Here is a 57671-nt window from a genome sequence, read left to right on the forward strand (position 1 = left end):
CTTCGCGAGGCTCATCCTGGATGGGGGCCCGACCGAGGGCTACGCCAGTGTCCGTGCTCGGGACAGCCTGCTTGCTGATTTGCCGCGCTATCTCGACACAACCAACTAGTCTTTGTTTGCAAGCCACTCCTCGAGCAGGACCAACCGGTCATTGCCGAACCACAGATGGCCATCGCAAACAAATGTTGGTGCACCGAACACCCCTGCAGCAATGCCGCTTTCAATGTGGCTTTGGTGCAGCGCTTCGGTTTGCGGCGATGTTAGCGCCTCTGAATAGGCTGCGGCGTCCAACCCCAGCGCAACAGCTATCTCAACAAGCTCCATATCGGTCAATGACCGACGCTCACTCTGAAACATCGCCGCAAATATCGCCTTCGACATGGCTTCGGCCTTGCCAAGTGCGGCTCCCGCGACGGCTGCCAGCGAGAACTGGTGGCGGTCTCCTTCCAGACGTCCATCAATCTCAACGTATGGAATGCCATAGTGCCGCGCCCACCGCGCAACATCGCGTAAACGATATTCAACATCATAGGCACCTGACGGGGGTTCAGACGCGAAGGGATTCTGCCCCTGCTTGTTCATCAGGTCGGGCGTGAAAAGCGGCTTCCACACGAATGTTGCACCGGTTCTCTCAGCGATGCCGTCAAGTTGCGTATGTGCCAGATAGGAGTAGCGGCTGGATAGCCCGAAATAGAAATCGACTGTCTTGCCATTGGATTTACCAGCCATCTCACTCGCCCTCTCTTGCGGCACAAGGCCTGATCATCCCATTGTGTGACCAACAAAAACAGAAGAACACCGTCAGCAAGGCAAAGCAGCCGTGCGGACTAGTTGGGAGACAAAATCATGGTTGAACTCACACGCGATCCACGCACGGATCGGGGCGAACGCATCACCTATACAAGCAGCGACGCTTTTGAATTCACGCAGATCCTGGATGGCTCCGCAAAACCCCAGGAAATCTTTGGCGACCTGGAATTGCCAAAAGGCGATGGCCCCTTTCCCTGTGTCGTGATGTGTCATGGGTCTTACGGGTGGCGATCACACCATCTGGATTATGCCGACATGTTTCATGAAATGGGCATCGCCACTTTCCGCCCGCACTCGTTTGAAGCGCGCGGCACGCTGGAAGTCTCCACCACCCAGATCGACGTCACCATGGCCATGATGATTTGCGATGCGTATGCCGCGCTGGCATTGCTCGCAGATAATCCAAAGATTGATGCAAAACGGGTTGCCATTGCCGGCTGGAGCCTTGGCGGCGGCATGGCAACATATGCCGCCTGGCTGCCGATTGCCGAAAAACTCAGCGAGAACGGTCGACGCTTTGCAGCACATATGCCGGTCTATCCGGCAACACACATCAAGGTTGAGGACAATCGCTGGTCCAACGCACCCATGTGCACATTGATGGGCGAGGCAGAGGACTACACGCCTGCCGCTCCGGCTGTTGAACTGACCGATGATATCAACGCGCATGGGGGCAATGCCGAAATCATTCTGTACCCGGAGAGCTATCACTCGTTCGACAGCACAGACGAATTGACGTTCCTTCCTGACGTTATCGCGCTGCCACCCACCCGCAATATCACTGTCACAGCGGATGGCCGAATGATGACCGACAAGGGTGTGGATGTTTCAAGCCGTGAAGCACGCATCGAAGGATTTGCCACCATGACAAAACGGGGCGCGCATATTGGCGGCAACCCGGCAATGCGTGAAAAGGCATTTGCGGATGCGAAGGCCTTCATGACGCGCACGCTTCTCTAAGGAGACCAGCGTATGTCGCTTCTGCTCATCGGCACCACGGGCATGCTGAAATCTGCAGCGCAGCAGATCGCTAAGGACACGCAGGGAGATGTCGTTGTTTTATCGAGGCGAGCGAGCAGTTTCTCCTTTGACGATGCAGCGCTGCATAGTCGGACCCACACCTATGATATCGACTGGGCGGATGGTCCTGCATTTCTGTCGGCACTTGATGAGATAGCTGCATCACACGGCCCCTTTGCGGCATCCCTGATCTGGATGCATGGGCGTGATGAACCATTACGGTCGCACATCTCACACCAGATAGCGGCAGATGGGACACTGATTGAGGTTCTGGGCTCGGCAGCCTCTCGTCCCAGCGCGTTAGGAGAGGTACGTGTCCGGCATATGCAGGGGCTGCCGCATGTCCGCTACCGGCAGGTGCTTCTTGGCTTCGTCCACGAAGATGGCCAATCCCGCTGGTTGACCCATGAGGAAATTTGCGAAGGCGCGCTTCAAGCGTTTGCCTCGGACGACAGTGTTACGATCGCAGGCCAGGTCGAGCCCTGGAACCTGCGACCATAAACATCACTATCCCTTGAGGATTGACTTGCCGGCATATTCTGCGGCCGGTCCGAGTTCTTCCGCAATGCGGATGAGCTGATTGTACTTTGCCGTCCGGTCAGAGCGGGCAAGAGAGCCGGTTTTGATCTGGCCGCAATTTGTCGCCACTGCAAGATCGGCAATCGTTGCGTCTTCTGTTTCACCGGAGCGGTGAGACATCACATTCGTGTAGGATGCCTTGTGTGCCATCTCCACAGTTTCCAGTGTCTCCGTCAGGGAGCCAATCTGGTTCACCTTGACGAGAATTGAATTGGCGACGCCCTTGGCAATGCCATCAGACAGACGTGCAGTATTGGTGACGAACAGGTCGTCACCCACCAGCTGCACCTTGTCGCCGATCTTGTCTGTAAGAGCTTTCCAGCCGTCCCAGTCATCTTCCGCCATGGCATCTTCTATGGAGATAATCGGGAAGCGGCCCACGAGGTCTGCCCAATAGTCGACCATGCCAGCGGCATCCAGTGTCTTGCCTTCACCAGCCAGTACGTAGTTGCCATCCTTGAAAAACTCAGTTGAAGCCGCATCGATGGCCAGGTGAATGTCGTCACCTGGTTTGTAGCCGGCTGCTTCCACGGCCTTCATGACGAAGCTCAGGGCGTCTTCAGTTGACGCCAGGTTTGGCGCAAAGCCGCCCTCGTCGCCTACATTGGTATTGTGGCCTGCATCCTTCAGGCCCTTCTTGAGCTGGTGGAATACTTCCGACCCCATGCGCACTGCGTCCGCAATCGTGGGTGCGGACACCGGCATGATCATGAATTCCTGGATGTCGATGGGGTTGTCCGCGTGCTCACCGCCATTGACGATGTTCATCATTGGCACCGGAAGAACCCGTGCAGCGGGACCACCTACATATTTGTAGAGCGGCAAGCCGCAAGACTGGGCCGATGCCTTTGCCAGCGCCAGAGACACGCCAAGAATGGCGTTGGCACCCAAACGAGATTTGTTGGGTGTGCCGTCGAGGTCGCACATCATGCGATCCAGCAGGATCTGGTCTTCTGAGTCCATGCCGGCAATTGCGTCAAAAATCTCGGTGTTCACGTTCTCAACAGCCTGCAGCACGCCCTTACCGCCGTAGCGCTTTGCATCGCCGTCGCGCAATTCAGCAGCTTCATGCGCACCGGTAGATGCACCTGACGGCACAGCGGCGCGGCCGGAGGCACCATCTTCCAGCACCACATCCACTTCGACGGTGGGGTTGCCGCGGCTATCGAGGATTTCGCGAGCAGTGATGTCGATGATGGCAGCCATTTTGGCGCTCCTTGCGGTCTATTGGGTCTATCTAGAACGGGGTCTGGTGAGGCATAAGATGGCGACTACATAGCCGAAGCCTCGATGGCTTGGAAGATGCCGTCATAATTTGTCTGTCCCGCGCACCCGGAGAGCCTGAAATGCCACCCTCTAAAGCCAAGATCCGACTGTGGGGACGCAATAACTCAATCAATGTTCAGAAGGTCATCTGGACGCTGGAAGAACTGAAGGTGCCCTATGAGCGTCTTGAGGCAGGCGGTACCCACGGCGTAACGGACACCCCCGAGTACGAAGCCCTCAATCCCAACCGGCTGGTGCCGGTCATCAAGGATGGTGACACGACCATCTGGGAATCAAATGCCATCATTCGATATCTTTTCGCGACATATGCGCCTGAAAGCGGCACCGGCCTTCACTATCCCAGCGATGCGCGGGTCCGGGCGATGGAAGAACAATGGATGGACTGGCAGGCGACTGACTTCTGGCCGGAAATGCGGCCGATCTTCCACGGACTGATCCGGAAATCTCCTGACGTCACGGAAGAGATGATTGCCAAATCCACAGACTTGGTGGAATTCAAACTACGGGTTTTGAATTCACAGCTTGATATCTCCCCATTTGTAGCGGGAAAGCGCTTCTCAATGGCCGATATTCCGGTCGGGCTGACAGTGGCGCGCTGGTACAAATTGCCGGTGGATCACAAGCGCCATGAGCATATTGAGAGCTGGTTTGGGGTGTTGCGCGCCCGCACAGCCTTCAAGTCCGTGGACCTTCCCCTCACCTGACCGTTTCCCGCTTGGGTTGGCGACACTTTAGAGTCATTGCAGACTCTCCCGGAAGCCAGTATCAAAGCGGCCAACACGCATTCAACACCCAGAACATAGGTAGATATTCCAGATGTCTGTGAAGCCCGGCGTCGTCAGCGGCGAAGACTACAAAACGCTCCTCAAGGCCTGCAAAGACGGGAAATACGCACTCCCCGCCGTCAATGTAGTGAATTCCAACACCGCAAACGCGGTGCTGGAAGCGGCAGCGAAGAACAAGTCAGACGTCATCATTCAGGCTTCAAATGGCGGCGCGCAGTTCTATGCGGGCAAGGGTTTTCCGGACGGGGATGAAGGCAAGGTGCTGGGTGCGGTCGCATTGGCCAAGCATGTTCATATGTTGGCCGAGCACTACGGCGTCTGCGTTGTGCTGCACACGGACCACGCCAACAAAAAACTCATTCCCTGGGTAGAGAAGCTGCTGGACCACGGCGAAGCCTTCTACAAGGAAACCGGCAAGCCGCTTTACACGTCCCACATGCTCGACCTGTCTGAAGAGCCTATCGAAGAGAACATCTCCGAGAGTGCTCGCATCCTCAAGCGCATGGTGCCGCTGGATATGAGCATCGAGATCGAGCTTGGCGTGACCGGCGGCGAAGAAGACGGTGTTGGCTCTGATGAGATCGATAACGACAAGCTCTATACGCAGCCTGAAGACGTGCTTTACGCCCACAACATCCTGTCGCCCATCGGCCATTACTCACTCGCTGCTTCTTTCGGCAATGTCCACGGTGTCTACAAGCCCGGCAATGTGCAGCTTCGTCCTGAGATCCTGAAGAATTCTCAGGCGCTGGTGAAGGAACGCTACCAGACTGGCGACAACCCGTTGGACCTGGTGTTCCACGGTGGTTCGGGTTCTGAAAAATCCAAGATTGCGGAAGCACTGGAATACGGCGTGTTCAAGATGAACATCGATACCGATACCCAGTTTGCCCAGTCCAAGGCGGTCGGCGCCTATGTAGAAGCCAACGCTCGGGCTTTCAAATACCAGATCGATCCGGACGACGGCACGCCATACAAGAAGAAGTACGATCCGCGCACATGGCTTCGGGAAGCTGAAGTCAGCATGGTCGAGCGTCTTGATGAAGCCTTTGCGGACCTCCAGTCGGCTGGCAAGTCTATCGCTTCCTGAGCGAAGAGAACCCGCAACGGTTTATGGCGATCAGCAGCAGTCGTCATCCATTGGCACTGCGCGCCCATACTCATCATGCAGCCGGACCCAGCTCATGGTGCCCTCTTCATTGCGCCCTTTGGGCACGAGATCGAGAAATGAGAACGCCCCGATGAAAGCTTCGTCGCCTCGGGCATATGTTGAGTATGTATGGAACACTTCACCTGCGTCGTTTTTAGCAAAAACGCTGGTGCCGTGGACGTCCTCATCCAAATACCCGGTGGTCCCAAAGTTGTAGAGCGGCTTTCCCTCGGCGATCTGCTCAGGCGTGAACGAAACGCCAAAGTCATAATTGAAACTGGTTCCACCAGATGACACCCAGGGGAAGTCCCATTCCATACGGGTGCGGGCTGCTTCTATCTGTTCAATGGGTGCGCGTGAAATGGCAGCGAAACTCAGGTCAGCATTTTTGAAATGCAGGCTCGCGCCGGGTACATGATCTGCCATCAAAGAACAGCCAGGACAGATATGGTCCTTGCCAGGTGTAAGCATGAAGTGCTGCACCAGTAGCTGGCTGCGTCCTTCAAACAGGTCTGCCAGCGTCACCGGGCCCGACATGGATTGAAACACGTACGGCGTCTCGACCTTCACCCATGGCAGCGCGCGCCGTTGGGCGGCAACCTCGTCGCGCAGGTGTGTCACTTCGCGTTCCTTAGCCAGCAGAGCCTTCCTAGCGTCGAGCCATTCGTCTCGAGATACGATGTTGGGCTGCATGGTCATTCCTCCTTGTTGGCAGATGCTTGCAGACCATCCAGGTAGGATTCCAGACGGTCCAATCGACCTTCCCAAAGTGCCTTTTGTTCCACGATCCAGTCCTGAGCGGTTGAAAGAGCCTGCGGCTCCATTTCGCACGTACGGACCCTGCCCTGTTTTTGGGTGCTCACCAGTCCTGAGCCTTCCAGCACCTTGAGATGCTGCATGAAGGACGGCAGAGCCATTTCAAATGGCTGTGCCAACTCGCTGACGCTCGCAGGACCTGTGGTCAGGCGGGCCAATACAGCACGACGCGTGGAATCAGACAGTGCGTGAAACACACCGTCCAGCGACAGATCGGAAGTATTTTGTTGGTTAGTCATTTGCCTAAGTTATGTTGGGCGCATGACCTGCGCAAGAATAATAAGCAAATCACCTAACTTTTTTTCTTGTTGACCCACTCTTGTCATCGCCCATATGCATCCACTGGATGTTTTTAATGGAGATGCACGATGAACATGTTTCAAGTCATAAAGGAACAATTCAATGTTCCGTTCGCGACACACACAGGCGTTGAGATAACGGACGTGGCCGATGGGCAAGGCACCGCCCGGATGCCGCAGACAGAAACCAGCATCAACCACATTGGCAGTCAGCACGCCGGCGCGCTGTTTACGCTTGGAGAAGCAGCTTCGGGTGCCGCCATGGCCGGTGCTTTTGCACCAGTAATCCTCGAGGTGCGCCCCATCGCGGGTAAGGCAGAGATTTCCTACACCAAAGTTGCCAAGGGAATGATCACGGCCCATTCTAGGACCCTGCTGCCGGGTACTGAGCTTCTCGAGAAACTAAATGCCGACGGCAAAGTGGCTTTTGATGTCGCTGTAGATCTCACAAATGCAGACGGTGACCAGGTGGCACAGATGACGGTCGCGTGGCACGTCAAAAAGACCTAAACATGCAGGCATGGCCCCTACTTCCAAACGCGCCGGTTCTGCCTCCGGGACAGCAGCTGCAACCACAGCCGCGAAACGCAAAACCTATCGCCATGGCAATGTGGCGGCAGAGGCGCTTGCGGCTGCGGTAAAGCGGGTGGAGGCAGGCGGTTCTGCCAAGCTGAGCCTTCGACAGGTTGCCGGAGATCTGGGTATTGCCCACCGGTCTCTCTACAATCACTTTCAGGATCGTGACGCGTTGCTCGTTGCCGTCGGTGCGTATGGGTTCGGCGCACTCGCTGACGCGGTTGCAAGCGCGAAATCAGCCAAGGACTATGTCAAAGCGTATGCTGACTTCGCGGTTACGCGGCGACACCTCTATGAAGTGATGATGGCGCAGCGGAATGCATCGATGTTTGCGGACAAGGCTCTGGGCACACAAGTGCAGCGGCTTATCGGTCTCTCACTGGCAATGTTTGGCGATGAGCACGCCTCAAGCGACGACAATCGCCGCGCCGTGATGCGCATCTGGATGCTGCTGCATGGCGGGGTTTCCCTACATCTCAATGGCGCGCTTGAACCGCGAAGCGATGAAGCTTTTGTTGCTGAACTGCTGAAGATTGCAGGCCTCTAGCGCACAATCCGTCACGGCAAGCTTATCTAAAACGTCATACAGAGAAGTCGTGCCGCTTTGGCTCTGACCGTTTCACCCGCATTGGCACCAGCGCGGCACAAAACATCGCTGGATGATCCGGTTGTTGCCACGCCCAAGCAGAAGGACACACTCCAATGGCCCGTATTCTCCTATTTATTCTTGCCGGATACGCCATCATCATCTCTGGCTATATCTGGTTCCTGCCGCAGATGTTTTATGACAACACACCCGGCGTTGCGATGATGGGGCCATTCTCTTTGCATTTCATGCGCGATGTGTCTCTTGCCTATCTGGCAGGGGGGCTGATCCTCTTCTGGGGTGCCCTGCGTCATGACCAGAGACTGGCATTGGCCGGCGGTTTGTGGTTTGCGTTTCACGCGCTCTATCACTTCGGCATCTTCATCAACCGTGGCTTCCCGTTTGACATCATCACGGCATCAGACTTTGCTGGCGTCATCGTTCCCGCCACTTTGGCGATTTGGGCTGCCCGACGGCTCACTCCTGCAACAAGCTAAACAGAGATAGTCCGCATGCCGCATATTGGTTCCAGTGTGACCCTTGATGATCCAGCATATATCCACGACACCGTCACCCTCTACGGCAAAGTCCAGATAGGTCCCGGCGCGAGCATCTGGCCGCAGGTTGTGATGCGGGCGGAAATGTTTGAAATTCGGATCGGCGCACGCACAAATATCCAGGACTTCGTCATGGTGCATGTGGGCAATGGGACGCCGACCATTGTGGGTGAGGACTGCTCCATTACCCATCATGCGACGCTGCATGGTTGTGAGATCGGCGACAGATGTCTTATCGGCATCAATGCCACGATCATGGACGGAGCAAAAATCGGCGCAAACTCCATCGTCGCCGGGCACACCATTGTGCGAGAGGGTCAGGAATTTCCCGACAACTCAATCATTGCCGGTGTCCCGGCAAAGCAGGTCGGTACGCGAGACAATGGCGAGGCCAACCTATTCAATGCACGTTTCTATCACCAGAATGCTCTGAATTACGCCAAAGGCATCGACCGCATGAGCGACGATGATTTGAAACTCGTCGCAAGCACTGCCCCTATCGGCTCTGCTGTGGCGGCAGACTGATGCTCAGGATCTACGTCGCTCAGATTTCGACCTATGGCCGCATTGTCTCAACCGTAGCCGAGGCAGCCGGTATCAAACACGAGACTGTTCCTACTGACTCGAAAGCACCGGAGCACCGCGCGCGTCATCCGTTCATGAAAACACCCGCCGTGGAGATCACCGACAACGGCCAGACCATCGCCATGTATGAAAGCGCTGCGATCTGTCCTTACATTGACGATGTCTACAACAATGGCGACCTGCAACCATCAGACCCGCTGGAGAGGGCGCGTATGCGCCAGTGGATGGCGGTGACGGACCACTATGTCTTTCCTCTAACAGAAGAGCGTCTGGTGCTGCCGCGGATCGTTGTGCCAATGATGGGACGTGAGCCGCGAGAAGATCTCATCCGCGAAGCCCTTCCGGCCATTCAATACTACATTCAGGTCGTGGAAGACCGGCTACAGGAAACGCCATTCCTTGCCGGAGTCACCTTCTCGCTCGCAGACATTTTTATGTATTGCACCATGGTTGCCGTCTCCCTCACGCCAGAAGGCAAGGCCATGCTGGGGCAAATGCCGGGGGTTCAGCAGTGGATGCAGGCATGCAGCACCCAACCGTGCCTGGAAGCGACGCGCTGGCCGATGGAGTCCGAGATGTAAGGCTAGATTCCTTGACCTCTGCTCGCCCCCAACAGCGTTAACCAAAAGTAAATCTGATACGAGACGCCACCGTTCTGCTGCGTTCCAATGGGTACAGAGAGGGTCCCGCCGTGACTGGGACGGGGCCGGGGGGCTGTCCGGAATGAATTTGATGACTTTGCTGCGCGTGTCTGCAGCTGCGGCGAGTGCCCTAGCTGGTGTTTTGGTGTTCGTGCCCGCTCCCCCTGCATACGCAAATACCACCTTCGCAAACTGCGCAGCACTCGATGGGCACGTCTTTTCCCGCGCACATAACTCGGCGGTCATTTCTGAAAGCAACACCATCACGACGTTGAACGATGGCGACGCGATCTCCATCGTCATCCGCTACAGTTCCGGCGCTGTTGGAACCGTTTCGGGAGCCATTGCGTTTGATGGAACAACCATTTTCGCCGAAACACTGACATTTGGCGGCGGAGGTCTGGCCTTTGGGAACTACACCCGGAATGTGGCCTATGATCCGCCCACTGACGGCACCAATGTGCCACTGGTGTTCACCACACTGCCCTTCAGTTCTCCGGAAGGTAGTGTGCGCTTCACCGTGTCCTGTGTACCGGGCGCGGCGTCTACCGCACCAGCAGCTGCAGCGGCAACCAAGACCTTTGCGATTGAGCGTGCGCGACGTCTTCTGGAGGATCGTCCAGACAGACCCCGCTACATCCGCAAGCGCCTCAAAGCCCTTTGGGGAGACGATGCTGACGCGACTGATACCGCAGACGTGCTGACACGCGCGGCCAATCAACACAGCCGTGCGCCTGCCGTCCCGCCGCGCATCAGTCCCTCTCATTCTTTCCAGGTGGCCTCCTCCAGTGACAGGCATCCAATTGGGGGAATGGCCGCGCGCGACGCGACGCTCAGGGCTTCATCATATGGGTCAGGTGATGTGACGGATGGATGCGGTGCAGATGATTCAGGAGCGTCGCGCCTCAGCTGCATCGATGTTTGGACGGAAGGGCACTACACCCGTTTCACGGACAGCGGCGACAGGGATGGACACTTCGCCATTATCTATGCCGGGGCAGACATTCACCTCACGCCATGGGTCATTGCTGGCTTGATGGGTCAGGTCGACTGGATGGATGACGACATCGGAAGCGCAAACACTCGCGTTGAGGGTATTGGCTGGATGGTCGGGCCCTACGCATCCATGCGCCTGACGCCACAGCTGTTCTTTGATGTCCGCGCTGCTTGGGGGCTATCGGATACAGACGTCAATGCTGCCAGTATCACTGGCAACGTTTCCACCGAGCGGTGGCTGGTCACCGGTCAGCTGTCCGGCAATTTCCATGCGGGTCCCTACCGCATCACGCCGGAAGTCTCGATTGAGTATATCCAGGAGGAACTCGATTCCTACACTGTCTCTTCCGGAGCGCAGATTGCCAGCCAAACGGTCAGCATCGGCCGTCTGAGGGCTGGTCCAGAGGTTGCCCGCATATTCGACATAGGCAGCGGCGCAACGCTGGAGCCACGTGTTGCTGTTGCGGCGGTCTGGGATTTCAACCCGGCAGATACTGTGACCCTTGGCAATGTGCGCTATGGCGAAGACGATTTTCGGGCGGTCGTCGAAGCGGGGACAATTCTCCAGACTGAAAGCGGCATCAACTTCGCCATTTCAGGCAAATATGAAGGCTTAGGCATATCTGGTTTCGATGCCTATGGCGGCTATCTGTGGATCAACGTGCCCATCTAGCTGACTTGCGAGGTTGAGGCATATCGGCCTTGTTCTCCAGACCTTGACGCCCACGCGCAGCCGCGCTTCAACCTGCGTATGAGCAACATTTCGTCTTCGTTAGATCAAACCGGTGCACTTGTCCTTTTTTCTGGCGGGCAGGATTCAACCACCACGCTGGCCTGGGCGCTTGATCGCTATGCCCGCGTTGAGACCATCGGCTTCGACTATGGCCAGCGCCATGCCATTGAACTTGAGCAGCGTCTGGTGGTTCTCAACAAGATGCGCGCGGCCTACCCGGACTGGGCCAAAAAGCTCGGCGATGACCATATGCTGGACCTTACTGATCTGGGCCGCATCTCTGAGACCTCGCTCACCCGCGACGCCGAAATCGCGTTCACGGATGAAGGACTACCGTCAACCTTTGTACCCGGCCGCAATCTCCTGTTCTTCACCTATGCCGCTGCCATCGCTTTCAGACGTGGGCTGACAGTCCTGGTGGGTGGGATGTGTGAAACGGATTACTCCGGCTATCCGGACTGTCGCGATACGACGCTCAAGTCACTTCAAGCGTCGCTCAATCTGGGCATGGACCGTGCCTTCGTGATTGAGACGCCGCTCATGTGGATTGACAAGGCACAGACCTGGGCTATGGCGCATGCGCTTGGTGGCGATGTTCTGACGCAGATTATCCGCGACGATACCCACACCTGCTATCTTGGCGACCGTGATACTTCCCACCCTTGGGGCAAAGGCTGTGGCACCTGCCCGGCTTGTGAGCTACGCGCATCAGGCTGGGACAGCTGGAAGGCAAATGTCGAGTGACCTACTCCGTCAAAGAGATGTTTGCGACCCTGCAGGGTGAAGGGGGACAGGCTGGCCGGGCAGCGGTGTTCCTGCGCTTTGCCGGCTGCAATTTGTGGACGGGTCGAGAAGAAGACCGCGCGGCTGCCGTATGCACCTTCTGCGACACGGAGTTTGTGGGTACGGACGGTGACGGGGGCGGCAAGTTTGCAACGCCTGAGCAACTTACTCAGGCGGTCGCCGACAAATGGCAGGGCGGCCTTGCCGGACGTTTGGTCGTATGCACGGGTGGTGAGCCATTGTTGCAGCTCGATGGTGCTCTGATTGACGAACTACACAATGCCGGATTTGAAATCGCCGTTGAAACGAACGGCACACTGAAAGCACCTCGAGGCAAAACAGGTGGCATTGACTGGATTTGCGTCAGCCCGAAGGCTAACGCGCCTCTTGTTCTTACGTCCGGCCAAGAGCTGAAACTGGTCTACCCTCAATCTGAGCCGGAAGCTCAGCCAGAATGCTTCGAAACTCTTGATTTTCAGCATTTTTACCTGCAACCGATGGACAGCCCTGCCCGCGATAAAAACACGCAACTGGCGGTTTCCTATTGCCTTTCACACCCCAAATGGCGTTTGTCCCTGCAGTCACATAAATATATCGGCATTCCGTAAGGCCTGATTTCTCCGCCATGCGCATTACAAAACAATTCACCTTCGACGCGGCACACTTTTTACCGCACGCTGAAGACGGCCATCCCAACCGACGGCTACATGGTCACTCGTTCCGCGTGATTGTTGCCCTGGACGGCATGCCCGCCGAAGATACCGGCCTGATCCGGGATTTTGGTGAAGTTGAAAACATCCTGAGCCAAGCACAAGAAGAGCTGGATCATCGCTTCCTCAATGAGATCGAGGGGCTTGAGGCACCAACACTGGAGAACATCACACTGTGGCTCTGGACCCGATTGGCAGCACCGCTACCTGAGCTTGCGCGCATCGAGATACATCGCGACAGTTGTGGTGAAGCCTGTATCTATGAAGGCTCACGACACGGGAAACAAAAATCATGAGCGATGTACCCGGTGCCACACAGCTCGGCCAACAGACCGCCCTTCCTGCATCCCCGGAGGCTGCGGAACTTGAACGCGTGGCCAACCCCCATCCCGGAACTGATTATGTGGCCCGGTTCACCGCACCTGAGTTCACTTCTCTTTGCCCCGTTACCGGCCAACCGGACTTTGCCCACATCGTCATCGACTACGTGCCCGACGAATGGCTGGTCGAGAGCAAGTCGCTGAAACTGTATCTAGGCAGCTTTAGAAATCATGGTGCATTTCATGAGGACTGCACCATTGCCATTGCCAAGCGTCTGGCGGACTTGCTTGAGCCGAAATGGCTGCGCATTGGTGGATACTGGTATCCGCGCGGTGGCATCCCAATTGACGTTTTCTGGCAAACAGGCGATGTGCCACAAGGCGTCTGGCTACCGGATCAAGGTGTGCCTGCTTATCGTGGTCGCGGTTAGCGCTGACGCGCCAATCGTTTGGCCTTGAGCTTTTCCCCGATCGTCAGGCCACTGTATGTCCCTTGAGGCATGGGGGCTGACCCAAGGGCATATGTACGTTGGCGCAGCTCTTCAGCAAATTCCTGACGATCAGTTAGATGTGCGAGTTCGGCATATCGGATCGGCCGACCGATACGAACGGGCACACGGCTGCCAATGCTCTCCCGAACTTCGCGAAATAGGAGAGACAGTCGCAGTGTGCGGCTGAAGTGGCTGGCAACTTGAAATAGTCTGCCATTCTGACCTTCAAAAAAGACTGGCACGACAGTGGCCTTCGACCTCTGCACGAGTTGAGCTGTAAAGGGCTGCCAAACAGGATCAACCGCACGGCCGAACGGTCGTGGTGACGTTGAGACGGTGCCGCCGGGAAACACGATAATCGTGCCTCCAGCTCTCAACAGATCACGTGATATTTTCCGGGTACGGATGTTTGTCGCAAGAGCTTCCGGCGTCTCATCAAAATCAACCGGCAGTAGATAGCCTTCAATTTCCGGCGCTTGATTCAAAACTGCGTTGGTCAAAATCTTGAATTCACCACGCACCATCGACGCAAGGTGGCTGACTACAAGCCCATCAATAACGCCGAAGGGATGATTGGCAACGATGACCAGAGGGCCCTGCTTGGGCACCTCGTGCAGCCGGGCCATATCGAAATCCACCCGTAGTTTCAGATAGCGAATAGCCGCCGCAAAAAAGGTCTCGCCCTCAACCGGGTTTGCGCGATTATCGAGATACATGCGTTTGAGGCGAGGTTGACCGGTAAGGCGTTCGATCAACCTGATGATGATCTGCTTAAGGCGCGGATCGTCTGGAGAGGCATAGGAAAAAGTTGGTTCCGGCATTGGTTGCCGCGCATCAAGCTCTTGACCAAATTGCGGGTTCACATTCATGAAGCCGACACCCCTAACCTGCACGAGCGATTGCCCGCCTAAGCTGCTCCCTTTGAACGCAGGATTAGTGATTTGCGGCGTCAGGGCAATACCCACTTTGCGCCGCGAAATCGGTGTTATCTATGCTGCCATTTTGGTGTCGGTGGCTGGCATCCGCTCACGCCGTCTATCCGGGCATCTTGGCCCTCTTCCGCCGTCAGCATTTCATTCATGCCGGCCAATGAGCGAAGCGCAGATGTCCTAGTCAGTGTGTGCCCTAAAACTCGAGCCGCGACAAAGGCTTCGCGCCTTTGGCAATGTGGCCTTGGCAGACAAGGTTGACGAAGACGTCATTTCGGCAAAATCAGGCAGCCTTGGCCAGCGCGTCAAAGCCCTGCAACCGTTCAAGCAGTGCGGGCATGTCTTTCAGGTGCACCATGTTGGGGCCGTCAGAGGGCGCGGAATCAGGATCTTGATGTGTTTCCATAAAGACGCCTGCCACGCCAACTGCCACAGCAGCACGTGCCAGCACAGGCACGAATTCGCGCTGGCCACCTGACGTTGTGCCCTGCCCACCGGGCTGTTGCACTGAGTGCGTCGCATCAAAAATCACTGGTGCGCGGGTTTTTGCAAGTTCGGGCAATGAGCGCATATCAGACACCAAGGTGTTGTAACCAAAGCTGGCCCCGCGTTCGGTTACCATTACATTCGGATTTCCTGCACCTCGTACTTTTTCAATGACGTTCTTCATGTCCCAGGGTGCAAGAAACTGCCCTTTCTTGACGTTCACGACCGCGCCTGTTTCAGCAGCAGCAATCAACATGTCGGTCTGGCGGCAGAGGAAAGCCGGGATCTGCAATACATCCACTACTTCAGCCACAGGCGCGCATTGCTCAGCTGTATGCACATCGGTCAGCACTGGAATGCCTAGCGTTTCCTTTACCTCGGCAAAGATCGGCAAAGCCAGTTCAAGGCCCAAGCCACGAGGACTGTTGGCTGAGGTACGGTTGGCCTTATCGAAGGAAGACTTGTAGACCAGCCCCATTCCAAGCTTTGACGTAATTTCTTTCAGCGCAGTCGCCATTTCAAGCGCGTGGTCACGGCTCTCCATGGCGCAGGGCCCTGCGATGATCGACAAGGGCTTGTCGTTGCCGAATACAACCTGCTTGCTTTCACCTGCCGCAATTTCGACCACGTCCATATGGAAATCTCACCTGTAAAATTGGAACTGCAGCCTACTGCTGCGTCTGGTGGCGCATATTGCACATTTCCCGGCTCAGGCGCCAACCGACACGCAAAAATCGTATTGATGCTGTGGGTTTAGACCAGTCGGCTTTGGGCCAAAGCGGCAGCAACAAAGCTGGCGAACAACGGGTGCGGATCAAATGGCTTGGACTTCAGTTCCGGGTGGTACTGGACGCCGATGAACCAGGGGTGCGCCGGAATTTCTATCGTCTCAGGCAGCAGCCCATCTGGTGATGCTCCTGAAAATGTCATTCCTGCCGCTTCCAACGGCTCGCGATAGGTCATGTTGACCTCGTAGCGATGCCTATGGCGCTCGGCAATATCGGTGGACCCGTAAATTTCTGCGATGCGCGTACCATCCTTCAGCTTGGCCTCGTAGGCGCCAAGCCGCATGGTTCCGCCAAGATTTCCGTTGTCGGCCCGCTGCTGAAGTTCGCCATCCTTAAGCCACTCGGTCATGAGGCCAACGACAGGCTCATTGCACGGACCAAATTCAGAAGAAGATGCAGCAGACATGTTAGCCATGTTGCGCGCCGCTTCTACCACCGCCATCTGCATTCCAAAGCAAATGCCGAAGTATGGCACTTCGCGCTCGCGCGCGAATTTGGCAGCTGCAATCTTGCCTTCTGCGCCCCGCTCACCAAACGCACCGGGAACGAGAATCGCGTTGACGCCATCCAGGTACGGCGCAGGGTCCTCTTTTTCAAATATTTCCGAGTCGATCCACTCGACGTTGACACGCACCTTGTTGGCAATGCCGCCATGGGTGAGCGCCTCAGTCAGTGACTTATAGGCGTCCTTGAGACCGGTGTACTTGCCGACGACTGCAATCTTCACCTCGCCATCCGGCTGACGGACCCGGTGGGTGATTTCATTCCATGTATCCAAGCCGGGTTCGGCTGCATCAGTAATACCGAAGTGAGCGAGCACTTCAGTATCCAGACCCTCAGCATGATACGCCGCCGGCACATCATAGATTGTGTCGACATCACGCGCTTCGATGACGCTTGAAGGTCTTACGTTGCAGAACAGACCCAACTTCCGGCGCTGGTCGGTCGGGATTGGTCGGTCAGCCCGGCACAGGAGAATATCTGGCTGAATGCCAATTGCCCGCAGTTCACGAACCGAGTGCTGCGTTGGCTTGGTCTTCATTTCTCCGGCGGATGCAATCCACGGCATCAAGGTGAGATGAATGAAAACAGCGTCATTGATCGGCAGGTCGTTGCCCAACTGACGAATGGCCTCAAAGAACGGCAGGCCTTCGATGTCGCCCACGGTGCCGCCGATCTCACACAGCACGAAGTCTACGTCGTCATTGCCATGCAGCACGAATGCCTTGATGGCGTCAGTCACATGCGGGATCACCTGGACGGTACCCCCCAGATAGTCGCCACGGCGCTCTTTCTGGAGGATCGTCTGATAAATCTTGCCGGCGGTCACATTGTCAAAGCGTGAGGCGTGCACGCCTGTGAACCGCTCATAGTGACCCAGGTCCAGGTCTGTCTCCGCACCATCATCGGTAACGAACACTTCGCCGTGTTGAATGGGGCTCATGGTGCCAGGGTCAACATTCAGATACGGGTCGAGCTTGCGAAGGCGCACGGAATAACCGCGCGCCTGGAGCAATGCGCCCAACGCCGCTGATGCAAGACCCTTTCCGAGGGAGGACACCACGCCGCCGGTAATGAAAATGTACCGCGCCATGGGCGTTGAACTTATCCCGAGTCGCTGAGTGCACGAAGCACTCAATGGGTGATCAGACAGGTTTATTGGCCCCGCAGGCGCAAATGCCGCGGGCTAGTGCCAAAAATGAAGCGTTATTCAGGCCGTGGAACTGCTGGCTCTTCATCGGCGGGCCCAGCCGTCGGTGGTGCAACACCCAGATCCGGCTCAGCAACACCATCGGCCTCGGTGTTCAGCGGAGCAACTGGTGTTATGCGATCGACAATCGAGCCCGCATTGCGGTCATTCGTGTGAATCACGGTCAGCCCGATTGAAGACAGGAAGAAGATGACAGCGAGAATGCCTGTGGCCCGCGTCAGCAGGTTGGCTGCGGTTCGGCTGGAAAACATCCCTCCACCGGCACCACCGCCGCCGCCACCAATACCCAATGCGCCGCCTTCAGAACGCTGAAGCAACACCACGCCCACCAGAGCAACGGCAACCAGGGTGTGTATGACAAGCAGGATATTTTCCATAGCGGCAGGCAATTCTCATAAATGTCAGAGGATTAGGGCACTCAAAGCACCCACGCGGCGGGTTTTACGCCAAGGCAGCGCGGAACGCCAGTGCCGCGTTTACCCACTTGTGAGCGGCTCACTTAGCGATAGGCGTCAATAATTCCATCAAAGTCCGCTGCCTTGAGGCTGGCACCCCCTACAAGGGCCCCATCCACATCAGGAACACCCATGAGTTCTGCCGCATTTGCGGGCTTTACGGAGCCGCCGTAGAGCAAACGGAAGCCATTTCCAACCTCATCTCCAAAACGGGCGACCAATGTCTCACGCATGGTGGCGTGAACCTTTGCCACATCATCCGCAGTTGGCGTACGGCCGGTGCCAATAGCCCACACGGGCTCGTAAGCAACAACGGTGTTTGAAGAATCTGCTGTATCTGGCAGGGAACCAGCTAACTGCCCATTCACCACGTCCAGTGTGGCACCCCGGTCCCTCTCGGGCTCCGTTTCGCCAACGCAGATGATAGCGGTAAGGCCAGCTTCATACGCGGCCAGCGCTTTCGCGTTCACGGCCTCATCAGTCTCATGGTGATCCTGACGCCGTTCCGAGTGGCCGACAATCACAGCAGTAGCACCGGCATCTGCCAGCATCGATGCTGCCACATCGCCGGTATGGGCCCCTGGGGCGAGGGCCGAGCAGTCCTGACCAGCGATCTCAACCGGGGAATCTGCGCATGTGGAAGAAAAATCCGCCACCAGCGTGAAGGGTGGCGCAATCATCACTTCGCACCCGTTGGCGGGCCGCGCTGCCAAGGCGGCAATGAGGGCTTCTAGTTCCGCCTTTGACCCTCGCAGGCCATTCATCTTCCAGTTTCCGGCAACAATAGGACGACGATTGGTCATGTGGCTGTTTTCCAGTTCTGCGGACAAATCTTGGTGGAGCGGATAGCAAACCCGTTTCGTGAGCACCAGCACAAAAACGATACATGGTGTGTGGTCAGCCTCCCCTTCCGGTCGTCATTTCCGATATGCGCGCCTAACAGGGTTAATTTCTGTGTGATTTCCTTGCCGCCATGGCGCTGGGACACATAAAATGCGCTGCATCTGCGGCGTTTATGCTATGGGCAACGATACGTGCCTGATTTGGTGCCGTAATCGGCCTCATCTGTTGTCCTCTAAGCAAAAAGTACTGACCTCACACCATGCTTGAAAAACTGCGCAAAAATGCTTCCGGGTTTGTCGCCCAGATATTCATTGGCCTCCTGGTGCTGAGCTTCGCGGTTTGGGGCATCAATGACATCTTTACGGGATCTGTTGATCGCACCGTGGCGACTGTTGGCGACGAAGAGATTGATGGCGGGCTGTTCTTGTTTGAATACCGGCGCGATCTCAACCAGCGTTCCCAGAGTTTTGGCCGTCAGTTGAGTCTGAATGAGGGCCAGGCGCTTGGGTTTGATCGTCGCGTTCTTGAACAGATGGTGGGTAGAACCGCTCTTGATGCGACAGCCCGCAATCTTGGCATGGCTGCGGGCGATGATCTTGTCATCGAAGACATTCGCAATGACCCGGCCTTTCAGGGTCCAACCGGCCAGTTTGATGCGAATACCTTCCAGCAGACGCTTTTCAGCAATGGCATTTCCGAAGCATTCCTGATTGATGACCGCAAGCGTTTCATTGCGCGCCAGCAGCTCATCGAATCCATCAGCGCGGATGTTGAGGTATCTACGGGATTTGCCCAGCGCATGTACGCTGTGCTGAACGAACGTCGCAAAGCCAAGTATATCGTCCTCACGCCCGATACAGTGGATGCGCCAGGACAGCCGTCCGATGAAGATTTGGCCAACTTCTACGAAGTGCGAGGTCAGGGCCTGTTCCGGGAGCCTGAGTATCGCACTTTTTCTTACGTGCTGATGACCCCTGACACGGTGGCTCAGAGCATTGAGATTCCTGAAGAAGCGCTACGTGATGAATATTCACTTCGCAAAGCGGAGTTTGATCAGGTTGAGCGCCGGGCTATTGAGCAGATTTCCTACCCCACGCTTGAAGAAGCACAAGCCGCGCGCGCCAGCATAAATGAAGGCAAGACGTTTGCCGGCCTTGCCGCGGATGCAGAGCTAACGCCCACTGACTATCAGTTGGGCACGCTCACCCGCGCGGAGATTTTTGACACAACGATTGCAGACGCCGCGTTCTCCCTGGAAGAGGGCAAAGTCAGCGACCCGGTCGAAGGACCTCTCGGTTTCCTGCTCATCCGTGTGGGACAGATCATCCCTGCGGTGGAAAGCAACTTCGACGATGTACGCCAACAGCTGCGTGACGACCTTGCAGCCGATCGCGCCTATGACGAACTGTTCGATCTTGCAAATCAGGTCGAGGACGCACGTGCAGGCGGCGACCCACTTGATACTGCTGTTGCAGTGCTTGGCATGACGGCGACCCAGGTCCCTGCAGTGACCCCGGCCGGTTTGGGGCGCAACGGTCAGCGTGTCTCAGAACTCCCGACTGACGAAGCTATTCTAACTGCTGCCTACGAGGCAGTGGTTGGCGAGGAGTCGCCCATGGGTGAACTAGCTGATGGATCGTTCTTCTGGGTCGAAGTCTCAGAAATTGCTGAGGCTCGTACACCGCCTCTTGAGGAAGTGCGTGATCAGGTTGTGGAGACATGGCGGGAAGAAGAACGTGAGGCGAGTCTTCTGCGGCTCGCAGCAGATCTGTCCGCACGCATCAATGCCGGCGAGACGATTGCGCAGGTTGCGTCAGACTATGGCAAGGCTCCCATTGAGACACCGGAGCTACGTCGCGGCATGACGAACGAGACTTTCTCTCGCATCGCCATCAACAACCTTTTCAGCATTGGCGAGGGTGAAGCCACCTACGGGCCCGTAGGCTTTGGCAACAGCGTTTTGGTAATGCAGGCAACCGAGGTGACCTCAGGCAATGCCTTGGAAGCTGATGACGCCTTTGATGGATTTCGTGAGCGTCTGTCCGGTGGATTTGCTGACGATCTGATGGTGCAGTACATCAATGCCATTCGCGCCGACCTGGGCGTTGAAATCAACCAGGCCGCCATTGATTACGTCATCGGCGGTGAAGGAATTAATCAGGGAGGCGGGTACTAGGCTCCAAGCGCCTAAAACCTCCTTCGCAATTGCCATGATTGTCGAACCAGAATTTTCCGCCTTTGAGCAAGCCTACAAAGCGGGGACCGCACAAGTCGTGTGGACGAAGCTTGTGGCTGACCTTGAAACGCCGGTCTCCGCCATGCTCAAGCTTATGGACGGCCGCTTCAACTCATTCCTGTTGGAGAGCGTTGAAGATGGGGCTGTGCGCGGGCGTTACTCCATCATCGGCGTTGACCCGGATATTCTGTTTCGCGCCACAGGCAATGCCGCGGAAATCAATCGTAAGGCGCTGACGGACCGGACGGCCTACGAGCCGTGCGACGCCGGCACGCTTGATGCGCTACGGGACCTTTTGGCCGAGTCCGCAATAGACCTCCCGCACAGCCTACCGCCCATGTCGGCGGGCGTTTTCGGCTATCTGGGCTACGACATGGTCCGTCTGATGGAGCATCTGCCGGACCAGAATCCGGATGCGCTTGGCCTGCCGGACTCGATTATGGCGCGCCCCACAGTCATTGCCGTCTTTGACAGCGTGCGCGATGAAATCTCGCTAGTAACGCCGGTCCGCCCAACCGACGACATCTCCGCCAAGGTCGCCATGACCCGCGCAGAAGAGCGGCTGTCAGCTATCGTTGATGCGTTGGACAAGCCGCTACCCCATGCGGCCAATGCATTCGTGGATGCGGCTGCGCTGCCAGAACCCGCTTCAAATACTCAGCCTGCGGAGTATCACCAGATGGTGAACACCGCCAAGGAATACATCGCAGCGGGCGACATCTTCCAGGTGGTGCCGAGCCAGCGGTTCTCCGTACCGTTCGACCTGCCCCCCTTCGCGCTCTATCGCGCTCTGCGACGTACAAACCCGTCGCCCTATCTCTATTTCCTCGACTTTGAAGACTTTGCTGTCGCCGGGTCGTCACCGGAAATCATGGTCAAGGTGGCCGGTGACGAAGTCACCATCCGCCCAATCGCCGGAACGCGCCCTCGCGGCGCAACCCCTGAGGAAGATCTGGCGCTGGAGGAAGAGCTTCTGGCCGACCCCAAAGAGCGGGCCGAGCATTTGATGCTGCTTGACCTTGGCCGCAATGATGTGGGTCGCGTGGCAAAGATCGGCACGGTGGAGGTCACCGCCAGCTATACCATCGAGCGCTACAGCCAGGTGATGCACATTGTTTCCAACGTCATCGGCAAGCTTGATCCAAGCTATGACGCGATTTCCGCTCTCGTCGCTGGCTTCCCGGCAGGAACCGTCTCCGGTGCGCCCAAAGTGCGGGCGATGGAAATCATCGACGAGCTGGAAAAAGAAAAGCGCGGTCTTTATGCAGGCTGCGTTGGTTACTTCTCAGCCGGTGGCGACATGGACACGTGCATCGTGCTGCGCACCGGTGTCGTCAAGGACAACACGCTCTATGTGCAGGCTGGCGGCGGTGTCGTTGCAGACAGCGACCCAGAAGCCGAGCGCATGGAAAGCGTGAACAAGGCCAAGGCACTTTTCAAAGCTGCGGAAGAAGCGATCCGCTACGCGAGCAGCGTCGGGCGTGGGCAGTAACCAACGCTCGGCCTGGGTAGGGAAAATTGTATTGTGCTGATCCAAGTAGAAGTCAGCGGCGACTATGAGCCAGCTGGCATCAAACCGTCTGTTGCTCAAATCTATATGGACCAACAAGGCGTCAATGATTTATGCGAACAGTTGGATGCTTTGGAACTGCCTGGCGACCATACTCACAATTTCTCAGATGATTGGGGCGGCAGCGAGTTGTCGCTCGGGCCAAAGCACAACCCAAATGCACATTATGGCCACCACCTCGAGCTAATTTTCTTTGGGGTTGGGCACATAAATGCTGAGGTCGAAGTACCTGGAGATGGCCGCCCGCCTGGCATAGTTGAAATTCATGTGAACGCACGCGGAAGAGATGAACTTATCAGAGCGTTGCTCTCGCTTTTGCCTCACAAGAAGTGCGTAGCCTACGCAACAAAGTCCTTTGAAAAAATCGCAGATGGAGTTTTGGACGGCAAACATCAAAGCCGGGATGGAATGACCCCCCTTACCTATTTGGAGTTTTGCCTGATCCCCTAGTCTCTACTGCGCCATCGCAAGCTGTGAGCGCCTGCCTTCCATTTCGATGGCCTCACGGATGGTCACGAGCCGCAGGCCCTTCGCTTCAAGCCCCTTCACCCAGACGTCGAGTATTTCAAGGGAGGTCGAATGCGGGTGCGCAATGGCGACAGCGATGCCACGCGTGCGGGCCTGGCGTTCCAGTTCATCAAGCTGCGCCAGTAAAAAGTCTTCTCCCTCGCCGTGATCCAGAAACACATCACGAGCAATGAAGGGCACATCGTATGTCGCGGCAGCTGCACGTGCCTTGCTGTTTCTCGTGGTGATTGAATCGACGAATACCAGGCCACGTTCCGCGGCGCCGCGCATGACTTCATCCATCACCCGCCGGTCAGCCGTTGCGCGGCTGCCCATGTGATTGTTGATACCAGCAAGCGGTGCGGCTTCTGCAAGGTCGGCAATCTGCTTGTCCAGTTTGGCACGCAACTGCCGATCGCTATCCTGTGTCATTAGGGCGTCTGGGCCTGGATTGGCCTGGCCCCGAGGCTCCATAGGCACGTGGAGAAAAATCTCATGCCCCTTTGCGGCCGCCGCCTGCGCCAATGGGCGTGAAACCGGCCCGTAGGGCAGGAAGCTGAGCGTGACCTCGGTGGGGAGACGCAGCGCATGCGCTGAACGATCCGGTACAACCCCCAGATCGTCGATCATCAACGCAATGGCAGGGCGATTGTCGCGTGTCAGACCCGGATCGATCGCAGCTGTTGTAAGCGGCACAAGGCCTGTCTTACCGGATGCCACTACCAGCGGCGGGATTTCGGCTGGAAGCATAATCTGAGAAAAGACCATCCTTGGCGGCGCATCCTTCAACGCGCGCTTCCCGGCTGCAATCTGGACCGGAGCACCAGATACGCTGCCAACAGCGACCACGTAGTCGCCAGGTAAATCTTGAGGCGTCATCCAGGACGTGACATCCACGCGCGGCGCATAAAACGACACCGCGAGCAGCGTCATGCCCAATAGCATTCCCGTTGCAAAGGCCATGGGCGCGCGCAGCTTTGCTGGTACGCTGAATGCGTGCCGGAAGCGGTCGCTAATTGGTTTTGCCTGCGCCACCTGCGCTCCTGCCCGATTTACGGCACATTATGCGCCTTAACCACTTATTAACACTATATGTTGTGGCGGTAAACGCGCTGATTGGCCAAAAACCGCAGAAAGCTGGGGATATGTATCTCCTCTCTAGTTTCCATGCGGAAAAGCGCGGCAGAGGTGCAGCGTCAGAGGACCGGTTTTCTTGCCTAATTGGCTGGATGGCCCCTATATGTCGCGCACATGTTTTTCGCGGGCTTTCACTCTTTTCAGGACACTTAGGTGATGCTGCTACTCATCGATAACTACGACAGCTTTACCTATAACCTCGTGCACTTCCTTGGAGAGCTTGGTGCGGACGTCCAGGTAGTCCGCAATGACAAGATCACCGCCGACGAGGCGCTGGCCATGAAGCCGGAGGCGATCGTTCTGTCACCAGGCCCGTGCGACCCGGACAAGGCGGGCATCTGCCTGGAACTCACTGAAAAAGCCGCCGGCAAGGTGCCCCTGATGGGCGTGTGCCTTGGGCACCAGACTATCGGCCAGGTCTTTGGCGGTAAGGTCGTGCGTGCACCAACACTGATGCATGGCAAGATGAGCAAGGTGCATCACACCGGCAAAGGTCTGTTCAAGGGCCTGAATGATGATTTTGACGCAACGCGCTATCACTCATTACTCGTAGATCGTGACACCCTGCCGGATGAGCTTGAAATCACTGCAGAAACCGATGACGGCATCATCATGGGTGTGCAGCACAAGACCCAACCAGTCCATGGTGTGCAGTTCCATCCAGAGAGCATCGCATCGGAACACGGGCACGCCCTTTTGAAAAATTTTCTCGATATTGCTGCGCATTTCAATGAGGCGCGGGAAACGGAACCAGCATGAGCGACTTCAAAACCATTCTGGCCCATGTGGGTGCGGGCAATGCGCTGGACGCCGCCCACGCTAAGTCGGCCTTCGAATTCATCATGTCCGGCGAAGCATCACCGGCGCAGATTGCTGCCTTCCTGATGGCGCTGCGCGTGCGTGGTGAAACAGTGGATGAGATCACCGGTGCGGCTGGCGTCATGCGTGAAATGGCGCTGCATGTGCCCGCGCCGGCAGATGCCATTGATACCTGCGGCACCGGCGGCGACGCTTCAGGCACCTACAACATTTCCACCGCTGTTGCCTTTGTGGCTGCAGGCGCAGGCGTCAAGGTGGCCAAGCACGGCAACAAGGCCCTGACGTCCAAGTCCGGCTCAGCGGATGTCTTGCGTGCACTTGGCGTCAAGCTGGAGCTTGGCCCGGATGCCATTGCGCGGTGCATTGAGACCGCTGGCCTAGGCTTTATGTTTGCTCCGCAGCATCACGCCGCGATGAAACATGTGGGCCCAGTCCGAACGGAACTGGGTACGAGAACTATTTTCAATCTGCTTGGCCCCCTCTCAAACCCAGCGGGCACCAAACGGCAACTCGTCGGCGTGTTTGCGCGCGAATGGTGTGAACCTTTGGCACATGTGCTGCAGAACCTTGGAGCCACTCACGCGATCATCGCCCATGGATCTGACGGTCTGGATGAACTCACAACAACCGGTGTCAGCTATGTCAGCGAATTGTCTGACGGCGTGGTGCGCAATTATGAAGTGACGCCGGAAGATGTTGGCCTGACACGTGCTGACCCCAAGGCGCTTGTCGGCGGAGACGAGAGCGAGAATGCCGAAGCCCTGCGTGCTCTTCTGGACGGCCAGTCCGGTGCCTATCGTGACATTGTTGTTCTCAATGCTGCCGCAGCACTCAAGGTTGCAGGCAAAGCTGAGACACTTCAGGTGGGTGCCAAACAGGCCGAAGCAGCCATTGATGACGGCAAAGCAAAGGCTGCGCTTGATGCACTTATCGCATCGAGCAATCAGGCAGAGTGAAAATGGACATCCTTTCCCAGATTGCGGCGTACAAGCGCGAGGAAATTGCTGCTGCCAAGCAAGCGATACCAATGGCTGAACTCGAGAAGCAGGCGGCAGACGCCCCAGCAGTGCGCCCGTTCGCCAAAGCGCTTGAGACCGCGCAGTCATCAGGCTACGGGCTGATTGCCGAAATCAAAAAAGCAAGCCCGTCAAAAGGCCTCATCCGTGCTGACTTTGATCCGCCCGCCCATGCCAAGGCATACGAAGACGGAGGCGCAACGTGCCTGTCCGTTCTCACGGATGCTCCGTCCTTTCAAGGCAAGCCGGACTATCTGGTTGCCGCGCGCAACGCCTGTTCCCTGCCGGTATTGCGTAAGGACTTTATGTTTGAGCCTTACCAGGTAGCTGAAGCCCGCGCGATGGGGGCTGACTGCATCCTCATCATCATGGCTTGCACGACGGATGCCGAGGCCGCAGACCTTGCCGCTGCAGCGCGCGACCATGGTATGGACGCCCTGGTTGAGGTGCATGACGCCGATGAACTTGCCCGCGGGCTCAAGCTCGACTGCCGGATGATTGGCATCAACAACCGCAATCTGCGGACGTTTGAGACGACGCTGGCGACAACAGAAGAACTGGCACCGAAAGTCACAGGTGACAGGTTTGTTGTGGGTGAAAGCGGCATTGCAAACCACAACGATGTCTTGCGTCTTGCCAAGGCCAATGTGCGCACCTATCTCGTCGGCGAAAGTCTGATGCGGCAGGCTGACGTGGCCGCCGCAACTCGTTCGCTTTTGAAAGGATAAGATCCATAGCTCACAAGCCCCTCCCAGAAGGTTACGCCATTCGTCAGGCCCATATAGCCGAAGCGCCTCAACTGCCGGAGATTGAAGACCGTGCAGGAGTACTCTTTCTAGAGTCGAACCACCCTGAGGTGAATGGGCACGAGGCAGGCTCTCCCCAATTGTTCCGTGCACATATCAATCAGAATCTCTGTTTCTTGATGGTCGATGCCGCCGATACACCCATTGGGTTTGCAACATGCGGTGTTCTGGACAGGGCGTTGCACTTGTATGAGTTGGCAATGGTACCTGAACACGGCGGCAGGGGATTGGGCAAAGCACTGATTGAGACAGTCTGCGCTGAAGCTAAGTCGCGCGGACTTGATGCTGTCACTCTTTCGACTTTCACAGACGTTGCATGGAATGGACCATTCTACGAGCGGGTTGGCTTCCGCACTCTTGATGATGACGAGCTATCGCCTGGCCTGCATCTGGTAAAGAACCATGAGGCCGACATAGGCCTCACTCATCGCTGCATCATGCGTCGGGAAATCAAATGACCAAGGATGCCCTTACCCATCTGGATGACCAGGGCAACGCAGCCATGGTGGATGTATCCGGCAAGGCCGTCACAGCACGTGAAGCTGTAGCCGGCAGCCGTATCACTATGTCAGCAGAAGCATTTGAAGCTTTGACAAGCGGTACGTCTCCAAAGGGTGACGTTATGGCGGCCGCCCGCATTGCCGGCATTATGGCCGCAAAAAAGACCAGTGACCTTATTCCGCTGTGTCACCCGCTGCCTCTGTCAAAAGTCGCTGTCACGCTGGAAACACGGCCGGATGAGCTAGCCGTTGATGTGACAGCAACAGCCCGCACAAGCGGACAAACCGGCGTCGAAATGGAAGCGCTCACGGCGGCAACGGTGGCAAGTCTGACGCTCTATGACATGCTCAAGGCCGTGGATAAGGCCATGACCATTGGCAATGTCCGGCTGCTAAAAAAGTCTGGCGGAAAGTCCGGAACCTTTGAGCGTGTTGAGGACTGACGCGACCTAAGCCCCACCATCTGCCCTTTTTGCGCTTGACGGAAATTGAGAACCAAAATAGAACATTTGAACCGTTTCGGTTTTGTTCTGATTTGATTTGATTCTGGAACGAAACCGCAACTTGGATGCGCTGGCATGCGGGCCGGCGCGCTGTATACAGATTGTGTGGCTGAACCTTCTCTTTTCGGAAGGTGCATGCTCCGCAATCACGCAAGAATTGCGGGAAGGGGTTCAGTCATGCTGACGCGCAAACAGCACGAGCTTTTGACATTCATACATGAGCGGATTCGCGAGACAGGTGTTTCGCCTTCTTTTGATGAAATGAAGGAAGCGCTGGATCTGAGGTCCAAATCCGGTATCCATCGCCTTATTACCGCGCTGGAGGAACGAGGTTTCATCCGGCGGATGCCGCACCGAGCCCGCGCCCTGGAGGTTGTAAAACTTCCTGAGTCAGCTGCTCCGCAATCAACACCTGCCAAGCGCGGATTCTCGCCGAGCGTCATCCAAGGCAGCCTGTCTGAGCCAGCACCGCTTCCAGACAATCACCATTCAGTGCCAGAAGGTGGGGATGCGCTCACCCTTCCGCTTGTTGGACGAATTGCGGCTGGTACACCTATTGAGGCGCTTCAGGACGACTCCAACCATGTGGGTGTTCCTGCAAGCTTGCTGGGCTCCGGCGAGCATTACGCTCTGGAGGTCAAGGGTGACTCGATGATCGATGCGGGTATTTTTGATGGCGACATTGTTGTCATTCAACGCGCAGACACCGCCAGCTCGGGTGAAATTGTGGTGGCGCTGGTTGATCAGCACGAAGCAACGCTCAAACGCCTGCGCCGCAAGGGCGATACCATTGCCCTTGAAGCCGCTAACCCGGCCTATGAGACACGGATTTTTCCGTCAGACCGAGTAAAGGTTCAGGGCAAACTCGTTGGCCTGATGCGCAGGTACTAATCCCCTGCTCACTTCTAGATGTGTTTCAGCGCGGTCTCGATTCCTTGCAGACGGCGCTCAAGCTTGTCGATTGATTTTGCGCGGGCTGACAGATCGCTCAGATGTGCTTCAATCCGCAGCAGAACCTCAGTCATATCCTTCACCGGATCACCACTTGAAGGCCGAATTGGCTGGGGTGTCCTGCGTTTGAATGGATTAAGTGATGGCATTGATCCCTCCGAACATCCTTGTGTTCCTGCCTACTCACACAATCCAAGTCTATTCAGGCGGATTTGTGTCAGCCTAAATCCTCAAGGCCTGCAACGGGTCCAGGGACGGATGCCAGACACATCACACGCAGTTACGATGCGAACCCCCATCGGCATGTGCGCATCAGCGTAAAGCGCATGTGAACCGCGCCTCTGCAATGCACTCCTGTCGATTATGACCGGCACACGACAAGCCACAGGTGCATATGTGTCGGTCACAATGACCTTTGCCTCGCCACAGTCTTCGATCAGGCCACGCCAGGTTCGGGGCACAGAAATCAATCCAATGTCGGAATGTCGGGCAATACACCCGTCCGCATCACAGACGAATAGGCTCGCGGCCGCCAGTTTTTGAGATCGCAGATCAGCATCGCGCCTCAGCCAGGTCTCAGCGGAAAATCCAGCACGTCGGGATGCGCTCAGGGCTAGCTGCTTGTTCATATCTCGGACCGCGACAAGTTCCGCGTCTCGATCTACCAGAACGTCCGGGTACGGATTTGTCATCGCCAACGCAATTCCCAAAATTGGCCCAAGCATCCCAACCCACCGCAGTGACGTTGCCCACAGGGCCATCCACAATCCGCCGGCTATCAGCAGGGCCAAGGACGCATCCGGCATTGCGGGAACCGCCGTAATCGCGCCAGGCCAACTGGCAACTGTGTCGGCAACCATAGTGATAAGCGAGATGCCCTGCCCGGCCGCCCAAAGAGGAATGGCCTCCAGGCCGAATGGCATTGCAACAAAGGCCAAAAGTGCCGCTGGCATAACGACAAAACCAACGATAGGCATCGCTGCGAGGTTGGCCACAAGACCAAAATCAACAACCCTATTGAAGTGGAATGCGGCAAACGGTGCGGTGGCCAATGACGCAACAATCGACGTCAATGCAATACCGCCCAGATACAGCACACCCTTCGCTACCACACCGCGTTCCGCCATCGTGCTGCTCCACCGACTGAGCCAGGGGCGTGACGCCTCGTAGAAGGCGACCAGAGCAATGGCCGCTGAAAATGACATCTGGAAGCTGGCCTCCATGACTGCTTCCGGTGTCAGTACCATTACGATCATTGCGGCCAGGGCGACGTTGCGCATGGTGATAGCTGGGCGGTCCAACATCACCGCAACAAAGATCAACGTGAACATGACGAAGGCACGTTGTGTTGCGACGGACCCGCCGGAGACAAGCAGATACCCAAAACCACCAATGAGCGCCGCTGCAGCCGCCCATTTTTTGATGGGCATCCTCAATGCCAAGGGCGGCAAGAGGGCCAACAGCCCGCGAACGCCCCAAAAGATGGCCCCCGCAAACAGCGCCATATGCAGTCCAGAAATGGCAAGAAGATGCGCCAGACCTGTATCCCGCAGGTCCTGCAGCACATTTTCGGGAATACCTCCCCTGTCGCCTGTCATCAATGCTGCAGCTATGGCGCCCTGGGGGGGCGGAAGCGCGGCGACAATCCGGTCTGTCAGAGCATCACGCAGCCTGCTGACGCAGAACCGCAGGCAAGTGGTCCATGTGTTCGGCGCAGGTGCGACGCGGGCGAGCGGAGATATGGCGTAACCCACGGCTCCAAGCTGGCGAAAATAGGCCTGCCGCCCAAAGTCAAAAGCACTCGGTGCTGCTGGACCCGGCGGCGGCATTAGTCCAGCACGCACTGACACCACATCACCAGGCTGGACCCTGTCCATCTGTGTCCTAACATTGATGCGGATTCGAGCTGGCATGCCCTCCTTCAACTGGCGGCCGAGGTGCGTTGGCGCAATGACCACCCGAGTTCCACCTTCCGCCCGGTTGGTCTTTTCCAACAAGATGCCCTCAATGGATATTGCCCTGATCGCCCTATCCAACACCGGTGCATCAACTCGCGCAGCGCGCCAGTCCGCAGTCACAAATCCAGCCATTAGTGCTGCAACCGCACACAGAACCATCCTTGGCGCCAATGACTGGCGAACGAGTGGCAGTGCGCCCAACGCAGTTCCCAAAAAGAGGGGTGCGACCCAGGCAACAGGCTCGGATGACCGGGCAAAATAGAGGACCACCCCAGCACCGAAAAACACGGGGACCCAGAGCGTCAGACGGTCCTGCTCCTGCGCAGCCATCTTCACAATTTGCCGCCAGCGAACACGAACGACTGACCGCAGATGCACCGTCCGCGGAACCCAGCCCTCATATCTTCTTGTTTCTAAAGTGATTTTGTCCCCTCAGCGCGCCACGCCTGCTATCAAAAGGGGTATTTTGCACCAAAAAGTCGTGTTTGGTTGTTGTTCAATATTGGGTGCACTGCAACGTATCGCGCCGAGCGCCGATATGTTAAAAACCGCCTGGCTTTTGGGCCTTGGACGCAGCGTATCTGCGACGATCTCAAGAGTTTCACCCACGCCCCCAAGCGGATGCGGGACCTGCCATGACGTCGGCGGGTCATTTGTTGCAGGCCTTGAGGCCAATAAGGCTACGCACGCACCCGGGTGGACAGGACAGACAAAGGACGATTGATGCCGGCTGGCGCCTCTACATCCCCAGGCAGCAAAACGGTTCGCACCCGATTTGCCCCCTCACCCACCGGTTTTCTGCATATTGGTGGCGCACGCACTGCGTTGTTCAGCTGGCTGTTTGCCCGCCATCATGGCGGCCAATTTCTGTTGCGGATCGAAGATACAGACCGTGCCCGCTCAACGGATGAAGCTGTCGAAGCCATTTTTGAAGGTATGCGGTGGCTTGGTCTGGAATGGGACGAGGACGTCGTCTTCCAGTATGCCCAGCGCAATCGCCATGCGGAGGTTGCCCATCAACTTCTGGCAGATGGCAAAGCCTACAAATGCTACGCGTCGAAGGAAGAGCTGGCCGAAATGCGGGAGACCGCAAAGGCTGAAGGAAAGCCACAAGGCTACGATGGCCGCTGGCGAGACCGCGATCCCTCAGAGGCACCTGAGGGCGTTGATCCAGTCATTCGCATCAAGATGCCACGCGATGGTGAAACTGTTATCCGTGATCATGTCCAGGGCGATGTGACCATTCCAAACGCCGTGTTGGATGATTATATCCTGCTTCGCTCAGACGGATCTCCGACATACATGCTCTCAGTGGTCGTTGATGATCACGACATGAACATCACTCATGTGATCCGTGGAGATGACCACCTCACCAATGCTGCGCGTCAGATCAACCTGATGACAGCGCTGGGCTGGGATGTTCCTGAGTACGCCCACGTGCCGATGATCCATGGCGCCGATGGCGCCAAACTTTCCAAACGGCACGGCGCAATGGGTGCCGAAGAATATCGAGATATGGGTTACCTGCCTGAAGCCATGCGAAACTACCTTGCGCGGCTTGGCTGGAGCCATGGCGACGATGAAGTGTTTTCAACAGACCAGGCCATTGAGTGGTTTGGCCTTGATGCAATCGGCAAATCGCCTGCCAAGTTTGACTTTGTGAAACTCGCAAACCTCAACGGCATTCATATGCGTGAAGCAAATGACACGCGTCTCGCAGACGAAACACTGCGCATGATGACGGAAGTCAAAGGCTGGCAGGTGACCGATGACACGCGTGATGCATTGATCGCGGCAATGCCAGGCCTGAAAGAACGCGCAAAGACAATTGACGATCTTGCAGAAAGCGCACGTTTCCTTATCGAGACGCGGCCGCTTGCTATAACCGACAAGGCGGCGAAACTGCTGGACGATGCTGGCCGTGGCGTGCTTACGGGTATTGCGCCAAAGCTCGAAGCACTGCCTTCATGGACACTGGATGGCCTGGAAGCAGCGGTTCGTGATTTTGCCGACGAAAAAGAACTCAAGCTTGGAAAAGTTGCGCAGCCTTTGCGCGCTGCTTTGACTGGGACAACGACATCGCCTGGCATATTTGATGTGCTGGCCGTACTGGGCAAAGACGAATGTCTTGCCCGCATTAAGGATCAGGCTGCCTAAGTGAGAAGAGGCGGCCAACACAACGAAGACCGCGCAAAAGCAAAAAGACATATGCGCGGACTTTTGCACTAACCCGGGTGATTTTCCGGCGTGCCGGCACTACCGGCGCTGGAAATCAGCCGACATAACAACGGGGCTTTAGAGCTATGAATGAGTACGGAATGAAGGGTGGTCCCAAAGCCACCGCCAAGATCGATGTGGAAGGCAACGGCTATGACCTCCCGGTCTATGCCGGTTCCGAAGGACCAGATGTCGTGGACATCTCCAAGTTCTACGGACAGAGCGGCCGTTTCACCTATGACCCTGGCTTCACCTCAACGGCGAGCTGCGAAAGCAAGATCACATTCATCGATGGGGAAAAGGGCATTCTGCTTCACCGCGGTTACCCGATTGGCCAACTCGCTGAAAAAGGTGACTTCATCGAAACATGCTACTTGCTTCTGGAAGGTGACCTCCCAACGGAAAGCCAGTATCAGGAATTCGAGAAGGCCATCACCTATCACACGATGGTTCATGAGCAGCTGAACTACCTCTATCGTGGTTTCCGCCGTGATGCTCACCCTATGGCCATCATGACCGGTGTTGTTGGCGCATTGTCCGCGTTCTATCACGACTCTACGGACATCAACGATCCAGAACAGCGGATGATTGCCAGCCGTCGCCTGATCGCCAAGATGCCTACACTTGCGGCAATGGCGTTCAAGTACTCAATGGGTCAGCCATTCGTGTATCCAAGAAATGACCTCTCATATGCTGAAAACTTCCTGCATATGTGCTTCGCGGTTCCCGCTGAAGAATACAAAGTTGACCCGGTCCTGGCACGCGCCATGGATCGCATCTTTATTCTGCATGCTGACCATGAGCAGAACGCATCGACCTCAACCGTCCGCCTTGCGGGTTCATCCGGGGCCAACCCATTTGCATGCATTGCAGCTGGTATTGCTTGCCTCTGGGGCCCGAGCCACGGCGGTGCCAATGAAGCAGCTCTAGAGATGCTCATGGAAATCGGCAGCGTTGACCGTATTCCGGAATATGTTCAGAAGGCCAAGGACAAGAACGATCCGTTCCGTCTGATGGGCTTTGGTCACCGCGTGTACAAAAACTACGATCCACGTGCGACCGTGATGCAGCAAACGTGTCATGAAGTTCTGCAGACACTGGGCATCAAGGACGATCCGCTCCTGAACGTTGCAATGGAGCTTGAGAAGATCGCACTTGAGGATGAGTACTTCGTGGAGAAGAAGCTCTATCCGAACATTGATTTCTACTCAGGTATCACACTGCGTGCACTGGGCTTCCCGACAGACATGTTTACTGTTCTCTTTGCTCTGGCCCGTACCGTTGGCTGGATCGCCCAGTGGAAGGAAATGATTGAGGACCCAAGCCAGCGCATTGGCCGTCCCCGTCAGCTCTACACCGGCTATCCGACCCGTGAGTACACCGATCGCGGCAGCCGTTAGGCTCTATTGCTTGTTACAATCTGACGCCGGGTCGTTCACTGCCACTACATTGGCAGATGAGCGGCCCGGCGTTCTTGTTCAGGAAGGCCAATCGAGAGCACGACTTCGGCGGCACGGTCCGCAGGCTTCAACCCACCATCATCGCCAAGACGCATGCGCATCTCGCTAAGGGCAGCGATCATATCTTCCCTTTCTGGTGTGTCCTTCATCAGTGGCGCGAGTGCACGGGCCAGTGTCTCAGGTTCGCATTCTTCCTGCAGATACTCCGGAATGACTTTCCGGCCCAGAACCAGATTGGCAAGCACGATGCTCTCGACTTTCGCTAATCGGCGGATAATGAAGGCAGCAATCCGCTCAATCCTGTAGCCAATGACTGTCGGCACCCGTGCGAGGCCCAGCTCAAGGGAAACGGTGCCTGAGGCGGCCAAAGCAGCATCAGCAGCATCAAAGGCCGCAAATTTTTCCCCCTGATCTTCAACCAGAATGAGCGGTAGGCTTTCGCCGGCCAGCTTTTCGCGCACCAGGGCAGAAACATTGGGAACCGTTGGCAGGACAACCACCAAATCCGGCATCTCACGGCGTAGCCGTCGGGCCGTCTCAAGGAAGATGGCAATCAGCCCCTTCACTTCGTTTGGACGACTGCCAGGCAATAGAGCGAGGACTGGTGCATCTTTGGCAATATTGTGCCGCGTTCTAAAAGCTTCACCGCCACCTAGCTGCACACGCTCCAGCACCGGATGACCTACGAACGTGCATGGAAGCGTTGACTTCTCGGCGTAGAAAGCTGGCTCAAACGGCAATAGCGCCAGCACATGATTGAGGTATGTCGCCATTTTGGCTGCACGCCCCTGACGCCACGCCCAAACCTGTGGAGACACGTAGTTGACGATGGGGATATGCGGGGCCTGCTTTGCAATGCTCTTGGCAACCCGATGGGTGAAGTCAGGTGAGTCTATGATAACCACCACGTGAGGGTCAGCTGCGACAGCATTACGCGCTGTCTCTGCGACCCTCCGTAGGATGAGCGGAATGCGGGGAACAACCTCCCGCAGCCCCATGACGGCTATCTCCGACATGTCTACAAGACTGTCGAGCCCTTCGGCAGTCATACGGTCGCCACCAATGCCAAGAAACTCGATCGGCACGGAGGACGAACTGCGAAGGCTGCTCATCAACTCTGCGCCGAGAATATCTCCCGATGGCTCGCCGGCGATGAGCATCACGCGCAATGGCTTTGACTGAACCTGAGGGAGGTGGCTCATTCAGGTTGGCCAACGGTTGTCTTTGAAAAGGCGTAGACAAACATTCCCATTTCATCTGCGAGCCTTGCGACTTCGCTGCGGTCAAAGACGATCGCGCCACCGGCTTCGATTGCAATTCCCGCAAGCCCTGATGCCGCTGCAAGTTCCACAGTTTTTGTTCCCATCATTGGTAAGTCGACACGGCGGTCCTGAGATGGTTTTGGCAGCTTAACAAGAACACCGCGGCGTTTTTCCGGCGTGCCGCGAACAGTGGTGGGCAGTTCCCCGGTCCTGCGGAGCATTTCGTCAGTGCCTTCGGCTGCTTCAACAGCCAGCACCAGCCCATCGCACGCGATGGCGCCCTGCCCCACATCAAGGTTATCCAATGCATGGACAACCTGCTTACCAAGCTCAATATCCTTTAAAGCTGTTTCGCCTGGCGATATGGCCCCGATGGCACCCTCAGGCGCAACCAGGTCGCCAAGCACATCTTCTGCACCGACTACAGCAAAACCCTGCTCTTCCATCCAACGGACGAAGAATGACAGCAAAGCATCATCACCCTTGCGCGCTGCATTCAGCACCCGCGGCAGAAGTTTGGTGCCCGTCCAGTCGAGTTTCAGTTTGGAGAAGTCCGGTCTTTTGACCGGGCCGATAATGCACACATCTTCACACTCGGCCTTCTTCAGCAGATCCAAAGCATTGCCAATCGCGCCCAGGCGAGACCATCCATGGTCATAGGTCTCGATGTCCGGACGCGCTTCCCCCTCGATGCCAATGACATAGAGCGGCCGCCCCATTGCGGTGCAAGCCTCGGCCAGCTTCAAGGGAACCGGTCCAGAGCCGGCGATAATACCAAGTTTGCGCATCGTCAGATCCCGCCGCCTGACCTACTCGTCGACGTTGGAGTGGCCATTGCCATCTGAACGTGGCGTCACAAGTTTGCGCTTAGTGTCAGCACGAATGAATTCCACGATGTCCATTACGGATTCATTATCCCCAAATTCATCGGCCACGTCGGCAACGCGCTCCTGCAATGTCCCCTCTTCAGCAAAGAGAAGTCGGTAGGCGCGCCGCAAAGTATGAATCTGGTCCCGCGAAAAACCGCGACGTTTCAGCCCAACAATGTTGAGACCCTTTAGAACAGCGCGGTTTCCGAGCACTGATCCGTATGGAATAACGTCCTTTTCAACGCCGGACATCCCGCCAACAATGGCATGTTTGCCAATGCGTACAAACTGATGCGCTGCCGTCAGCCCAGACATGAAGGCAAAATCACCGACATTGCAGTGCCCGCCTATCGTGGCATTGTTGGCAAAAATAACATTGTCCCCGACTTGGCAGTCATGAGCCACGTGCGAGCCTGCCATGAACAGGCCGCCGTCACCAATTCGCGTAAATCCGCCGCCAAGCTGTGTGCCGGGATTGATCGTCACACCTTCACGTATGACGTTGTTCTTCCCGATAATCAGCTCAGTTTTTTCACCAAGGAACTTCTTGTCCTGCGGTGGATTTCCAATTGAGGCGAACGGAAAAATGTGCGTGCCGCCTCCAATGGTTGTCCAGCCGTCAACAACCACATGGCTATGCAGAACAGCGCCGTCACCAAGAACGGCATTCTTGCCGACTACACTGTAGGGACCAATTTCGACATCACTGCCAAGTTGGGCACCGTCCGCCACAACAGCGGTCGGATGGATGGCCATTAGGCATCTCCCGTAGGTTTGGCTTGGGCTTTCGCGATCTTTGGCGGCTGCGTTCCCTGACTTGCATCACGGTCTGCAATCATTGCACTGAATTCAGCTTCAGCTACCAGAGTATCGCCAACCATGGCCTTGCCGGAATACTTCCAGACAGGGCCTCTAGAGCGGATCATGGATACGTGCAGTTCTAGAACATCACCCGGCACGACCGGCTTGCGGAAGCGTGCTCCATCGATGGTCATGAAGTAAACGGTCTTTGTGTCGGCAACAGCGCCCATGTTGTTCATGACAACGGCACCTGCGGTCTGAGCCATTGCCTCAACGATCAGGACGCCCGGCATCACCGGCATATCAGGAAAGTGTCCTTGAAAATGCGGCTCGTTGATCGTGACGTTCTTGATACCTACAGCAGATTTATCTCCATCGATATCTATGATCCGATCGATCAACAACATGGGGTAGCGATGCGGGAGCAATTGCATGACCCGCATGATATCCGCGACCTGCATGTCGCCTGTTGGTGTTGGTGTCTCTTCAGCCATTTCTTATCTCGCAGAATCGCTAATTGTCGTACCTGCCCGTTACCGGACCTAAGTTGTTTTTTTCTTCTTCTTGCGTTTGGCAAGAATTGCCACCGCCGCTAGTTCACGCCGCCACTGTGACATGGGTCGAGCAGGTGCCCCACCGTATTGCTGGCCACCTTCAAGGTCACTTGGAACGCCGGTGCGCGCCGCCAACATGGCTCCATCGCCAATTTCTAGGTGCCCCGCAATTCCCACTTGCCCCCCGGCAACGACATAGTTGCCAAGCTTTGCAGATCCCGAAATGCCGACCTGAGAGACGATGATACAACCACGGCCGACAGAAACGTTGTGCGCAAGCTGAACCTGATTGTCGATCTTGCTGCCTTGGCCAATCACCGTATCAGGTCCAGCCCCACGATCTATTGTGGTATTCGCACCGATATCCACATCGTCCTGCAAAATAACACGCCCAAGCTGCGGTATCTTTTGGTGGCCATTGGGGCCCATGGCGAAACCGAATCCATCCTGACCAATTCGAGCACCAGGGTGAATGATCACCCGGTCGCCCACCAGTGCGTGGGTCAACGTTACGTTGGGCGCTATCGCACAATCCTGACCGATCTGCACACCGCGCCCGATCACAGTGTTTGCCCCAATCGATGTTCCGTCACCAATCTCCACATTGGCACCAATCACAGCACCAGCGTCTATTTTGACTGTCGAACCGACTTTTGCGGACGGATCAATATGAGATGATGGGCTTATCTGTGTTTCGTCGCCGCGCGGCAGATGCGGGTAAAACATCATGGCGGCCGACGCGTATGCTGGATAAGGAGCATCTATCACGAGCAAAGAAACACCTGCCGGTGCCAGCTCGACTGAAGCCGGCGCCAGAATTACGGCGCCAGCCTTGGTTGCTGATAACGCATCCTTGTAGCGCGGGTTATCAAAAAAGCTGATGTCAGAAGCTGTGGCTGAATCCAGCGGCGCCACATCAACGCATTCTTGATCAGAAGCACCGGACCCAATCGTCGCTCCGATTTCCTGAGCAATCTGTTCAAGAGTGAATGGACCGGACTTGGTGAAGAAGCGCGGATCAGCCATGTGTTTAAACTGCCTTGTTACGAAACACTATGGTCGCACAGAGTATTCCCGACCTTCACATTGGACTACCGGGGACGTTCAACCTTCAGCTTCGGCATCCTTTTGTCGAGACGGGCGATTACTTCTGCTGTGATGTCATAGTCGACACCACCCACATGAACCGCACCAACAGACATCACCATATTGGCGCCACGCTCGACCAGAATGCTCTGCATGATCTCATTCAGAACCGCATTCACCTGGCGACGCGCGTTGTTGGAAGCAGACTGGACTGCTGTACGCTCAATCTGGAAGAGATTGCCGCTACCCTCTTTTTCGGCCTGCAGTATTTCCCATTCCTTTTGCAGAACGGCTGGGTCGCGATCGCGCGCGCTCGCCAAAAGAGCCTGTTCCCTATCTACATAACTTTCTGCTGTGGTTTTCTCACGGCTAGAAATTTCTGACAGCATAACCTGAAGCTGTGACCTGATGTCTTTGCCCACTTCGGATTGACTAAAAACCGTGTCCAAATCAAGGAACAACGCGCGTGCCGGAGGCACCTGAGCGGATGCAGGTACTATTGCAGATGCAAACAAGGCTGCAGCTATCAGGAGCAGCGGAAAATTGCGGAACATGAAATTTGTTCTTCTTGTCATGATTAGAAACTCGTGCCCGCACTGAACCGGAAGAACTGGGTCTTGTCGTAGTCTTCTTTGATGAAGGCTTCGGCAAGATCAACTCGAACCGGACCGAAAGGCGATTCCCAGAAAATACTAAATCCGCCGGACGCCCGCAGGGCAAAATCGTCCTGGATATTGCTCACGGTCAGGACGTTATTGACAACAAGCAAGCGGTCTTGCTCATCGCTAACGCCTACACTGCCGAACTCGGTGAAGAACGCGCCTTTAATCCCAAGTTCCTCAGGAAGGAAAAGAGGAACTGATATCTGCGCGGTGCCAATTGCATAAGCGTTGCCACCTAGCGCATCGTCTGTGGTCAGGTCACGGGGACCAACGCCCGATGGTTCAAACCCTCGGAAGCTTGACCCGCCTTTGAAGAAACGGTTGTTGAGCCGAACGTCCTGACCGTCATAGCCCAAGACATAGCCACCATCGAGTCGAAGAGACAGCACGAAGTCTTCATCGAAACCGTGGAAAAAGGCTGTCCCAGCTTCAGTTGCCAGGAATCGATTGTCGCCCAGCGGTGTGCCGGCAGTCTGGTCAAAGAAGAAGGTGTATCCTGATGTCGGAATCTCAGGATCATCTCTCTCATCAATCGAATAGGTGTATCCGACCAAATGAGAATCGGCGACGCCCTCCGCAGCCAACACAGAGAGGGAGGCACGACTAGAAACATTCTTGATTTCTTCACGGACATAGCTTGTTCGTAGTTGGAGCGATGAGAATTCACCCATAGGGAACCCAAATCGGACACCCGCACCGGTTCGCTGGAAGTCATAGCCGGACTCATCCTGAAAATCGCTCTCAGTACCAAACAAATCAATGCCCGCACTCAGATTGCGCCCCATGAAGTATGGCTCTGTGAAGCGCAAGTCGATCTGTTGACGGTCGCCAGATAGCGACAAGCGCAACCGCAAGAACTGGCCGCGACCCAACAGGTTACGTTCGACGATTGCAATGTCACCAACAATACCAGCGTCCGACGAGAAACCAGCGCCAATCGATAGTTCACCGGTTGATTGCTCTTCAACATCCACGCTGATCACAGTCTGGTCTTCTTGTGATCCAGGTTCTTCGCTTACTTCAACATTTGCAAAAAGACCAAGTGCACGAATGCGATCACGCGAGCGACTTAGCAGGACCCGGTTGAATGCGTCGCCTTCGGCCAGGCGCATCTCGCGGCGGATCACACGATCCAAGGTGCGTGTATTGCCATTGATGTTGATACGCTCAACATATACCCGCGGACCTTCATCAACGCGGAAGGTGATGTTGATCTTGCGGTTCTCGCGGTCCCGACGCACACGCGGGCGCACATCTGAGAAGGCATAACCTTCGGTGCCTGCGGCAAATGTCAGAGCGTCCACTGCATCGTCAATACGAGACGCGTCGTATTCATCGCCATCTTCAATTTCGATCAGTGCACGAAGCTCTTCGGGATTGAGGCGTTCAAGCTCGGTCGCGACCTCAATGTCTCCAAATGTATAGAGTTCGCCTTCCTCGACCGTGAACGTGACGAAAAACTCACTGCCGTCTGGAGCCATTTCAGCCACAGAAGACAGAACGCGGAAGTCAGCGTAGCCATTTGTTAGATAGAAGCGGCGCAGCAACTCCCGGTCAAAGGTAAGGCGATCGGGGTCATAGTTGTCGTTGGTCGAGAGGAACTTCCACCACGCAGATTCTGATGTTGCGATTTCACCACGAAGATCACTGTCTGAGTATGCTTTGTTACCAACAAACTTGATGCTGGCAACGCCTGTCTCAGGGCCCTCAGAAATCTCGTATGCAAGATCCACTCGATTTTGCGGCAGTTGAATGATCTTAGGCTCGATCGCAGCGGCAAAGTTACCCTTGCGCCTGTAAAGCTCAATAATTCGCTGCAGGTCGCTTTGAACACGCGAGCGGGTAAAAACAACACGAGGCTTAAGCTCGGTTTCTGATTCAAGATCTTCGTCGTCGATACGGTAGTTACCCTCGAAGGCAACGCGGTTGATGATCGGATTTTCCACTACCGTCACGATCAGACCCGCGCCACTCTCACGAATAGACACATCGGCAAAAAGCCCGGTGGCAAAAAGGGTCTTCAAGCTGTCATCAATTGCCCTTGCGTCAGCCATCTGGCCTTCACGAATGGTCATATAGGACCGGACAGTCTCAGCCTCGACACGTTGGTTTCCCTCGACGTCGATACGCTCAACCACGAGTTGATTTCCCGTCGGGGCTGGAGCTGCAGTCGGAGCAACCTGTGGAGCAGCACCCGCGGGTGCTGTAGGTCCAACCTGAGCAGTTGCCGAGGTGCCAAAAGCAATCGCTGCCAGAATTGAAATGGCAGAAACGCGGCGCAACATGCGGACCGGCATCGTCTTTGTCATGTATCCTCGCCCGTTTTCAGGCCTATTGAAATTCACGTGTTCCGCCCCAAAAACTCAGGAAAACCATTAAAAACGGCCAAAATCAGGAAAATACAGAGCCGATATAGTCGAATACCCGCAAGTGAACCAAATCATTCCATGTTGCAAAAAGCATCAAAGACATAACGGCTGCTAACCCAATACGAAAGCCGTATTCCTGCGCTTTTTCCCCCAATGGCTCCCCACGAACCGCTTCCGCCGCATAATACAGCAGATGGCCCCCATCCAGCATGGGAACCGGGAACAAGTTTAACAGGCCAATCGACACCGACAAAATGGCTGCGAGGTTCAACAGAGCGATCAAACCAAGAGTCGCGACCTGCCCTGAGACCTGAGCGATCCTCAGAGGGCCGCCCAATTGGTCTGCGTCCTGGCGGCCGACAATGATATCGCCCAGATAGGTCATCGTGGTTGAGATGATAAACCCTGTTTCCTCTACGCCTTTCCAGACTGCGGCTGCCGGGTTGTAGCGCACGGTCGTGATGTCGCCTTCCGCGTTTTTACGGGTCAGGCCGATCAGTCCAATACTCTGCGTATTGCCGAAACGGTCGGTGATTTCACGCAACTGAGGAATGACTTCGAGATCCACCAACGATCCATCGCGTTCAACCGTGAAGGCCAAAACCCGTTCAGGGCTGGTCGACACGATACGCTGCATATCGTTGAAGCTCGCGATCTCGCTGCCGTCGATTGAGACCACAAGGTCACCAGGCATGAAGCCAGCTTCCGCGGCGGCGCCTCCAGGCTGCACCTCATCGACACGTGGCGCCGTAACGCTTTGTCCGATGACGGAGTACATGAAGGCAAAGATGACGATGGCCAAAAGGAAGTTGGCCACGGGCCCGGCGGCTACAACAGCGGCACGCGCATGCAGTGGCTTGAACTGAAAGCAGTCTTTGCGAATCTCTTCAGGCAGCTGTGACAAGGCTTCTTTGTCAGGAGTGCTGGCCGCGTTCTCATCGCCGAGGAATTTCACGTAGCCGCCTAGCGGCAGCCATCCGATTTTCCAACGCGTATTATTCTTGTCGGTCCAGCCGACGATCTCTCGCCCAAAACCAATTGAGAACTGCTCGACGATTACACCAAACCAGCGCGCGACCAAAAAATGACCCATCTCGTGAATGAACACCACAAGAGACAGGACGAAGATGAAGGGTATGACGTACCCGAATAGTCCGGAGATGAAATCCATTTAGGTGGTGACCCTAACCTTCACTGCTCGCATCTTGTGAGAGCACCCTTTGGGGGCACTCGCACGATTTGTTACGTTCGACGTGCTGCAACCAATTCACTGGCAATGACACGCCCGGCCTGGTCAAGCATCAGCACATCTTCAAGGTTCGCGGGTGCTGCATCCAACCCCTGCGATAATGCGCGTGACATGGTTTCTTCAACAATCGCTGCAATGTCGAGAAAACCGACTTCTTCGCCCAGAAATGCTGCAACGCCCACCTCGTTGGCAGCGTTGAGGAGTGTAGGTGCCGCACCCCCGGTTTGCAAGGCAGCAAGCGCCAGCCTCAGCGCTGGAAAGCGTTCTAAATCAGGGGCTTCGAAGGTCAGCTGGGCAATTTCAGCAAGATCAAGCCGTGGTGAAGGCGTGGCCATTCGTTCCGGCCAAGCCATGGTGTGTGCAATCGGGATGCGCATGTCTGGGGAGCCGAGCTGTGCCAGCACGGATCCATCTGTATAGGCGACCATGGAATGAATGACAGATTGAGGGTGCACAATCACTTCCAGCTGGTTCGTTTCAACCCCAAACAGGTAAAAAGCCTCGATGACCTCCAGCCCTTTGTTCATCAAGGTTGCGGAGTCGACTGAAATCTTTGCGCCCATGGACCAGTTGGGGTGCGCCACGGCCTGCGCCGGCGTCGCAACTTCCATTCTGGATTTCTCCCAGGTACGAAACGGCCCGCCGGACGCAGTCAGAATAATCTTCTCCACTGCATCGTGGTTGTCCGTTTCAAGCACCTGAAAGATCGCATTGTGCTCTGAGTCCACTGGCAGCAATGTCGCGCCAGCCTTCTTCACTGCCTCCAGGAAGACTGTGCCGGCGCTGACAAGACACTCCTTGTTGGCAAGAGCAACACATGCGCCCCGTTTTGCAGCGGTCAACGTTGGCTGAAGCCCGGCCGCACCGACAATTGCGCCCATAACAAATTCAGAATCACGATCTGCTGCCTCGTTCAGCGCATCAGCACCTGCTGCGGCTTCAACGCCAGAGCCTGAAAGCGCATCTTTGAGATCCTGATACTTGTCCGGGTTCGCGACAACAGCAAAGCGCGCACCGAAATCACGCGCCTGTTTCGCAAGCAGGTCCACATTCGAGTTTGCAGTCAGGGCATCAATTTGAAATCGCCCGGGATCACGCGCCACCAAATCAAGTGTGGACGTGCCCACCGAACCGGTGGACCCAAGAACGCAGATGCTTTTGGGTGCCCGACTGCTGTTCTCAGCAGGGTTGGTGTCCACAGCAATGCTCATACGACGAATATCCCCAAACCAATGCCCTTTCCCTCTTCGGCAAGAATGCCGATCAAAGCAACAAAGGCTGTAGCTACTGCTGCAAAAATTAGCCCGTCCACCCGATCCAACACGCCCCCGTGACCGGGAATAAGGGCACCTGAGTCTTTCACATTTGCATATCGTTTCAAGGCGGATTCCGCGATATCACCAATCTGAGCAATCACTGCTGTGGCACCACTTATCAACGCAAGCAGAATGGGTACGTCCAACCCCAGAATTATCGAGGTTGCGGCGCCTGCGACCGAGGCTCCGGCAACTCCGCCCAAAAGGCCAGACCACGTCTTAGCCGGCGAAAAGCGTGGTGCCAGTTTGGGACCGCCAATCGTGCGCCCTGTCACAAACGCCATTATGTCAGTTGCCCAAACGACAGCGAGCAACCAATAAAGTGTCCACATGCCCCAGTCGCCACCGGAACGTAACCATACGATGGCAATGCATGGCAGTAAGATGTAGGGAAAGCCGATCATCGGCCAGCGTTTGCCCTCGTCCCGCCAAACAACCACACCCATGGCGACGGCGAATCCAGCTGCAGCCGCGAGTAAGGCAAACAGGGGCATGCCTGCTCCGGCAAGCCCGACCGCTATGATCGCTGTGACAGCATGTATGACATAGTCCGCGTTCAGATGACTGCCGCGGACAAGGCGCGCCCATTCATAGGTCATGAGCACTGCAGCCAGCATTATCAACGCAGTGAATGCGAGCCCGCCTAAGTAGACGAGGTAGATAGCGCCGGGTGCGAGCACGGCAGCAGACGCTATCCGCAGGAACAATTCCTTTGAGCGCGGCGGACGCGGTGGGACGTTGTCCCCATCACCGGAGGGAGACGTTCCATTGTCGCCTGGGGCGCCTACGGCTGAGGTGTCCATGGCTCTCTCGCACCAAAGCGCCTTTCGCGCGAGGCATAGTCAGCAAGCGCCTCACCCAATACTTCATCGTTGAAGTCAGGCCAAAGCGTTTCCACAAAAACAAGTTCAGCGTAAGCCGCTTGCCAGATCAGGAAATTGGAGAGGCGCTTATCGCCACTCGTCCGGATTATGAGATCAGGATCCGGCAGGTCATGAGTGTCCAAATGGTCTGCGACGGTGTCTGGCGTGATATCACAAGGTTTGAGGTCACCACGCGCCACAGCTTCAGCAATACGCAATGTTGCCCGTGTGATCTCACTTTGCCCGCCGTAGTTGAAGGCAATGGTCAATCGCAAGCCAGCGTTGCCTGCGGTCAGATCTTCGGCTTCTGCAATCATCCGCACAATGTCGTCTGCCAAGCCTTCGCGCGACCCAATAATCCGGATACGGACATTGTTTTTGTGAAGTTCTGCAAGATCACGTCGGATATAGAGGCGCAGCAGACCCATCAGGTCCTCCACCTCTTCCGGCGGACGCCGCCAGTTCTCGGTAGAGAATCCAAAAAGTGTCAGATAGGGAATGCCGCGCTCACCCACTGCACGCACCATCCGCCGGACGGTTTCTACGCCCTGTCGGTGGCCTAGCTTTCGGGGCAGATGTCGCTTTGCTGCCCAGCGCCCATTGCCATCCATGATGATAGCCACGTGCCTTGGCAGCGCTGCATTCACAGCCTTTGGCGCAGACCATTCCTCAAGCACCTGCTGGTCAGCGGTACTTTGGTCAGATGGGACTGGGGCTTCTGCTCGATGCATGGACCAAGAGTATCAGGTAAAGCGTTGAGTGCACGTTACCGGCAAATATGCCGAAAACAGCCAAAAACTCGCTTTATACCTGCATAATCTCCGCTTCTTTGGTGGCTAGGGCAGCATCCACGTCGGCAACAGCTTTGTCTGTCAGACCCTGCACCTTCTCGGACAGCTTCTTGTGATCGTCCTTGCCGATATCACCACCCTTTTCGGCTTTTTTAAGATGATCCATCGCATCTCGACGCACATTGCGAACCGCGACGCGGGCAGCTTCAGCGTACTTGCCGGCAACCTTGGTCAATTCGACGCGACGTTCTTCGTTGAGTTCCGGGATACCAACACGGATAAGCGTACCGTCTGCAACCGGGTTTACACCTAAGCCTGCGTCACGAATGGCCTTCTCGACTGGACCTACGAGTCCCTTGTCCCAGACTGACACCGTAATCAGCCGTGGCTCAGGAACCGACACATTGCCAACCTGATTAAGAGGTGTTTTGGCGCCATAGGCATCAACCATGACTGGGTCAAGCAGGGACGCTGATGCACGGCCTGTGCGCAGTCCGCCAAACTCACTCATCAAATTGTCGAGTGCGCCATGCATGCGCAGTTCGATGTCATCCAGGTCTACACCTGATCCGTCTTCGGCCATGTTGGCTCTCCTTAGGTCTGTCGTGCAGTCTCGGGGCAAAGGCGAATTGCTCGCGCGTCAGGCTGCTTCGTTCTCAACTATTGTTGCTCGGCCCTCACCCTTGAGAACCCGGCCAAACTCGCCAGTCTCATGGATATTGAAGACCACGATGGGAATTGAATTGTCGCGACACAGGCTGATTGCGGAGGCATCCATGACCTTGAGATCATCAGCCAGCACCTGCATGTAGCCAAGTCGTTCGTAGCGTTTAGCATTGGGGTCAAGCTTGGGGTCTGCGGTGTAGACGCCATCAACCTGGGTGCCCTTCATTAGAGCATCACACCCCATTTCTGATGCCCGCAATGCGGCAGCTGTGTCCGTCGTAAAAAACGGATTGCCAGTACCTGCTGCAAAAATGACAACCCGGCCCTTTTCCATATGACGTACCGCGCGTCGCCGGATATAGGGCTCGCAGACAGTCGTCATGGGAATAGCGGAGAGGACCCGTGTGGGGACGCCTTGTTGCTCAAGGCCGTTTTGAACTGCCAGGGCATTCATGACAGTTGCCAGCATGCCCATGTAGTCAGCGCTGGCTCGGTCCATGCCTTCTGCGGCCCCCTTAAGGCCACGAAAGATATTGCCGCCACCAATCACAAGGCAAACTTCAACGCCAATCGCCAGTGCTTCCTTCACTTCACCAGCAATGCGCTGCACAACATTGAGGTCAATGCCGTAGGCCTCCTCACCCATCAGCGCCTCACCGGACACTTTCAAGAGCACGCGTTTGTACTGAGGCTCGGACATGAACAAGGCTCCGACGGCGAATAACAGCAAAAGTGGGCAGTAGATGGTACTGCGCCGCCGACTCATTCGAGGCGGCGGCGCTGCATATTGGACGATGCGACGCTCAGTTTCCAGAGCATCCCATCTGAGTAGAAAGGCTAGGAATTGGCGGCAGCTGCAACTTCAGCAGCAAAATCCGTCTCTTCCTTCTCAATGCCTTCGCCAAGCTCAAAGCGCTTGAAGCCCTTGAGCGTAATCGGGGCGCCAACATCACCTTCAGCATTCTTGATCGCTTTTTCGACGGTATTGTCCGGGTCAATCACGAAGGCCTGCTTTGAGAGCACGACTTCTTCGTAGAATTTGCGGATACGGCCTTCGACCATCTTGCCGATGATCTCTTCAGGTTTGCCACTTTCGCGTGCTTCAGCGGAGAGCACTTCGCGCTCCTTTTCCACGACGGCCTGGTCAAGATCAGCCTCGGTCAGCGCAAGTGGATTTGTGGCGGCAACATGCATTGCAACCTGACGGCCCAACTCGTTGAGCTTTGCTGCGTCCCCGGTAGATTCAAGTGCTACCAGCACGCCGATTTTGCCAAGACCAGGGGCAACCTGGTTATGCACATAGGCTGCAACCGCACCTGCACTCACCTCGAGGCTATCGCTGCGGCGCAGGGTCATGTTTTCACCGATGGTGCCGACCATGGCCGTCACGTGATCTGCGACCGACTTTCCGGCACCTGGGAACTCAGCACTCTTGAGCGCTTCAAAATCACCGCCGGTAGAAGCAGCCACGCCAGCAATGCCGGAGACCATTTCCTGGAAACCTTCGTTGCGAGCCACGAAATCGGTTTCTGAGTTTACTTCCAGAACAATGCCGCGTGTGCCTTCAACGGCAACAGCAACAAGGCCTTCAGCAGCAACGCGGCCGGACTTCTTGGCAGCTTTTGAAAGACCTTTGGTGCGCAGCCAATCAATGGCGGCTTCCATGTCGCCGTCGGTTTCCTTGAGGGCTGCCTTGCAGTCCATCATGCCCGCGCCGGTAGAGTCGCGGAGCTCTTTCACCATGCTGGCGGTAATATTGGCCATTGGGTGATCCTCTTTGGTGTTTGTCTAAATGGGGTTTGGGCACCTTGCGCCTGACAATTCCTCGCCATGGCCTTAGCGTCCGGATGCGTCGCCAGCGTGACACTCTGCGCATAGCAGAGTGTCACGCGGCAAAAGCGTTAGGCAGTTTCAGCAGGTGCTGCTTCTTCTGCCGGGGCCTCAGCAACTGCTTCGGCCACTGGTTCTTCAGGAAGCACTTCCGCAATTGGTTCGTCAGCTTCGCCTGGGTCAAACGCGGCACCGCCCTGACTGCGCGAGATACCATCAAGCACAGCGCGGGATGCCAGGTCGCAATAGAGCGAAATAGCGCGAGAGGCATCGTCGTTGCCCGGGATCGGGTAGGTAATGCCGGAAGGATCTGAGTTGGAATCAAGAACGGCAATCACTGGGATGCCGAGCTTTGCTGCTTCCTGAATAGCAATCTGTTCCTTGTTGGTGTCCACAACAAAAATCAGGTCAGGCACGCCGCCCATGTCCCGGATACCGCCAATTGCCTGGTCAAGCTTGTCGCGGTTACGTGTGAGAACCAGACGCTCTTTCTTGGTGAGGCGCAGGCTTTCATCAGCGAGCTGCTCATCATATTCGCGCAGTTTCTTGATGGACGCGGATACGGTCTTCCAGTTGGTCAACGTGCCGCCAAGCCAGCGGTAGTTGATGTAATACTGGGCGCAGCGACGTGCAGATTCCGCAATCGGGTTAGACGCCTGCCGCTTGGTGCCAACAAACAGTACACGGCCGCCACCGGCAGCAACGTCACTCAGCGCAACGAGGGCCTGGTGCAGCAACGGCACGGTCTGGGCAAGATCAATGATGTGGATGTTGTCGCGGACGCCGAAGATGAACTGGCCCATTTTCGGGTTCCAGCGGTGGCTTTGGTGTCCAAAATGCACGCCTGCTTCCAGCAGTTGGCGCATAGAATATTCTGGCAGGGCCATGTGCCTTGCTCCTTTTGTTTTCCGGTTCAGCCTCTGCGAGGGAGGAAGAGCGGCTGGCTAAAAGCCCGGACCGCACCGGATGGACTGGCAGGAATGTGTGCAAATGCGCCAAAAACTACGCATCTACGGGCCCTGACACCCCGTCCCTCGCATGTGGATTACGAGGCGGTATAAGGGGTTAGAGCCTGCGGCGCAAGGGCTGGTGCTTTTAGCTTCAGACCTCGGCTTTGGTGATGCTCGGGGTCATCTTGTAACGCGGAGCTAGCGCCAAACACTTTACGTGATAAACTGTTTTTTCAAGAAACAAAAATAGCCTTTTGGGGAACAACCTATGGATCACGTCAGGACCACCTGCAGCCTTTGCGAAGCCTCCTGTGGGGCAGTCATGACCGTCGAGGATGGCCGGATACTCAAAGTAGCGGCGGACCGCGAAGACGCCCTGTCGGGCGGGTTCATCTGTGCCAAGGGCGCCGCTATTCCTGACCTCGAGGCTGACCCGGACCGCGTCCGCACGCCGCTTCTCAGAAAAAACGGAGAGCTGATGCCTGTAAGCTGGGAAGAAGCGTATGCGTTCATAGACGATCGACTAAGCGCAATCCTTGCGGAGCATGGGCCCCAGGCCACGAGTGTGTATGTCGGCAATGCCGCTGCTCACAACCTGAATATCATCACCAATTTTGAAGATTTGGCGAAAGCACTTGGCACCACCAACCTGTTTACTGCGGCAAGCCTTGATCAGAACCCAAGGCAGGTCATGTCTGGCCTCTTGTACGGGGACGAATTTGCCCTCTACGTGCCGGACATCGACCGCAGCCAGCTTGTCTGGATCATGGGAGCCAACCCCGCAGAATCCAACGGCAGCATGATGGTTGCACCTGGCTTTCTGGGCCGGATGCAAAAAATGCATGAGCGCGGCGGACGGACGGTCGTGTTTGATCCCCGACATACAATGACGGCATCTCGCGCAAGCGAATATGTTCCCATTACGCCTTCCGGTGATGCTGCCTTTCTGGCTGGTGTGGCGCATACCCTACTCAAGCTTGGACCGCCGAAAACCACAGCGCTCTCGCTTGTTGACGATGTGGCAACAATAGAAGAGTGGCTTGCTCCCTTCACGCCTGAGGCGGTCGCGGAGGCGTGCGGCATCGATGCGGATACAATCACCAGACTCGCCACAGAACTAAGAGACACACAGGCTGCGGCCGTTTATGGCCGGTTAGGCACAACCACACAGCTTTTCTCTTCGCTCACCTGCTGGTTGATGGACATGGTCAACATTTTCGCCGGCAACCTTGATGTGATCGGTGGGTCCATGTTCCCCAAGCCGCTTCTTGCTCAGCCCAACACCATTGGTCCATCCGGTGTGGGCGCTGGCTTCACGGTCGGCAAATGGAAGTCCCGTGTCAGTGGCGCGCCTGAGGTCGTGGGACAGATGCCAATGGCTTGCATGGCAGAGGAAATGGACACCCCGGGTGAAGGGCAGATACGCGCACTTTTTTGCCTGGCAGGAAATCCGATTACCGCAAGCCCTGATACTCAGAGAATGGCGGCAGCCATTGACGGGCTGGATCTACTGGTTTGCCTGGATATCTATCAGGGTGAGACAGCATCAAAAGCAGATGTCGTTCTACCATCGCCGCCCAGGCTCGCACGAGCCAACTACGACGCCTACCTCTACAGGTTTACGGTTCGCAATTACGGGCGATACACACAACAATACCGGCCTCTGGAAACCCACGAACGTAGCGATCGAGAGACGTTGCTACGGCTTATGGCAATTGCTCAGGGGCACGGTTGGGATGCCGATATTGATGCTCTGGAAGATGCAACGCTTGCAGCAACGGTTGAGGCGATGACGCAAGTACCGGAGTCTGCAATCGAGGGCCGCGATCCGGCGGACATCATGACTGCCCTGCGTGCCCTTCAACCGATAGAACGGCGCATGGATTTTGGATTGCGCATTGGACCATTCGGAGACGGCTTTGGCAGTCGCGAAGGTATTTCGCTGCAAACTCTCAAAGACTCTCCGCAGGGCGTTGATTGCGGGCCACTCGTGTCACGTCTGCCAGAGTCGCTGCGCACGACGTCAGGGCGGATCGAGGCAGTGCATGACATTATTGGGGCAGAGCTGAACCGTCTGACGAGATGGCTTGGCGAAACTCGACCACGCTTCACTCTTATCGGACGGCGCCAGTTGCGCTCCAACAACTCTTGGTTTCACAACCTGAAGAGGATGCAGCACCCAACACGGGAATGCACCGCGCAGATCAGTCCGCAAGATGCAGCCAAGCTTGGCGTGACGTCAGGCGATCTATTGTGTGTATCGACGCCGAAGGCCGCGATCGATATTCCGGCGGAAGTGAGCGACACACTCTCACCCGGTGTTGTTTCCATTCCCCATGGCTGGGGGCATGAAATGCTCGACGGCAAGCTGAGTGTTGCGAGCGCAAACCCCGGGGTCAACGTCAACAGGATCGTCAACTATGACGAGGTTGATCCGCTGACATGGAACGGAAGGCTGAATGGAATGCCGGTGGATATCGCCAAGCTGGAAACGAATTGATATCCCGCTACAGATCTTCAACGTGCGCGACGCCGTCAATTGCCTTGAGTGCACCGCGCGCTTGAGGGGTTACCTCAAAGCGTCCAGGCAGCGTGATTTCCACTTCCTTCTTGCCACCTTCGGCATCGACAATAAGGCTCAATTGTCCCCTGCCCTTTGGCGGTAGGCAGGCCTGAATGCTGGTGAGGGCTTTTGGGTCATCCACGAACAGGCGCAAGCCGTTTGATGTCTCCGACGCAACCTTGTCCACTGGCTGAACAGTCGCAATCTTGAGCCGAACGTCATCCCCGTCCACCTCGGCCTCAACGCCGACGACCACAGACATGTTTGGTTCAAGAAAGTCGCGTGAAACAGCCAGCGCATCCGAAAATATCACTGCCTCAAATTCACCTGTGCCATCTGACAACCCCATAAAGGCGAAGCTGTTGCCGCTCTTGGATCGACGCTCCTGCTTGTAGGCCACCGTACCGGCCAGCTTGCCGACACGTGGTCCACCGGATGCAATAGCCTGCACAAATTCTGCATAGGGTTTGACGCGGGCGCGCCGCAAGGCATCACGATAATCATCCAGCGGGTGCCCGGACAGATAGAAGCCGACGGCTTCCATTTCGTGACGCAGCCTTTCCATCGGCATCCAGTCGCGCTGGTCTCCCAGTCGCAGATCAGGGGCCACACCCGGCCCATCGCCAAACAGACTTGATTGTGAACTTTCGCGCTCTGCATCAGCACGGCTCATCTCAGCCATGGCCTTATCGGCGGCGCCATGAAGTCGTGCGCGGTTTTTGTCCACCACGTCGAATGCACCCGCGCATGCGAGATTCTCAATAGCGCGTTTGTTCACAAATTTTGGAGATACGCGAGAGGCAAAGTCTGCGACAGACTTGAAGGGGCCGTTCGATTGTCGTTCCTCCTCCAAGTGATGCATGGCCTGCTTGCCTACATTGCGAACTGCCGCAAGCGCATAGGAAATCGCACCGTCAATCACCGTAAATTCTGCACCGGACTGGTTTATGTTGGGCGGGTAAACCTCGATTTCCAAGCGCTGCGCTTCGCGTCGGAACGTATTCAGTTTGTCCGTATTGCCCATATCAAGATTCATTGAGGCCGCAAGGAACTCCACTGGGTAGTTGGCCTTGAGCCAGGCAGTTTGATACGCGACGAGAGCATAGGCAGCTGCGTGACTCTTGTTGAAGCCATAGCCGGCGAATTTATTGACCTGCTCGAAAATGCCAGCGGCCTGCTTGCCGTCAACCTTGTTCGCTTCCGCGCCCTCGACAAAGCGGACCTTTTGCTTGTCCATCTCTGCCTGGATCTTCTTGCCCATGGCACGGCGCAACAAATCAGCGTCCCCGAGTGAATAGCCGGACAGGACCTGGGCAATCTGCATCACCTGTTCCTGGTAGATCATGATCCCATAAGTTTCGGTCAGGATCGGCTCAAGACTTGGATGCAGATAGTCGGGTTCTTCGTCGCCCTTCTTCACGGCGAGATATTTGGGAATGTTGTCCATCGGGCCGGGACGATAGAGCGCCACCAGAGCGATGATGTCCTCAAACCTGTCCGGCTTCATCTTGCGCAGGATGTCGCGCATACCGGAACTTTCGAGCTGGAACACGCCCACAGTCTCACCGCGCGAGAGCATCTCGTAGGTCCCGACATCATCGAGCGGCAGCGCCTCGATGTTGACGTCAACGCCGCGGTTTTTCAGCAGCTTCAGCGCACGCTCAATGACCGTGAGGGTTTTCAGTCCAAGGAAGTCGAATTTGACGAGCCCCGCCGGCTCCACCCACTTCATGTTGAATTGGGTGACCGGCATGTCAGAACGCGGATCACGATAGAGGGGCACCAGCTCCTGCAGTGGTCGGTCGCCGATCACCACGCCCGCTGCATGGGTGGACGCGTGGCGGTACAGACCTTCCAGCTTCAAAGACATGCTGATCAACCGGTCGACAATTTCTTCAGACCGACGTGCTTCCTGCAGCTTTGGTTCGCCCTTAATGGCTTCGCCGAGCGTTACAGGATTTGCAGGATTGTTCGGCACAAGCTTACATAGACGGTCAACCTGGCCATAGGGCATCTGCAAGACGCGCCCGACGTCACGCAACACAGCACGGGCCTGCAACTTACCGAATGTGATGATCTGGGCGACCCGATCACGCCCGTATTTCTCCTGCACATAGGAGATCACTTCATCGCGACGGTCCTGACAGAAATCAATATCAAAGTCCGGCATGGATACGCGTTCGGGGTTCAAGAACCGTTCGAACAGCAGACCAAATCGCAACGGATCAAGGTCTGTGATGGTGAGCGCCCAGGCAACCACTGACCCGGCACCTGAACCACGTCCCGGGCCTACGGGTATGTCGTGCTGCTTTGCCCACTTGATAAAGTCGGCAACGATCAGGAAGTAACCAGGGAAGCCCATGTTCTGGATAACGCTGAGTTCAAACTCCAGCCGCTTCCAATAGTCTTCCTCCGGTGCGTAGGTCCCAAGTGCTTCAAGGCGGGCTCGCAATCCCTCTTCAGCCTGACGTTTGAGCTCAGCAGATTCACCTTCAACGCCATCCAGCCCTTCAAACCGCGGAAGGATTGGGTCAATGATGCGCGGGCGGTACGCACACCGCTGGGCGATCTCAACAGTTGAAGCGATTGCTTCAGGCAGATCAGCAAAAAGCGCTGCCATTTCGGCGCCTGATTTGAACCGGTGATCCGGTGTCATGCGGCGGCGGTCTTCCTGCATCACATAGGCACCGTCCGCCACACACAAAAGCGCATCGTGGGCTTCGTAATCATCAGCTTCAAAGAAGAAGACTTCATTGGTCGCCACCAAAGGCAAATTCTGGTCATACGCAATGTCCAGAAGTACCGGCTCGGCCGTAGCCTCCTCAGCCATACCGTGTCTTTGGAGTTCGACATAAAGCCGATTGGGGAATGATCTTGCCAGTGTCCGCGCAAGCTCTGCACCCGCGTCTGATTGCCCGGAAACGATGAGGCGGTTTATCGGGCCATTTGGTCCACCGGTGAGGCAAATGAGCCCTTCGGCATGGCTGGCCAATTCATCGAGTGAAATGTGCGGCTGCTCGGTACCGTCGGTCCCCAGATAGGCCTCAGAGGTGAGGGCCATCAAATTGAGATAGCCGACTTCGTCCTTCGCAAGGAGCGCGATTGTTGGGTCTGGCGGACGGACACCGCCGCCTCTTACAGGTTCAACCTCGAGGTCCAATGCGAGGGTGCACCCAATGATGGGCTGGACGCCTGCGCCGGAGAGTTTTTCTGAAAATTCAAGAGCACCAAACAGATTGCCGGTATCGGTGACGGCCACCGCTGGCATGTCCATTGCCTGACACCGACCGGCCAAATCCGGCACTCGCACGGCACCTTCCAGAAGGGAATAAGCCGTATGAAGCCTCAGGTGGACAAAGACAGGATCTTTGAACTGCCGGATCTCATCCGGCGTCGCGTCTGCGCTCGATTCGTCACTCATGGCCTAAGTGTACCGCCAAGTGATCCGGCCCGGTTACAGGGGTTTCAGTTATCCCCAGAAAAGACGCCTGACGCAGCTGCTTGTGGATTATCCGGCGGCCTGCGCAGCGGCAGTCAGTGCAAAGCCACTCCACATGACAGCACCAAGAACGAAGAGAGCAGCGGTATCTTTGACCCATTCAGACATATCCAGCCTCCAGCTGTAACGTTCAATGTGGAGGCATCATGTTCTCTTTTTGTTCTTTTGGTCAAGTACCTATTTTGTTCTTTTTATCAAAGATCCCATGCAGTGTCGACTTCAGCAATTTCTGACTGAAATTCAGCGGTTTTTCTCAAGGCCACCAGAGAAACTGATCAGAGTTGGTTGCCTGCAATGTCAGCGCCATCAACCAACAGGCCTTCATGTAGAAGGACCACCCGGTCCATTTCACGGGCCAGATCGAGGTTATGTGTGGCAACGAGTGCGGCAACACCTTCACCACGGGTCAATTGGACGAACTCATTGAAGACACCGCGGGATGTCTTTGGATCAAGATTGCCCGTTGGTTCATCCGCCAATAAAAGCCGGGGCCGATTGGCCAGCGCGCGGGCAATTGCCACCCGTTGCTGCTCGCCGCCTGACAGTTGCGCAGGCCGATGCTCCAGACGTTCTTCGAGGCCAAGCCTGCCCAGCAGACGCTCCGCCACAGCAATGGCTTCCTTGCGTTTCACGCCAGCAATGAGTTGCGGCAGTACGACATTCTCGGTCGCGGAGAATTCGGGAAGCAGATGATGTGCCTGATAGACGAACCCGACCTCAGTTCGGCGCACGCGCGTCTTCTCTGAATCCGAGAGCCCCATGCATGGAACGCCGCCAATTTCGACCTCGCCTGCATCAGGCTGTTCCATCAGCCCCGCAATGTGAAGCAACGACGATTTGCCCGCGCCGGACGGACCAACCAAGGCAACCAGTTCGCCAGGCTGAACGGATAGATTGGCACCGCGGAAAATCCGCAGCTCATCCTCACCCTGCATGAATGTCCGTTCGACACCCTGCAATTCCAGTGCGGCATTACTCATATCGCAGTGCCTCCACCGGATCGAGGCGAGCCGCGCGCCAGCTTGGATAGATCGTCGCAAGCAAGGACAGAACAAGCGACATCACCACAACTGAAATGACCTCGCTCATTTCCATTTCGGCCGGCAGCTCATTGAGGAAGTAGATGGCGGGATCAAACAACTGGGCACCCGTCAGGAAAATCAACGCCTGACGAATGGCCTCAATGTTTTCGCAAAACAGCACGCCGATGATGAAGCCCGCAATTGTTCCCAAAACGCCGATGGCAGCGCCGACAATCAGAAAGACCCTCATCATGGCGCCACGCGTGGCGCCCATGCTGCGCAGGATGGCAATGTCTGGCCCCTTGTCTTTCACCAGCATGAACAAACCCGAAATGATGTTGAGCGCTGCGACCAGGAGGATCAGCGTCAGAATGATGAACATCACATTGCGTTCAATCTGGAGGGCATTGAAGAACGTGCCGTTCATTTGCTGCCAGTCATAGACATTGGCAATATCCCCGGCAGCAGCCTTGATTGACGGCGTATAGTCCTTCACCTGATCCGGTTTCTCGATCATGACCTCGATACCAGACACGGAACCGTTCTGTCGGAAGAAGCTTTGCGCTTCGCCCAACGGCATAAAAATGAAGCTTGAGTCATACTCAGACATTCCAATCTGGAATGTCGCAGCCACGATGTAGGCTTTTACGCGCGGCGTTGTTCCAAAGGGTGTGGACGCCCCTCGTGGGGATAGCAGCGTGAT

55 protein-coding genes and 1 pseudogene (2 of these 56 running past the window's edge) are annotated in these 57671 nt (G+C 56.1%); 27 read left to right on the forward strand and 29 right to left on the reverse strand.

Features of this window, described 5'->3' with window-relative positions; all coding sequences use genetic code 11:
- Nucleotides 1-109, forward strand: the 3' portion of a protein-coding gene (locus ABXH05_RS12865; RefSeq protein ID WP_353561355.1) for a penicillin-binding transpeptidase domain-containing protein. Its footprint begins 740 nt before the window's first position; the window shows 109 of its 849 coding nt (coding positions 741-849); the start codon falls outside the window, past its left edge; it ends in the stop codon at nt 107-109.
- Here ABXH05_RS12865 and ABXH05_RS12870 read toward each other — a convergent pair.
- Entirely contained in the window at nt 106-729 is a 624-nt protein-coding gene (locus ABXH05_RS12870; protein WP_353561356.1) for a 2-hydroxychromene-2-carboxylate isomerase, read from the reverse strand. The two genes, ABXH05_RS12865 and ABXH05_RS12870, sit on opposite strands and share 4 nt — an antisense overlap.
- Before the next feature lie 117 nt (nt 730-846).
- On the opposite strand from ABXH05_RS12870, the gene ABXH05_RS12875 reads away from it, so the two are divergent.
- Together ABXH05_RS12875 and ABXH05_RS12880 are read left to right on the forward strand one after the other, a co-directional pair.
- Complete coding sequence (locus ABXH05_RS12875; RefSeq protein ID WP_353561357.1) at nt 847-1770, forward strand: dienelactone hydrolase family protein; 924 nt, start codon at nt 847-849, stop codon at nt 1768-1770.
- 12 nt (nt 1771-1782) lie between these two features.
- On the forward strand, nt 1783-2331 hold the full coding sequence (locus tag ABXH05_RS12880; RefSeq protein WP_353561358.1) for a Rossmann-fold NAD(P)-binding domain-containing protein: 549 nt from the start codon (nt 1783-1785) through the stop codon (nt 2329-2331).
- A gap of 6 nt (nt 2332-2337) precedes the next feature.
- On the opposite strand, the gene eno is transcribed toward ABXH05_RS12880, so the two are convergent.
- Nucleotides 2338-3615, reverse strand: coding sequence for a phosphopyruvate hydratase (gene eno, locus ABXH05_RS12885; protein ID WP_353561359.1), 1278 nt, complete (start codon nt 3613-3615; stop codon nt 2338-2340).
- Nucleotides 3616-3755: 140 nt separating this feature from the next.
- On the opposite strand from eno, the gene ABXH05_RS12890 reads away from it, so the two are divergent.
- Both ABXH05_RS12890 and fbaA read left to right on the forward strand, forming a co-directional pair.
- On the forward strand, nt 3756-4400 hold the full coding sequence (locus tag ABXH05_RS12890; RefSeq protein ID WP_353561360.1) for a glutathione S-transferase family protein: 645 nt from the start codon (nt 3756-3758) through the stop codon (nt 4398-4400).
- 112 nt (nt 4401-4512) lie between these two features.
- The gene (gene fbaA, locus ABXH05_RS12895; protein ID WP_353561361.1) at nt 4513-5571 is read left to right on the forward strand and encodes a class II fructose-bisphosphate aldolase; all 1059 of its coding nucleotides are present in this window, start codon (nt 4513-4515) and stop codon (nt 5569-5571) included.
- Nucleotides 5572-5601: 30 nt separating this feature from the next.
- On the opposite strand, the gene ABXH05_RS12900 is transcribed toward fbaA, so the two are convergent.
- Together ABXH05_RS12900 and ABXH05_RS12905 are read right to left on the reverse strand one after the other, a co-directional pair.
- Nucleotides 5602-6324, reverse strand: coding sequence for a DUF899 domain-containing protein (locus ABXH05_RS12900; protein ID WP_353561362.1), 723 nt, complete (start codon nt 6322-6324; stop codon nt 5602-5604).
- A gap of 2 nt (nt 6325-6326) precedes the next feature.
- Nucleotides 6327-6686, reverse strand: a complete 360-nt coding sequence (locus ABXH05_RS12905; protein ID WP_353561363.1) for an ArsR/SmtB family transcription factor — start codon at nt 6684-6686, stop codon at nt 6327-6329.
- A gap of 129 nt (nt 6687-6815) precedes the next feature.
- Here ABXH05_RS12905 and ABXH05_RS12910 point away from each other — a divergent pair, with 129 nt between their 5' ends.
- The 10 genes from ABXH05_RS12910 (at nt 6816) to queF (ending at nt 13664) form a co-directional block, all read left to right on the forward strand.
- Nucleotides 6816-7256: a DUF4442 domain-containing protein gene (locus ABXH05_RS12910; protein ID WP_353561364.1), complete on the forward strand. Its 441-nt coding sequence runs from the start codon at nt 6816-6818 to the stop codon at nt 7254-7256.
- A gap of 10 nt (nt 7257-7266) precedes the next feature.
- Complete coding sequence (locus ABXH05_RS12915; protein ID WP_353561365.1) at nt 7267-7869, forward strand: TetR/AcrR family transcriptional regulator; 603 nt, start codon at nt 7267-7269, stop codon at nt 7867-7869.
- Nucleotides 7870-8024: 155 nt separating this feature from the next.
- Nucleotides 8025-8405, forward strand: a complete 381-nt coding sequence (locus ABXH05_RS12920) for a hypothetical protein (RefSeq protein ID WP_353561366.1) — start codon at nt 8025-8027, stop codon at nt 8403-8405.
- A gap of 15 nt (nt 8406-8420) precedes the next feature.
- A complete protein-coding gene (locus tag ABXH05_RS12925) occupies nt 8421-8990 on the forward strand; it encodes a gamma carbonic anhydrase family protein (protein WP_353561367.1) in 570 nt (189 codons plus the stop codon).
- Nucleotides 8990-9631, forward strand: a complete 642-nt coding sequence (locus ABXH05_RS12930; RefSeq protein WP_353561368.1) for a glutathione S-transferase family protein — start codon at nt 8990-8992, stop codon at nt 9629-9631. Before ABXH05_RS12925 ends, ABXH05_RS12930 begins: the two co-directional genes overlap by 1 nt.
- Before the next feature lie 142 nt (nt 9632-9773).
- Entirely contained in the window at nt 9774-11360 is a 1587-nt protein-coding gene (locus tag ABXH05_RS12935) for an autotransporter outer membrane beta-barrel domain-containing protein (protein ID WP_353561369.1), read from the forward strand.
- Between the two features lie 78 nt (nt 11361-11438).
- Nucleotides 11439-12164, forward strand: a complete 726-nt coding sequence (queC, locus tag ABXH05_RS12940) for a 7-cyano-7-deazaguanine synthase QueC (RefSeq protein ID WP_353561370.1) — start codon at nt 11439-11441, stop codon at nt 12162-12164.
- Nucleotides 12161-12811 carry a 7-carboxy-7-deazaguanine synthase gene (gene queE, locus ABXH05_RS12945; RefSeq protein WP_353561371.1) on the forward strand — a complete coding sequence of 217 codons (651 nt, stop codon included), beginning with the start codon at nt 12161-12163 and terminating at the stop codon, nt 12809-12811. The genes queC and queE overlap by 4 nt, the downstream gene beginning before the upstream one ends.
- Nucleotides 12812-12828: 17 nt before the next feature.
- On the forward strand, nt 12829-13209 hold the full coding sequence (locus tag ABXH05_RS12950) for a 6-pyruvoyl trahydropterin synthase family protein (RefSeq protein WP_353561372.1): 381 nt from the start codon (nt 12829-12831) through the stop codon (nt 13207-13209).
- Complete coding sequence (gene queF, locus ABXH05_RS12955) at nt 13206-13664, forward strand: preQ(1) synthase (RefSeq protein ID WP_353561373.1); 459 nt, start codon at nt 13206-13208, stop codon at nt 13662-13664. Before ABXH05_RS12950 ends, queF begins: the two co-directional genes overlap by 4 nt.
- Here queF and ABXH05_RS12960 read toward each other — a convergent pair.
- The 5 genes from ABXH05_RS12960 to tpiA all read right to left on the reverse strand — a co-directional run bounded on the left by ABXH05_RS12960 (nt 13661) and on the right by tpiA (nt 18896).
- The gene (locus ABXH05_RS12960) at nt 13661-14617 is read right to left on the reverse strand and encodes a lysophospholipid acyltransferase family protein (protein ID WP_353561374.1); all 957 of its coding nucleotides are present in this window, start codon (nt 14615-14617) and stop codon (nt 13661-13663) included. The genes queF and ABXH05_RS12960 overlap by 4 nt on opposite strands.
- Nucleotides 14618-14936: 319 nt before the next feature.
- On the reverse strand, nt 14937-15773 hold the full coding sequence (gene kdsA, locus ABXH05_RS12965) for a 3-deoxy-8-phosphooctulonate synthase (RefSeq protein ID WP_353561375.1): 837 nt from the start codon (nt 15771-15773) through the stop codon (nt 14937-14939).
- A gap of 119 nt (nt 15774-15892) precedes the next feature.
- The gene (pyrG, locus tag ABXH05_RS12970; RefSeq protein WP_348140138.1) at nt 15893-17521 is read right to left on the reverse strand and encodes a CTP synthase; all 1629 of its coding nucleotides are present in this window, start codon (nt 17519-17521) and stop codon (nt 15893-15895) included.
- 113 nt (nt 17522-17634) lie between these two features.
- On the reverse strand, nt 17635-18015 hold the full coding sequence (gene secG / locus ABXH05_RS12975) for a preprotein translocase subunit SecG (RefSeq protein WP_353561376.1): 381 nt from the start codon (nt 18013-18015) through the stop codon (nt 17635-17637).
- Nucleotides 18016-18137: 122 nt separating this feature from the next.
- The gene (gene tpiA, locus ABXH05_RS12980; RefSeq protein WP_353561377.1) at nt 18138-18896 is read right to left on the reverse strand and encodes a triose-phosphate isomerase; all 759 of its coding nucleotides are present in this window, start codon (nt 18894-18896) and stop codon (nt 18138-18140) included.
- Nucleotides 18897-19195: 299 nt separating this feature from the next.
- On the opposite strand from tpiA, the gene ABXH05_RS12985 reads away from it, so the two are divergent.
- Genes ABXH05_RS12985 through ABXH05_RS12995 form a run of 3 tightly spaced genes read left to right on the forward strand, consistent with a single transcriptional unit; the run spans nt 19196 to nt 23192 of the window.
- Complete coding sequence (locus ABXH05_RS12985; RefSeq protein ID WP_353561378.1) at nt 19196-21112, forward strand: SurA N-terminal domain-containing protein; 1917 nt, start codon at nt 19196-19198, stop codon at nt 21110-21112.
- 34 nt (nt 21113-21146) lie between these two features.
- A complete protein-coding gene (trpE, locus tag ABXH05_RS12990) occupies nt 21147-22664 on the forward strand; it encodes an anthranilate synthase component I (RefSeq protein ID WP_353561379.1) in 1518 nt (505 codons plus the stop codon).
- A 33-nt stretch (nt 22665-22697) separates the two neighbouring features.
- Complete coding sequence (locus ABXH05_RS12995) at nt 22698-23192, forward strand: hypothetical protein (RefSeq protein WP_353561380.1); 495 nt, start codon at nt 22698-22700, stop codon at nt 23190-23192.
- A gap of 3 nt (nt 23193-23195) precedes the next feature.
- Here ABXH05_RS12995 and ABXH05_RS13000 read toward each other — a convergent pair whose 3' ends face one another.
- Entirely contained in the window at nt 23196-24182 is a 987-nt protein-coding gene (locus ABXH05_RS13000) for a divergent polysaccharide deacetylase family protein (RefSeq protein ID WP_353561381.1), read from the reverse strand.
- 360 nt (nt 24183-24542) lie between these two features.
- Here ABXH05_RS13000 and ABXH05_RS13005 point away from each other — a divergent pair, with 360 nt between their 5' ends.
- The 6 genes from ABXH05_RS13005 to lexA all read left to right on the forward strand — a co-directional run bounded on the left by ABXH05_RS13005 (nt 24543) and on the right by lexA (nt 28921).
- On the forward strand, nt 24543-25145 hold the full coding sequence (locus ABXH05_RS13005; protein ID WP_353562406.1) for an anthranilate synthase component II: 603 nt from the start codon (nt 24543-24545) through the stop codon (nt 25143-25145).
- On the forward strand, nt 25142-26161 hold the full coding sequence (gene trpD / locus ABXH05_RS13010) for an anthranilate phosphoribosyltransferase (protein ID WP_353561382.1): 1020 nt from the start codon (nt 25142-25144) through the stop codon (nt 26159-26161). Before ABXH05_RS13005 ends, trpD begins: the two co-directional genes overlap by 4 nt.
- Nucleotides 26162-26163: 2 nt before the next feature.
- Entirely contained in the window at nt 26164-26949 is a 786-nt protein-coding gene (gene trpC, locus ABXH05_RS13015) for an indole-3-glycerol phosphate synthase TrpC (protein WP_353561383.1), read from the forward strand.
- A 128-nt stretch (nt 26950-27077) separates the two neighbouring features.
- Complete coding sequence (locus tag ABXH05_RS13020; RefSeq protein WP_353561384.1) at nt 27078-27485, forward strand: GNAT family N-acetyltransferase; 408 nt, start codon at nt 27078-27080, stop codon at nt 27483-27485.
- Nucleotides 27482-27970 carry a cyclic pyranopterin monophosphate synthase MoaC gene (moaC, locus tag ABXH05_RS13025; RefSeq protein ID WP_353561385.1) on the forward strand — a complete coding sequence of 163 codons (489 nt, stop codon included), beginning with the start codon at nt 27482-27484 and terminating at the stop codon, nt 27968-27970. Before ABXH05_RS13020 ends, moaC begins: the two co-directional genes overlap by 4 nt.
- A 237-nt stretch (nt 27971-28207) precedes the next feature.
- Complete coding sequence (gene lexA, locus ABXH05_RS13030) at nt 28208-28921, forward strand: transcriptional repressor LexA (protein ID WP_043948921.1); 714 nt, start codon at nt 28208-28210, stop codon at nt 28919-28921.
- A gap of 290 nt (nt 28922-29211) precedes the next feature.
- Here lexA and ABXH05_RS13035 read toward each other — a convergent pair whose 3' ends face one another.
- Nucleotides 29212-31269, reverse strand: a complete 2058-nt coding sequence (locus tag ABXH05_RS13035; RefSeq protein WP_353561386.1) for a ComEC/Rec2 family competence protein — start codon at nt 31267-31269, stop codon at nt 29212-29214.
- 393 nt (nt 31270-31662) lie between these two features.
- Between ABXH05_RS13035 and gltX the strand changes: the two genes are divergently transcribed.
- Together gltX and gltA are read left to right on the forward strand one after the other, a co-directional pair.
- Complete coding sequence (gene gltX, locus ABXH05_RS13040) at nt 31663-33096, forward strand: glutamate--tRNA ligase (protein WP_353561387.1); 1434 nt, start codon at nt 31663-31665, stop codon at nt 33094-33096.
- Nucleotides 33097-33257: 161 nt separating this feature from the next.
- A complete protein-coding gene (gene gltA, locus ABXH05_RS13045; RefSeq protein ID WP_348140109.1) occupies nt 33258-34556 on the forward strand; it encodes a citrate synthase in 1299 nt (432 codons plus the stop codon).
- Nucleotides 34557-34600: 44 nt separating this feature from the next.
- Here the strand turns inward: gltA and lpxB are convergent, their stop codons facing one another.
- The 15 genes and pseudogenes from lpxB to rpsB form a co-directional block, all read right to left on the reverse strand.
- Nucleotides 34601-35818 carry a lipid-A-disaccharide synthase gene (lpxB, locus tag ABXH05_RS13050; RefSeq protein WP_348140107.1) on the reverse strand — a complete coding sequence of 406 codons (1218 nt, stop codon included), beginning with the start codon at nt 35816-35818 and terminating at the stop codon, nt 34601-34603.
- On the reverse strand, nt 35815-36666 hold the full coding sequence (locus ABXH05_RS13055) for an LpxI family protein (protein WP_353561388.1): 852 nt from the start codon (nt 36664-36666) through the stop codon (nt 35815-35817). The genes lpxB and ABXH05_RS13055 overlap by 4 nt, the downstream gene beginning before the upstream one ends.
- A 21-nt stretch (nt 36667-36687) precedes the next feature.
- Nucleotides 36688-37503, reverse strand: a complete 816-nt coding sequence (gene lpxA, locus ABXH05_RS13060) for an acyl-ACP--UDP-N-acetylglucosamine O-acyltransferase (RefSeq protein ID WP_348140103.1) — start codon at nt 37501-37503, stop codon at nt 36688-36690.
- Nucleotides 37503-38042 carry a 3-hydroxyacyl-ACP dehydratase FabZ gene (gene fabZ, locus ABXH05_RS13065; RefSeq protein WP_353561389.1) on the reverse strand — a complete coding sequence of 180 codons (540 nt, stop codon included), beginning with the start codon at nt 38040-38042 and terminating at the stop codon, nt 37503-37505. Before fabZ ends, lpxA begins: the two co-directional genes overlap by 1 nt.
- A gap of 48 nt (nt 38043-38090) precedes the next feature.
- On the reverse strand, nt 38091-39128 hold the full coding sequence (lpxD, locus tag ABXH05_RS13070; protein ID WP_353561390.1) for a UDP-3-O-(3-hydroxymyristoyl)glucosamine N-acyltransferase: 1038 nt from the start codon (nt 39126-39128) through the stop codon (nt 38091-38093).
- Nucleotides 39129-39193: 65 nt separating this feature from the next.
- Nucleotides 39194-39763 carry an OmpH/Skp family outer membrane protein gene (locus tag ABXH05_RS13075; RefSeq protein ID WP_353561391.1) on the reverse strand — a complete coding sequence of 190 codons (570 nt, stop codon included), beginning with the start codon at nt 39761-39763 and terminating at the stop codon, nt 39194-39196.
- Nucleotides 39764-39765: 2 nt separating this feature from the next.
- Nucleotides 39766-42159, reverse strand: a complete 2394-nt coding sequence (gene bamA, locus ABXH05_RS13080; RefSeq protein WP_353561392.1) for an outer membrane protein assembly factor BamA — start codon at nt 42157-42159, stop codon at nt 39766-39768.
- Between the two features lie 82 nt (nt 42160-42241).
- Nucleotides 42242-43390, reverse strand: coding sequence for an RIP metalloprotease RseP (gene rseP, locus ABXH05_RS13085; RefSeq protein ID WP_353561393.1), 1149 nt, complete (start codon nt 43388-43390; stop codon nt 42242-42244).
- A gap of 71 nt (nt 43391-43461) precedes the next feature.
- Nucleotides 43462-44679 carry a 1-deoxy-D-xylulose-5-phosphate reductoisomerase gene (locus ABXH05_RS13090; protein ID WP_353561394.1) on the reverse strand — a complete coding sequence of 406 codons (1218 nt, stop codon included), beginning with the start codon at nt 44677-44679 and terminating at the stop codon, nt 43462-43464.
- Entirely contained in the window at nt 44676-45587 is a 912-nt protein-coding gene (locus ABXH05_RS13095) for a phosphatidate cytidylyltransferase (RefSeq protein ID WP_353561395.1), read from the reverse strand. Before ABXH05_RS13095 ends, ABXH05_RS13090 begins: the two co-directional genes overlap by 4 nt.
- The gene (locus ABXH05_RS13100) at nt 45569-46378 is read right to left on the reverse strand and encodes an isoprenyl transferase (RefSeq protein ID WP_353561396.1); all 810 of its coding nucleotides are present in this window, start codon (nt 46376-46378) and stop codon (nt 45569-45571) included. Before ABXH05_RS13100 ends, ABXH05_RS13095 begins: the two co-directional genes overlap by 19 nt.
- A gap of 73 nt (nt 46379-46451) precedes the next feature.
- Nucleotides 46452-47021 (reverse strand): ribosome recycling factor, encoded by a 570-nt coding sequence (gene frr, locus ABXH05_RS13105; protein WP_348140084.1) that lies wholly within the window; start codon nt 47019-47021, stop codon nt 46452-46454.
- Nucleotides 47022-47078: 57 nt separating this feature from the next.
- Nucleotides 47079-47804: a UMP kinase gene (pyrH, locus tag ABXH05_RS13110; RefSeq protein ID WP_348140082.1), complete on the reverse strand. Its 726-nt coding sequence runs from the start codon at nt 47802-47804 to the stop codon at nt 47079-47081.
- A 137-nt stretch (nt 47805-47941) separates the two neighbouring features.
- Complete coding sequence (gene tsf / locus ABXH05_RS13115; RefSeq protein WP_353561397.1) at nt 47942-48868, reverse strand: translation elongation factor Ts; 927 nt, start codon at nt 48866-48868, stop codon at nt 47942-47944.
- 161 nt (nt 48869-49029) lie between these two features.
- A pseudogene (rpsB, locus tag ABXH05_RS13120) lies at nt 49030-49821 on the reverse strand (30S ribosomal protein S2); the annotation flags it as partial.
- Between the two features lie 331 nt (nt 49822-50152).
- Between rpsB and ABXH05_RS13125 the strand changes: the two are divergent.
- Nucleotides 50153-52384, forward strand: a complete 2232-nt coding sequence (locus ABXH05_RS13125) for a molybdopterin-dependent oxidoreductase (protein WP_353561398.1) — start codon at nt 50153-50155, stop codon at nt 52382-52384.
- A 7-nt stretch (nt 52385-52391) separates the two neighbouring features.
- Here ABXH05_RS13125 and dnaE read toward each other — a convergent pair whose 3' ends face one another.
- The 3 genes from dnaE to ABXH05_RS13140 form a co-directional block, all read right to left on the reverse strand.
- Complete coding sequence (dnaE, locus tag ABXH05_RS13130) at nt 52392-55868, reverse strand: DNA polymerase III subunit alpha (protein WP_353561399.1); 3477 nt, start codon at nt 55866-55868, stop codon at nt 52392-52394.
- A gap of 353 nt (nt 55869-56221) precedes the next feature.
- On the reverse strand, nt 56222-56926 hold the full coding sequence (locus tag ABXH05_RS13135; protein WP_348140074.1) for an ABC transporter ATP-binding protein: 705 nt from the start codon (nt 56924-56926) through the stop codon (nt 56222-56224).
- Nucleotides 56919-57671 carry the 3' portion of a lipoprotein-releasing ABC transporter permease subunit gene (locus ABXH05_RS13140; protein WP_502947740.1) on the reverse strand. Its footprint extends 573 nt past the window's final position, so only the last 753 of its 1326 coding nucleotides appear in the window; its start codon lies beyond the right edge, outside the window — the gene reads right to left on this strand; the stop codon is at nt 56919-56921. Before ABXH05_RS13140 ends, ABXH05_RS13135 begins: the two co-directional genes overlap by 8 nt.

It is taken from the genome of Pyruvatibacter sp. HU-CL02332, assembly GCF_040362765.1.
GTDB lineage: Bacteria > Pseudomonadota > Alphaproteobacteria > CGMCC-115125 > CGMCC-115125 > Pyruvatibacter.

Bases quoted from the DNA above. Each gene is read 5' to 3' on its own strand.
- eno (WP_353561359.1), bottom strand. From the start codon at position 3,615: ATGGCTGCCATCATCGACATCACTGCTCGCGAAATCCTCGATAGCCGC.
- ABXH05_RS13100 (WP_353561396.1), bottom strand. From the start codon at position 46,378: ATGCATCGAGCAGAAGCCCCAGTCCCATCTGACCAAAGTACCGCTGAC.
- ABXH05_RS12890 (WP_353561360.1), top strand. From the start codon at position 3,756: ATGCCACCCTCTAAAGCCAAGATCCGACTGTGGGGACGCAATAACTCA.
- queF (WP_353561373.1), top strand. From the start codon at position 13,206: ATGAGCGATGTACCCGGTGCCACACAGCTCGGCCAACAGACCGCCCTT.
- tsf (WP_353561397.1), bottom strand. From the start codon at position 48,868: ATGGCCAATATTACCGCCAGCATGGTGAAAGAGCTCCGCGACTCTACC.
- lexA (WP_043948921.1), top strand. From the start codon at position 28,208: ATGCTGACGCGCAAACAGCACGAGCTTTTGACATTCATACATGAGCGG.
- fbaA (WP_353561361.1), top strand. From the start codon at position 4,513: ATGTCTGTGAAGCCCGGCGTCGTCAGCGGCGAAGACTACAAAACGCTC.
- lpxB (WP_348140107.1), bottom strand. From the start codon at position 35,818: ATGAGCCACCTCCCTCAGGTTCAGTCAAAGCCATTGCGCGTGATGCTC.
- gltA (WP_348140109.1), top strand. From the start codon at position 33,258: ATGAAGGGTGGTCCCAAAGCCACCGCCAAGATCGATGTGGAAGGCAAC.
- rseP (WP_353561393.1), bottom strand. From the start codon at position 43,390: ATGGATTTCATCTCCGGACTATTCGGGTACGTCATACCCTTCATCTTC.
- ABXH05_RS13095 (WP_353561395.1), bottom strand. From the start codon at position 45,587: ATGGACACCTCAGCCGTAGGCGCCCCAGGCGACAATGGAACGTCTCCC.
- ABXH05_RS12905 (WP_353561363.1), bottom strand. From the start codon at position 6,686: ATGACTAACCAACAAAATACTTCCGATCTGTCGCTGGACGGTGTGTTT.
- lpxD (WP_353561390.1), bottom strand. From the start codon at position 39,128: ATGGCTGATCCGCGCTTCTTCACCAAGTCCGGTCCATTCACTCTTGAA.
- ABXH05_RS13055 (WP_353561388.1), bottom strand. From the start codon at position 36,666: ATGCGCAAACTTGGTATTATCGCCGGCTCTGGACCGGTTCCCTTGAAG.
- ABXH05_RS12915 (WP_353561365.1), top strand. From the start codon at position 7,267: ATGGCCCCTACTTCCAAACGCGCCGGTTCTGCCTCCGGGACAGCAGCT.
- bamA (WP_353561392.1), bottom strand. From the start codon at position 42,159: ATGACAAAGACGATGCCGGTCCGCATGTTGCGCCGCGTTTCTGCCATT.
- tpiA (WP_353561377.1), bottom strand. From the start codon at position 18,896: ATGACCAATCGTCGTCCTATTGTTGCCGGAAACTGGAAGATGAATGGC.
- ABXH05_RS13075 (WP_353561391.1), bottom strand. From the start codon at position 39,763: ATGACAAGAAGAACAAATTTCATGTTCCGCAATTTTCCGCTGCTCCTG.
- dnaE (WP_353561399.1), bottom strand. From the start codon at position 55,868: ATGAGTGACGAATCGAGCGCAGACGCGACGCCGGATGAGATCCGGCAG.
- ABXH05_RS12985 (WP_353561378.1), top strand. From the start codon at position 19,196: ATGCTTGAAAAACTGCGCAAAAATGCTTCCGGGTTTGTCGCCCAGATA.
- ABXH05_RS12935 (WP_353561369.1), top strand. From the start codon at position 9,774: ATGAATTTGATGACTTTGCTGCGCGTGTCTGCAGCTGCGGCGAGTGCC.
- ABXH05_RS12900 (WP_353561362.1), bottom strand. From the start codon at position 6,324: ATGCAGCCCAACATCGTATCTCGAGACGAATGGCTCGACGCTAGGAAG.
- ABXH05_RS13005 (WP_353562406.1), top strand. From the start codon at position 24,543: ATGCTGCTACTCATCGATAACTACGACAGCTTTACCTATAACCTCGTG.
- ABXH05_RS12870 (WP_353561356.1), bottom strand. From the start codon at position 729: ATGGCTGGTAAATCCAATGGCAAGACAGTCGATTTCTATTTCGGGCTA.
- frr (WP_348140084.1), bottom strand. From the start codon at position 47,021: ATGGCCGAAGACGGATCAGGTGTAGACCTGGATGACATCGAACTGCGC.
- gltX (WP_353561387.1), top strand. From the start codon at position 31,663: ATGCCGGCTGGCGCCTCTACATCCCCAGGCAGCAAAACGGTTCGCACC.
- fabZ (WP_353561389.1), bottom strand. From the start codon at position 38,042: ATGGCTGAAGAGACACCAACACCAACAGGCGACATGCAGGTCGCGGAT.
- ABXH05_RS13135 (WP_348140074.1), bottom strand. From the start codon at position 56,926: ATGAGTAATGCCGCACTGGAATTGCAGGGTGTCGAACGGACATTCATG.
- ABXH05_RS12875 (WP_353561357.1), top strand. From the start codon at position 847: ATGGTTGAACTCACACGCGATCCACGCACGGATCGGGGCGAACGCATC.
- ABXH05_RS12880 (WP_353561358.1), top strand. From the start codon at position 1,783: ATGTCGCTTCTGCTCATCGGCACCACGGGCATGCTGAAATCTGCAGCG.
- trpC (WP_353561383.1), top strand. From the start codon at position 26,164: ATGGACATCCTTTCCCAGATTGCGGCGTACAAGCGCGAGGAAATTGCT.
- trpD (WP_353561382.1), top strand. From the start codon at position 25,142: ATGAGCGACTTCAAAACCATTCTGGCCCATGTGGGTGCGGGCAATGCG.
- pyrH (WP_348140082.1), bottom strand. From the start codon at position 47,804: ATGTCCGAGCCTCAGTACAAACGCGTGCTCTTGAAAGTGTCCGGTGAG.
- lpxA (WP_348140103.1), bottom strand. From the start codon at position 37,503: ATGGCCATCCATCCGACCGCTGTTGTGGCGGACGGTGCCCAACTTGGC.
- ABXH05_RS13125 (WP_353561398.1), top strand. From the start codon at position 50,153: ATGGATCACGTCAGGACCACCTGCAGCCTTTGCGAAGCCTCCTGTGGG.
- secG (WP_353561376.1), bottom strand. From the start codon at position 18,015: ATGGAAAATATCCTGCTTGTCATACACACCCTGGTTGCCGTTGCTCTG.
- kdsA (WP_353561375.1), bottom strand. From the start codon at position 15,773: ATGGACGTGGTCGAAATTGCGGCAGGTGAAAGCAAGCAGGTTGTATTC.
- moaC (WP_353561385.1), top strand. From the start codon at position 27,482: ATGACCAAGGATGCCCTTACCCATCTGGATGACCAGGGCAACGCAGCC.
- queC (WP_353561370.1), top strand. From the start codon at position 11,439: ATGAGCAACATTTCGTCTTCGTTAGATCAAACCGGTGCACTTGTCCTT.
- ABXH05_RS13090 (WP_353561394.1), bottom strand. From the start codon at position 44,679: ATGAGCATTGCTGTGGACACCAACCCTGCTGAGAACAGCAGTCGGGCA.
- ABXH05_RS12930 (WP_353561368.1), top strand. From the start codon at position 8,990: ATGCTCAGGATCTACGTCGCTCAGATTTCGACCTATGGCCGCATTGTC.
- ABXH05_RS12925 (WP_353561367.1), top strand. From the start codon at position 8,421: ATGCCGCATATTGGTTCCAGTGTGACCCTTGATGATCCAGCATATATC.
- ABXH05_RS12920 (WP_353561366.1), top strand. From the start codon at position 8,025: ATGGCCCGTATTCTCCTATTTATTCTTGCCGGATACGCCATCATCATC.
- ABXH05_RS13000 (WP_353561381.1), bottom strand. From the start codon at position 24,182: ATGACGCTGCTCGCGGTGTCGTTTTATGCGCCGCGCGTGGATGTCACG.
- trpE (WP_353561379.1), top strand. From the start codon at position 21,147: ATGATTGTCGAACCAGAATTTTCCGCCTTTGAGCAAGCCTACAAAGCG.
- ABXH05_RS12910 (WP_353561364.1), top strand. From the start codon at position 6,816: ATGAACATGTTTCAAGTCATAAAGGAACAATTCAATGTTCCGTTCGCG.
- pyrG (WP_348140138.1), bottom strand. From the start codon at position 17,521: ATGGCGCGGTACATTTTCATTACCGGCGGCGTGGTGTCCTCCCTCGGA.
- ABXH05_RS12950 (WP_353561372.1), top strand. From the start codon at position 12,829: ATGCGCATTACAAAACAATTCACCTTCGACGCGGCACACTTTTTACCG.
- ABXH05_RS13035 (WP_353561386.1), bottom strand. From the start codon at position 31,269: ATGGCTGCGCAGGAGCAGGACCGTCTGACGCTCTGGGTCCCCGTGTTT.